Genomic DNA, 51,983 nt, shown 5'->3' with positions numbered 1-51,983 from the left:
GGTCGGGCTGTTTCCGCTCGGCGCGGGCCGGACGGAGGGCGGCGTTGCCGCGTATGTCGTACGGGTCACCCAACCGGCTGCGCTCACCGGCGCGCTGGACCTCGCCCGCGCCCTGCGTCCGCTGCGGCAGACGGTCGACTCCCCCGGTCCCGCCCTGCTGGACGAGGAGGCCACCGCGCAGGCCACCGCCGAGGCGGGCCGGACGATCCCGGTCAGCCGGCCCGCCGCCGAACGCCGCTTCTCGGTGGACCTGCTGGTGGACACCGGTGCCACCATGGCCGTCTGGCACCGGCTGGCGGCCGAGCTGTGCACGCTGCTCGAACGGCACGGCGCCTTCGCGGCCGTGCGGTGCTGGTCGCTCGACACGGACGGCCCGGTGCCGCGGCTGGCGCCCTTCCGGCGCAGGCACGGCGGCGGGGAGCGCACCGACCGGGACGGCCGGCCCCCACGCGTGCCCCCGGCCCCGTCCCGGCCCGCGCACCCTCCCGGCCACGCCCTCTCCCGCCCTGCGCAGTCCACGCGCTGGTGGGGGCCGTTGGAGGATCCGACGCGGCGGGCCGTGCTGCTGGTGCTGACCGACGGGGTCGGACCGGCCTGGTACGGCGCGGAGTTACCGGAATACCTCGCGCGGGTCGCGGGTGAACGCCCTGCCGCCGCGCTCCAGGTGCTGCCGCGCCGGCTGTGGCACCGGACGGCCCTGCGTACGGTGCCGGTCGAGCTGCGGGTGGCGGACCCGGCGCGCCCTGTCGCCGAGGTGCGGACCACGGCCGCGCTCCCCGGGCCGCCGCGCGGCGAACGGCTTCCCGGCGTGCGGTGGCTGCCCGTCATGGAGGTGGACGGCAGCTGGCTCGCCCCTTGGGCGGGACTCGTCGCGGGCCGCGTACCCGGCTGGACCCCGATGCTGGCCGCCCCCGTCCGCGGCGTGTCCCGTCCGCGCCGCGTTCCCGCGACCACCCCGCCCCCGGCCGGCCCCGCCGACCGCGTCGCCCGCTTCCGCGCGGGCTCCTCCCCGGACGCCTTCCGCCTCGCCTGCCATCTCGCGGCGGCGCCCCTCAGCCTCCCCGTCATGCGGCTCGTCCAGCAGGCCACGATGCCGCGGTCCGGCCCGACCGACCTGGCCCAGCTCTTCCTCTCCGGCCTCATCGGACGCCGAGGCGAGCTGCGCCCCGACCCGGACGAGGTCGTGTACGACTTCGCCCCCGGGGTCCGCGACGAACTCCTGGCCGAGCTGACGCGCACGGAGTCCCTGCACGTTCTGGAGGACGTGCTGGCGAAGGTCTCGGGGCGGGTGGCCGCGACGTTCGGGGGCACCCTGGACTTCCGTGCGCTGGCCGCGCTCGCGGAGGGCGGGGCCGTGTCCGCGGTGGACGGTGACGGCGCGGGTACGGGGTCGCGCCGACTGCTCCCCGAAGCCAGCCTGCCCTTCGCCGAGGTCGCGGTGGCGGTACTGAGCGGTGCGGGAGGCCAGCACACGTCGCTGGCCGCACGGCTGGCGGCAGCGGCGGAGGGGCGGAGCTGGGCACCGGGGGAAGGCGAGCGGGAGGGAACCCGGTCGCCGGACGAACCCCGCGCGGTCCCGCACCCGGAGTTCCTGCGGCCGGTGCCGGCTGTCGTCAGCCCGCCGGACCCCGAGACGATGATCGGCCGCGCGACCGAACTGGCCGAGCTGGAGCAGGCGTTGCGGCCGGCCGCGCGGCGCCGGGGCGACTGGCGCCAGGCCACGCCGTCCGTCGTGCTGATCGACTGCCGACCGCGCATGAGCGGCAATCGTCTCGTCCAGGAGTACGTACGGCGGTACGGCGGCAGGCACAGCTTCATCCACTGGATCGACGCCAGCGACGACGACTCCCTCGACGAGGGACTGCGCGCGCTGGGCGCCGCCCTGGGGAGCCCGTCGGACTTCATCGAGGACATCTGGGACACGCTCCAGGTCCGTGAGGACTGGCTGCTGGTGCTGGACCGGCTCCCGGCGGACCGCGGCATCGGCATCAACGTTCCCCACGTTCCCCGTTTCGGCCGCGGCGGGGTGATCGTCACCTCGGCGGGCCTGCACACCCACCGGCTGCTCAAGCGGCGCATCACTCTCGGCCCGCTGACCCGCGCCGAGATCGCCGAGTATCTGACGGCCGTCCTGGGACCCCGGCTGCCGCAAGGAGACGAGGAGGCACGAAGAAGGGTGCTGCGGCTCGCCGAGACGCTGCCCACGGACCCCGCCGAACTGGCGCTGCTCGATGTCGGCGCCCTTTTCGCCGCCGACACCCCGGACCCGGCGACCGACCCGCCTCCCCTGCCTCCCCACGAGCCCGCGACCGGCGTGGCCCCCCGGCCGCTGCACGAATGGACGGCCGTGAAGGGCGACCGCGGCCTCGCCGGGTTCGTCCGCGGCGGGAGCGTATGGCTGGCGGCGGCGGGATACGGCAGTCCCGTACGTCTCTGGGGTTCCGCCGAGGGTGCGGCGAAGGGCTCGGCGATCTCCGATGCCGCCGGCGCCGTCCAGACACTCGCGGTCTTTCCCGACGCCACGGGGCGCCCGGTGCTCGCCGTCGTCGGGGTCGGCGGCGCCGTGGTGATCCGCGAACTCCCCTCCGGGGCAAGGCAGTACAGCTTCCAGCCGTACGGGGTCCTCGCCGCGGACCTGGTCACCGCGTTCGTCCGCGCGGACGGGCGGCGGATCCTGGTGACCGCGCGCCGCGACTCCGCCGTGCGGTTCTGGGACGCGACGACCGGCGACGCGGTGGACTCGCCGCTGACGGAGCACGTCTCCCGTGTCAGGGCGCTCACCGTCGTCACCGCACGCGACGGCCGCCGCCTCGCCGTGATCGTGCACGAGAAGGACCGGTCGGCGGAAGTCCGGGACACGGTGACCGGCGAGCAGGTCGTCAGCCCGCTGCCGGCCGGACTCGCCGGCGTCGAGGCGCTCGCCACGGTACGCGTCCAGGGCCGGCCCGACCTGATCGCCGCGATCAGGCGTGACGCCGTGGTCGAACTGTGGGACACCGCGACCGGCGGGCTCGCCGCCCGCCTGGACACGCGGGCGCGGTGGCACCTGGTGGCGGTCGCCTCCTTCGACGGCCCGCACGGCGAACCGCTGCTGGCCACCGCCAGCGCCGAGGGCAGGGCCCAGGTGTGGGACCTGCGCTCCGTGCTTCCGCCGCCGCCCGCCCGGGGGCCGGCCGGCCTGTCCGCCGGAGAGTACGCGCGGTGGCTGGTCCATCTCCTCGACACGGGAGAGGGCGTCCCCCCGGACGTACTGGACCTGCTGCTGTCGGGCGAAGGGAGCCTCGTGGAGTGGCCGCCGGGCGAAGGCTGGCGTCGGCTCGTCGAGAAGAGACTGCTCACCGAGCGTTCGTCCCACACCGTACGGCTGGCCAGTGCGGAACGGTTTCGGCTGCTCGACGCCGAGGCCATGGACGCGCAGCGAGCCGACGCCGTCGCGTCGGACCTGTTCGACGCCGTCCGCCGTCTGTGTGCCGAGCCCACGGCCGACCCGGACACCTGGCGCCCGTACGAGGTCCTGCGCCCGGTGCTGCCCGTGCTGACCCAGCGCATGATGGACTGGCCGCGAACGGGGGCCGCGGGGCCCGGCCACACGGTGTCCGCCCTCACCTTCGTCGCGCGCTGCGGGCGGTTTCATCTCCTGCACGGTGACCCGGTGGAAGCGGACCGGCTGGTAGAGATGGTGGAGGCCTCGGTCGGGCCCGACGACCATTCCCCTGGCAGGGACCGGCGCGAGGCGGACGCGGTGCGCACGGAGCTCGACGTCGTCTCGCTGCGGGCCAGGTCGGCCGTCGGCCGGGTCGCGGCGGCACACGAACGGTGCCGCGCCGTCCTCAGTGTCAGGCCGTTCGCACCCCAGGCGGTGGAGGCGCTGCTGAGCGGGGCCGAACTCGCCCTGTGGGAGGGCGACTTCCAGGTCGCGGAGGAAATGCTGGCCGACGCGGCGGCGTTGGCGGAGCCCGACGCCGGGTCGACCCGCTCGGTCCGGCGGTCGCGGGCCCGGTATGACATCGTCACCGGGCGGCTGGGTGACGCGGCCCGCGAGCTGCGGTCGGACAGCGCCCGCCGGAAAAGACCGGCACCGGCCGCCCCGGGGGACATCGACGCTGAGACGGCGGAGTTGCTGGCGATGGGCCGGCGAAGACACCTGCGCGGCTCGCTGAACGCGGTGACCGACGATCTGGCCGCGGACCGGGAACGCGCGGGCACCCTGCCCGAGGTATGGGGAGTCTGGCTGGAGATGTGGTCGCCCCCGGGCGGTGCCCGCAGCGGTGTCCCCAACCTCGTCGGGATGGAGCCGACGTTCGCCGCCCAGGAAGGCGGACGAGAAGGGGTGCGCGACAGTTTCCAGGCTCTGGCGGCGGTGGTCCCGACGGAGTACCTCGATCTCCAGGTGGCGTTGACGGAGCTGGTCGCCGAGGGCGCGGTCCGCTACGCCACCGGCGTGCTGTGGGGACCGGCGCCGCAGCACATGATGTCCGGGAGCACGCTGCGGAACATCGCTGAAGCGGAGAACCTGATCAACGGCATGGGGGAACTCGGCACCCGGCTGCGGCACCGACGGCCACACCTGTACGCGCGGCTCAGGACCGCCGAAGGCCGCGTATTGCTCGCCGGCGGCTACCGCGACGCGGCCAGGGCGGCACTCACGGCGGCGACCGAGGTCACCACCCGGGTCTTCGGCGCGCGGTCCCCGCTGTTGCCCCGCCTCGAACTGCTGACGGCCTGCGCCCACCACCTGGACGGACGCACCCGCGAGGCGGAGCAGCACGTGTCCGCGGCCGAGTCGCTGCTCGACGACCTCTACGGCCGCGGCCCCCACCAGGACCGCGTCACCGCCCTCCGGGCCCGCTCCCGGCTCGCGGTCACCCCCGCCGCCCGCGAGGACGCCGGCGCCCGCGCCGAAGCGATGGCCACCCGCCTCCTCCGCGATGTCGAGGGCACCCGCACCGACGCCTGACGGCCTTCCCCGAGGACCGGGACGGCGGTGCGGCCCCCGAGGCCCGGCGGCACGGCCTCCCAGGGGCCACGGGAGGGCTCATTCCCCTTGGCGCGGGGCGGCACCCCGCTGCCGGGGACGGCGACGGCACCCCGTCCCGCCGGCCCGGCCGCTACGGCTTCGTCTTCAGGGCCAGCCACAGCTCCATCCGCACGTCGGGGTCGTCCAGGGAGCGGCCGAGGATCTCCTCGACGCGGCGCATGCGGTAGCGGAGGGTGTGGCGGTGCACCCCCAGATCCGCGGCGGCGGCGTCCCACTGGCCGTGGTGGGCGAGCCACGCGGCGAGGGAGGCGACGAGGTCGCCGCGGGAGGTGGCGTCGTGTTCGCGCAGGGGGCGCAGCAGGCCCTCCGCGAAGGCGCGGACCGCGTCGTCGGCGAGCAGCGGCACGACCGAGCCGGCGCCGACTTCGCCGTGTTCGACCAGGTTGCGGCCTCGGCGCAGGGCGACAGCGAGGGCGCGTTCGGCCTGGCGGTGGGCCTCGGGGACGCCGGCCGGGTGGACGGGCCCGGACAGGCCCGCCGCCAGCGCGTCCGCGCCTTCGGCGAGGTCGGCCACTGTGGCGAGGGCTCCCGCGTCCTCGGCGGCGAGCACGATCAGGCGGGGGCCCTCGCGGACGGTGAGCATGGGTTCGCCGGCGCGGTAGGCGGCTGCCTCCGCGCGTTCGGCCAGCACTCCGACGGCCTCGGGGCCCGCCTGGGGATCGGCGGGTTCGGCGATGAGCAACCGCAGGGACTGGTCGAACAGCGTGCCGTAGAGGCTGCCCGCGACGCTGCGGGCGTGTTCCGGTTCGCCCGCGAGCAGCATCCGCAGCAGGGCCGCGGCGAGGCGGGCCTGGGCGTCCTGGAGGGTGCGGGACTGTTCGAGGGAGAGGGTGAGCAGGGCGACCGCCGCGTGCACGACGTACCGGGCGGACGTGTCGAGGCGTTCTTCCGTACCGACGGCGAGGAAGCCGCGGGGGCGGCGTCCGGAGCCGAGGGACTGCAACTCCACGCGGTCCTCGGTGCCGGCCGGGCCGGCCACCGCCGAACTGGCCGGGGCCGGGGTGTCCCGCAGCCGGTCGATCTCGCCGGCCAGACGGGCGGCGCGGCGGCCGGCCCAGTCCGGCGCGGCGGCCAGCACCGCGCCGGAGGCGTCGTAAAGGGCGGCCCAGCCGTCGAGATGGGCGGCGAGACGGGAGAGCAGCGCGGCGGTGCCGTCGGGGGCGAGGGCGGCGCGGGTGAGGTCGCGCTGCGCCTCGAAGCCGGCGGTGACCGCCTTGTACTGGTCGGCGGCGATCGCCGCGGAGACCGCTTTGCTGATGGCGATGAAAGGGGTTCTGCGGGGTACTTCCAGCAGCGGAAGCCGTGCCTGCGCGGCGGCGGTGACCAGTGCGGACGGCACCTCGTCGTGCCCGATCCCGACGCCGAAACCGACGCCGACCACGCCCGCCGCGGCGAGCCGCCGTACATAGGCCCGCATCGCGGCGGCATCGTCGACGTCCAGCTTGAGGCCGGTGGTCAGCAGCAGTTCGCCGCCTTCCAGATACGGTCCTGGGTCGTCCAGTTCGCTGGTGTGCACCCAGCGGACCTCCGCGTCGAGCCGGTCGCCGCCGGCCAGGGCGGTGAGCTTGAGCGCGGAGTGCTGCGCGAGCGACGCGAGGGTGAGGGGCATGGGGACCTGGGTACGGGTTGACGGACGCGCGACACGGTTACGGACGCGCGACGGACGACGGACGACCTGCGGTACGGACGGCCCGCGGGATACGGATGGCCTGCGGATGACGGACAAGCTACGGGATTTGGCCGACCGGTAGCGCTCGGCACCCCCAAGTGTGCCGCACCGTCCATCTCGACGTATACGACGTCCCTGCCGGTCTCGCGCGCTCAGGCCCGCAGATCCAGCAGTATCGGCGGCGCGTGGTCGCCGGTCGTGGTGGTCAGGGAGAGTACGGCGTGCCCCGCGGGCACGCCGTGGGCCAGGTCGGAGGCGGACCAGCGCTCGCGTTCCACCTGCCGTACCGTGACGGACTCCGTGGTGGCGGCCACGCCGGTGAACAGCCGCCGCACCCCGCGGGAGGTGCGTCGCAGCAGGCCGCCGGACTGGTCGGGGGTGCGGGTGACGTCCTGCGCCTCCACCCACGTGGTGCCCCAGGCCTCGGCGAACCGCCGGCCGTCCCAGGTGGTGACCCCGGACAGCGCCATCCGGCAGCCGACCGCGCCGAGCAGGGCGCTGCGCAGGTGCTCCGGGACGTCGTCCAGGGTGCGCAGGGTGAGCAGTACACCGGCGTTGGCGGACCGCAGGCGGGCCAGGCCGGCTACGGCGTCGGCGGTGACGGTGTGGGAGGCGTCGTCCAGCACCAGGCAGGCGAAGAGGGAGCGGTCGCGGCGCGCGGTGACGGCGGCGGTGAACTGCGCGAGCACCAGCCGGGTCAGGATGCGGGAGGCTTCGGCGTGGCCGCGTTCGGGGAGGTCGATACGGACCCGCAGCGGGTGTTCGAGGGCGTACATCGAGAACGGCCGGGAGCGGCCGGTGACGTCGAAGAACCCGGCGAAGGCGGGCCGGTCCAGGAGCGCGACCCGGTCGGCGAGGAGGTGGCCGATGTCGTCGGGGCGGGCCGCCTGGCGCATCCGGGCGTCGAGTTCCCGGACCATGCCGGGGGCGCCGGCCGCGTCGAGCGCGTCGCGCAGGGCGGCGTACGCGTGCGGGGTGCCGTCGAGGAGTTCGCGCAGTTCGGTGACGGACGGGAAGCGGCCGTGGGCGGCGGCGTAGGGGCCGAGGAGCTGGCCGAGCGCGGTGGCGGCGCGGCGCCGGCCGCCCTCCTCGGTGCCGTGCGCGTCGAGCAGCGCCTCGGCGAGGGCACCGGCGGCGATGTCCGGGTCGGCGCCGCCGTACAGGTCGAGGTCGTAGCGGGAGGTGGGGTCGGCCAGCGAGATCACCACGTCGTACGCGTCGGCCGGGCCGAGGTCGGCGCCGGCCGAGCCGACCGCCACGACGGCGGCCTGCCCGGTGAGCGCCTGGAGGCAGAGCGATTCGACCACCGGGCGGACGAGTCGGCGGGTCTTGCCGGAGCCGGGCGGGCCGACGGCGAGCAGCCCGGTGCCCAGCAGCGTCGGGTCCAGGGCGATGCCGGCGCCGCGGTGCCGGTAGGGGTTGCGCGCGTCGTCGGCGCCGAGGCCGATCCGCACCTGCCGGGTGAGCAGGTCGTGCGGGAAGCCGCGGTGCGGCAGGTCCCGGTGGCCCGACGGGTGTCCGCAGGCGTCCGAGCCGTGCCGCAGCACGACCTCGGTGAACGCGTCGAGCCGGCCGGGATCGGCCTGGACTCCGGCCCAGGCGCGGTGGATACGGGCGTAGTCCACGTCGTTCATCCGGCCGGTGCGGACGTCGGTGGTGAGGCGGTCGGCGAGGGCGAACTGCCGGGCGGCGCGCAGTTCGGGCCAGGCCACGGGGTCGGGGCGGCCGTCGTCGGGGGCGGCGCCGGGGCTGGGGGCGTCCCACATGCCGCGCAGCACGGGCCGGGCGTAACGGCGGTAGACCTCGGGCCAGTTGCCGAGCCGGCCGAAGATCCAGGCGAGCAGCGCGCCGAACAGCGCGTAGTAGATGTCGGAGGCGACGGCGAAGGCGTGTGCGTCGCCGGTGCCGGCCCGCCAGGCGTCGGGCGTGAACCAGATCAGCGGCCAGATCCAGAACGGGAGGTAGCCGTTCCAGCACAGCGACCACACCAGCAGTCCGGACAGCAGGGCGAGGACGGCGCCGCCGATCAGCCGGCGGTCCGGCAACCGGTCGGGGTCGGGGGCCGGCCGCGGCGTGTGCCCGTAGCCGTAGATGCCGGGGGCGTCCACCTCTCGGGGCGTGCGCAGCCAGATCTCCAGCGCGGACGCCGGCGGCGCCTGCGCGGGCATCGGCGGCGGGACGGTGGGGCGCGGCAGCGGGGCACCGTCGGGTTTGCGCGGGACGCCGCCGTGGCCGAACCGCTGTGTGCCCTCGTAGTCCATGGCGTCCATGGCGCGTGCCCCTCGCCCCTCGTCTCCGACGATGCGCTCAATGTAGTCGAGCCGCTACCCGCGCATAGGGATCTTCCGAGACGGTGACCGGTCCGCCCGCGGCGCGCGCGTGCGGACATCCCGCGCCGCGCGCCGCCTTGGCCGATCCGTAGCAAGCGGGGCCGGGAGTGCTACCTATCGGCGTATGCGGGCGCGCCGGACCCCGGCCTAGCCTGCCAAAAGCACGTGTGTGCCGTATGCCGTTCGAGGAGATCGCCCACCATGACCGAATTGCCCCAGGAGCGTCGGCTCGTCACCGCCATTCCCGGCCCGAAGTCCCAGGAGCTGCTGGCCCGCAAGTCCGCGGCGGTCGCGAACGGGGTCGGGGTCACCCTGCCCGTGTTCGTGGCGAAGGCCGGCGGCGGCGTGCTGGAGGACATCGACGGCAACCGCCTGATCGACTTCGGTTCCGGCATCGCCGTCACCTCGGTCGGCAACAGCGCGGAGGCGGTCGTCCGGCGGGCCTCCGCGCAGCTCGCCGACTTCACCCACACCTGTTTCATGATCACGCCGTACGAGGGGTACGTGGAGGTCGCCGAGCGGCTCGCGGAGCTGACGCCGGGCGACCACCCCAAGAAGTCGGCGCTGTTCAACTCCGGCGCGGAGGCGGTGGAGAACGCAGTGAAGATCGCCCGCGCGTACACCAAGCGCACCGCGGTCGTCGTCTTCGACCACGGCTACCACGGCCGCACCAATCTGACGATGGCGCTGACCGCGAAGAACATGCCGTACAAGGAGGGCTTCGGGCCCTTCGCGCCCGAGGTCCACCGGGTGCCGCTGGCGTACGGCTACCGGTGGCTGACCGGCCCGGAGCACGCGGCGGAGGAGGCGGCGGCCCAGGCGATCGACCAGATCACCAAGCAGATCGGCGCGGACCACGTGGCGGCGATCGTGATCGAGCCGATCGCGGGCGAGGGCGGCTTCATCGAGCCCGCCAAGGGGTTCCTGCCGCGGATGGCGCAGTTCGCCAAGGAGAACGGGATCGTGTTCGTCGCGGACGAGATCCAGACCGGCTTCTGCCGGACCGGGCAGTGGTTCGCCTGCGAGGACGAGGGTGTGGTGCCGGACCTGATCACCACGGCCAAGGGCATCGCGGGCGGGCTGCCGCTGGCGGCGGTCACCGGGCGCGCGGAGATCATGGACGCGGCGCACGTGGGCGGCCTGGGCGGCACCTACGGCGGCAACCCGGTGGCCTGCGCGGCGGCGCTCGGCGCGATCGAGACCATGAAGGAGCTGGATCTGGCGGCCAGGGCGCGGCGGATCGGCGGGATCATGACGCCCCGGCTGCGCGCGATGCAGGAGAAGTTCCCGGTCATCGGCGAGGTCCGCGGGCGCGGCGCGATGATCGCGATCGAGCTGGTGCGGCCGGGCACGAAGGAACCGGACGCCGCCGCGACATCGGCGGTGGCGAAGGCGTGCCACGCGGCGGGCCTGGTCGTCCTCACCTGCGGCACGTACGGGAACGTGTTGCGCTTCCTTCCGCCGCTGGTCATCGGCGCGGATTTGCTGAACGAGGGGCTCGACATCGTCGAGGAGGCCCTTGCCGGGGTCTGAGACCCGGTGGTGAGCCCTGGTACGGGGCCCGGGTGCGTGCCCCCGGTCGCCCGGCACCGGTGGAAGCACCGCCGGGCGTGACCGCGGGTAACGAACGGGGGGGGCGTGAAGAAGGTGTGCGGGCCTGATGGCGGAGGGGTGGACGGCGCCCCAGCGGCCACACCGGTGACGTACGGTTTCCGAGGAACACCCCGCTCGGGGCCGACTCCGGTGGAGGCGGCTTCGCGCGACAACGCGCCGGTGAACCCCCATCACCGGCACGGCAGTGCCCTCGCGCACGACACCGCCGGGTCCGAAGGTGGCCCCGGTACACCTCGCCGATCGATCGGCCGTTCGTCCCACACCCCCCGGGGCGAGCGGTACGGCGATCGCCCTGGCCGCCCCGGAACTCTCCCCCCTGTTCCGGGGCGGCTGCCCTTCGCCGCCGCGCTCGCCGCACTCGGCGCGCTCCTGTTCACCCTGCTCACCTGGCAGGTCGCCGCGGACGGCCCGCTGGTCGCGCCCGACCGGCGGACCCTGCGCTGGTTCCAGGACGCCGCCGCCGCGTACCCGGCTTTCACCACGACGGCGCGCACCCTCTGCGACCTCGGCAACATCCAGGTCGCCGTGCCCGCGCTGCTCGTCGCGCTCTGCCTGAGCGCCCGCCTGGGACGCGTCGTCGCGCTCCCCCGCTGGTGGCTGCCGCCGCTGGCCGGGCTGCTGGCCATGTCCGCGGTCCCGGTGGTCGTCTCCCTCGTCAAGTCGGGCGTGGGCCGCCCCGCCCCGGGCAAGATCCACTCCGGTCCCACGGGCTACGGTTTCTTCCCCTCCGGCCACACCGCCACCTCCACGGTGGCCTACGGTGCGGCCGCCTTGCTCCTGCTGCCCTGGCTGCGGCGGCGAGCGGCCCGCCTCCTGCTGCTCACCGGGACCGCCGTCGTCGTCCTCGCGGTCGGCTTCTCCCTCGTGTGGTGCGACTACCACTGGCCGCTGGACGTGCTGGGGAGCTGGTGCCTGGCGCTGACGCTGCTGTCGGGCGTGGGGTGGGCGACCGGGGCCTCGGGCGGACCCGGTCGCCGAGAGTAGTGGCCGGGGAGGGCTCAGCTGTTGGTGGGGAAGCCGAGGTTGATGCCGCCGTGTGAAGGGTCGAGCCAGCGCTGGGTGACGGCTTTGCCGCGGGTGAAGAACTTCACACCGTCCTCGCCGTAGGCGTGGGCGTCGCCGAAGAGGGAGGCCTTCCAGCCGCCGAAGGAGTAGTAGGCGACGGGGACCGGGATGGGGACGTTGATGCCGACCATGCCGACCTCGACCTCGTGCTGGAAGCGGCGGGCGGCGCCGCCGTCGTTGGTGAACAGGGCGGTGCCGTTGCCGTACGGGTTGGCGTTGATCAGGTCGAGGCCGGCGTCGTAGGAGGGGACGCGGACGACGGACAGGACCGGGCCGAAGATCTCGTCGTCGTAGACGGACATGCCGGGGCGGACGTGGTCGAAGACCGTGGGGCCGAGCCAGAAGCCCTCGGCGGTGCTGCGGGCGTCGGGGGTGGCGTCGGTGATGGGGTGCTTGCGGCCGTCCACGACGAGTTCGGCGCCGTCGGTGACGCCCGCGTCGAGGTAGGAGGTGACCTTGTCGCGGTGGGCGCCGGTGACCAGCGGCCCCATCTCGGAGCCGGGGGCGCAGCCGGGGCCGACGGTGAGGCCGGTGATGCGCTGCTTGATCCTCTCGACGAGGTCGTCGCCGACCGGGTCGACGGCGACCAGCACGGAGACGGCCATGCAGCGTTCGCCGGCCGCGCCGAAGCCCGCGTTGACGGCGGCGTCGGCGGCCAGGTCGAGGTCGGCGTCGGGCAGCACGAGCATGTGGTTCTTGGCGCCGCCGAGGGCCTGGACGCGCTTGCCGTAACGGGTTCCGGTCTCGTACACGTACCGCGCGATGGGGGTGGAGCCGACGAAGGAGACTGCCTTGATGTCGGGGTGCTCCAGCAGCCGGTCGACGGTCGGCTTGTCGCCGTGGACGACGTTGAACACGCCGTCGGGCAAACCCGCCTCCTGCCACAGGCCGGCCAGGAAGTTCGCCGCGGAGGGGTCCTTCTCGGAGGGTTTGACGACGACGGTGTTGCCCGCGGCGATCGCCAGCGGGAAGAACCACATCGGCACCATCGCCGGGAAGTTGAAGGGCGAGATGATCGCGACCGGGCCGAGCGGCTGGCGGATGGAGTAGACGTCGATGCCGGTGGACGCCTGCTCGGTGAAGCCGCCCTTGATCAGGTGCGGGATGCCGCAGGCGTACTCCACGACCTCCAGGCCGCGGGCGATCTCGCCGAGCGCGTCGGAGTGCACCTTGCCGTGTTCGGAGACGATGATCTCGGCGAGTTCCCCGCGGCGGGCGTTGAGCAGTTCACGGAAGGCGAAGAGCACGGTGGTGCGCTTGGCGACCGAGGCGTGCCGCCACTGCTGGAACGCCTCGAGGGCGGCACTGACCGCCTGGTCGACGACGTCGTTGGCCGCGAAGTCCACCTGGCCGCTGATCGCGCCGGTGGCGGGGTCGTACACCTCGCCGCGGCGTTCCGCGGTGCCGGTCCACGACCGGCCGGCGATCCAATGAGTGATGTGAGTGGGCGTCACGGGCTGACCCTTCCGTCGTCGTCTGCCGCCAGTGTCGCCACGGCGGACCGCGGCCCACAAGCACCATGCTGTCGGCGTACGGCGGACGCGCCTTACAACCTGACTGCCGGGGGCTGTTCTCCCGGAATGTTCTCCCGGAACCAGTCTCACTCTTCCGCGAGCGCCGCCGCGGCCTCGTGCATGGCCAGTCCCAGCGCCGCCGGATCGGTGAGGTGCCCGGTGCCGTCGGGGGGTACCAGCCAGCGCACGCCGCCGGTCGGCCGCCCCGGGTAGGGCACCACGATCCATGTCCCGCGCCCGGCCGCTTGTACTCCTGTGCCGAGCGGGCGCGCCGCCGTACCGGGGGGTACGAAGAAGCCCGTCCGGGAGTCGCCGAAGTCGGCGAGCACCGGTCCTGGCCGGTTCGTCAGCCGGGTGAGCACGTCCAGGGTGGGGTAGCCGAGGTCACCGGTGAGGATGAGGACGTCCCACCTGCGGCCGGCCGGCAGCATTGTCACCCCGAGGGGGTCGCGCTCCCACTCCCGCCGGCACCCCTCGGGATCGGGCGCCACCGACACCAGCCAGTCGACCGCGTCTTTCGCTCCGCCGCTGACCATGTCCCGCCCTCCGTTCGTCGGCATGACGACTGTTGTCGGTGGAGAGAGCCGGAGAGGCGGGGATCCTTACGCGGGTTTTCCTGCTTTCGGGTGAGAGCGGGCCGGTGCACACGCAGGCGGGCTCACGTGTCGAAGCCGAGCCCGGCCCGGTCCAGCACCCGCAGCCACAGGTTGCGGCGTCCTTCGGAGGCGTCGGCCCTGGCCAGCGACCACCGGGTGAGCCCGATCCCCACCGAGGCCAGCGGCTCGGGCGGGAACGGCACCGGTTTGCGGCGCACCATCGCCAGCCGGGTGCGCTCGGTGGCCTGTCCCTTCAGCAGATCGAGCATCACCTCGGCGCCGAACCGGGCGGCCCCCACCCCGAGCCCGGTGTACCCGGCGGCGTAGGCGACCCGCCCCCCGTACGCGGTGCCGAAGTACGCCGAGAACCGCGTGCACGTGTCGATCGCCCCGCCCCACGTGTGGCTGAAGCGCAGGCCCTCCAGTTGCGGGAAGCAGGCGAAGAAGTGCCGGGCAAGGGTGAGACTGGTCTCCGGGCGGTGGTCGTAGTCGGCGCTCATCCGGCCGCCGCGCGGGTGGATCGCGTCGTAGCCGCCCCACAGGACGCGGTTGTCGGGGGTGAGCCGGAAGTAGTGGAACCGGTTGGCCGAGTCGGCGAGTCCCTGCCGGCCGCGCCAGCCGACCGACGCAAGCTGCGCCGGGGTGAGGGGTTCGGTGACCAGCGCGTAGTCGTAGACCGGCACAGTGTACGGGCGGGCCCGCCGGATCAGGGAGCGGAAGACCCCGGTGCCGAGGGCGGCCTGATGGGCGCGGACCCTGCCGTACGGGGTGCGGACCGCGAGCGCGGCCCCGTCCCGGACGAGCGCCGTCGCGGGCGTGCGCTCGTAGATCCGTACGCCCAGGTCGGCGGCGGCGCGCCGCAGGCCCCAGGCGAGCCTGGCCGGATGTACCAGGGCGACGCCGCGGCGGTCGTGGAGCCCGCCGTGGAAGGTGGGCGAGTCCACCTCCGCGCGCATCGCGTCGCGGTCCAGGAGTTCCAGGCCGATGCCGTACGTCGCGGCGGTGTCGGCCGCCTCCCGCAGCTCTTCCCACTGGTAGCCGGCGGTGGCCACCTGGATCTCGCCGGTCCGCTCGAAGGCGCAGTCGATCCGGTAGCGGCCGACCGCCTCCTCGATGGCGTCGAGGTTGCGGTCGCCGAGTTCCTGGAGGACGTCGAACTCGCCGGGCCAGCGGGCCAGTCCGTTGCGGAAACCGTGGGTGAGGGTGGCGGCGCAGAACCCGCCGTTGCGCCCGGTCCCGGCCCAGCCGATCCGGTCGGCCTCGACCAGCACCACGTCCCGGCCGGGGTCGCGCTCCTTGGCGAGCAGCGCGGTCCACAGCCCGCTGTACCCGCCGCCGACCACCAGCAGGTCGCAGTGGTCCTGGCCGGTGAGCGCGGGCTGCGCGGCGGGCCTGCCGGGGTCGTCCAGCCAGTACGGTACGGGCTCGGCGTCGGCCAGGCTGCGGGCTGGGTCCATGGTCCTCACACCTTCATGACGAACTGTCCGGTACGCATCGGGAGGGTCAGGCGCGCGCCTTCCTGCGTCCGCCGAGGAACTGCCCGGCCAGTACCAGCAGCACCGCGATGGCGAACATCGCCGTGCCGATCACGTTGACCTGGACCGGCGTGCCGCGCTGCGCGGAGCCCCAGACGAACATCGGGAAGGTCACCGTGCTGCCCGCGTTGAAGCTGGTCATGATGTAGTCGTCGAAGGACAGCGCGAAGGAGAGCAGGGCGCCGGCCGCGATGCCGGGCGCGGCCAGCGGCAGGGTGACCCGCCAGAAGGTCTGCGCCGGGGAGGCGTACAGGTCCTGTGCGGCCTGCTCCAGGCGCGGGTCCATGCTCATCACCCGGGCCTTGACGGCGGTGACCACGAAGCTCAGGCAGAACATGATGTGCGCGATGAGGATGGCCCAGAAGCCGAACTGGATGCGCATGTTGAGGAAGAGGGTGCCGAGCGAGGCGCCCATCACCACCTCGGGCATCGCCATCGGCAGGAAGATCAGCATGTTGGTGGCGGTGCGGCCCCGGAAACGGTAGCGGGCCAGCGCGAAGGCGGTCATGGTGCCCAGCACGGTGGCACCGATCGTCGCCCAGACCGCGACCTTCAGGCTGAGGGTGAGCGAGCCGCACATGTCGGCGACGCCGCAGGGGTGCCGCCAGGCGTCGGTGGAGAACTCGTTCCAGGTGTAGTTGTAGCGGCCCTTCGGCTTGTTGAAGGAGAAGAGCAGCACGACGAGGTTGGGCACGATGAGGTACGCCAGCGCGAGCAGGCCCGCGATCACCACGAGGTTCCTGCGCAGCCAGCGGACCGGTCCGGCCGTCCGGTTCAGGGGTGGGCGCATCAGACCAGCTCCTCCGTTCCCGCTTTGCGGATGTAGAGGGTGACGACCGCCAGGATGACCGCCATCAGGATGAAGGACAGAGCGGCGGCCGTCGGATAGTCGAGCACCCGCAGGAACTGCGACTGGATGACGTTGCCGATCATCTTCTGGTTGGTGGAGCCCAGCAACTCGGCGTTGATGTAGTCGCCGGACGCCGGGATGAAGGTGAGCAGGGTGCCGGCCACCACGCCGGGCAGCGAGAGGGGAAAGGTCACCTTGCGGAAGGTGGTGAACGGGGTCGCGTACAGGTCGCCCGACGCCTCGTGGAGGCGGCCGTCCACTCGTTCCAGTGAGGTGTAGAGCGGAAGGATCATGAACGGCAGGAAGTTGTAGGTGAGGCCGCAGACGACGGCCAGCGGGGTGGCCATCACCCGCTCCCCCTCGGTGACGCCCAGCCAGGACGTGACGTCCAGCAGGTGGATGTCGTTCAGGAAGGACACCACCGGGCTCTGGTCGGCGAGGATCGTCTCCCAGGCCAGGGTGCGGATCAGGAAGCTGGTGAAGAACGGCGCGATGACCAGGACGAGGACCAGGTTGCGCCAGCGGCCGGCCCGGAAGGCGATGGTGTACGCCAGCGGGTAGCCGATCGCGAGGCACAGCGCGGTGGCGATGCCGGAGTAGACCAGCGACCGCAGGAAGTGCGGCCAGTACTCCTCCAGGGCGTCCCAGTAGGTGGCGAAGTGCCAGGTGACCTCGAAGCCGGTGTCCAGGGAGCCGGTCTGTACGGAGGTGGACGCCTGGTAGACCATCGGGGCGACGAAGAACACCAGCAGCCAGGCGACGCCCGCGACGAGCAGCAGATACGGGATGCGGCGGCGCCGCGCGGCGGCCTTCTTCAGTGCGCGGGCCCCGGGCGCGGCGGGCGCGTCCAGGACGGGTGGGGCGGCGGCGGTCATGCGGCGGCACCCCCGGTCCCGGTGTCCTCGTCCGCGTCGGTCCCGGCGTCGATGTCCTGCGCCGCGTCCAGGCCGAAGGTGTGCTCGGGGTTCCAGTGCAGGACGACGGGCGCGCCGGGGACCAGGCGGCCGTCGCGCTCCACGTTCGGCACGAAGACCTCCAGCTCCGGGCCGACCGGGCTGTCGATCACGTACTGCGTGGACACGCCGATGAAGCTGGAGTCCACGATCCGGCCCTCGATGCGGTTGCGGCCCGCCGGGATGGCCTGCTCGTCGTCCCGGTGGGCCAGGGTGATCTTCTCCGGGCGGACCCCGGCCAGCACCCGGCCGCCGGTGGTGACCTGGGCCCGGCAACGGTCGGCGGGCAGCGTCAGCTTCCGGCCCGCCGCGACCAGTTGGAGGGTGCCGCCGCTGACGCCGGTCACCTCGGCGTCGATGAGGTTGGAGGTGCCGAGGAAGTTGGCGACGAACGTGGAGCCGGGGTTCTCGTACAGGTCGGCGGGCGCGCCCATCTGCTCGACCCGTCCGGCGTTCATCACCGCGACGGTGTCGGCCATGGTCATGGCCTCCTCCTGGTCATGGGTGACGTGCACGAAGGTGATGCCGACCTCGGTCTGGATGCGCTTGAGTTCGAGCTGCATCTGGCGGCGCAGCTTGAGGTCGAGGGCGCCCAGCGGTTCGTCCAGCAGCAGCACCTCGGGGTGGTTGATCAGGGCGCGGGCGACGGCGACCCGCTGCTGCTGACCGCCGGAGAGCTGGTGCGGTTTGCGGCGGGCCAGCGGGCCGAGCTGCACCAGCTCCAGCATCTCGCCGACCTGCTTCTTCACCGACTTGATGCCGCGGCGGCGCAGCCCGAAGGCGACGTTCTCGAAGATGTCGAGGTGCGGGAAGAGCGCGTAGTTCTGGAAGACGGTGTTGACCGGGCGCTTGTACGGGGGCAGGGCCGTGACGTCCTGGCCGCCGAGCAGCACCGAACCGGCGGAGGGGGCCTCCAGCCCGGCGATCATCCGCAGGGTGGTGGTCTTGCCGCAGCCGGACGCACCGAGCAGCGCGAAGAAGGAGCCCGCCGGCACGGCGAGGTCCAGCGGGTGGACGGCGGTGAAGGAGCCGTAGCGCTTGCTGATCCCGGCGAGGCGGACGGCGTCGCCGGGTGCTTCGGGAGTGGTGGTGGGGGTCGTCATGGAGGGTCCTCGTCGGGAGTACGGGGCGGGCGGGCGCGCGGGGAGCGGCGGGCGGCGGGCAGCGGGTCGGGCAGGCGCCGCCGGGAGGAGCATCGGACGCCGGTGAGTGGCGCTCACGCGCCGATGAGCTTGGCGAACTTCTCCTCGTACCGCGTCTCCTCGTCCTGGCTGAGGGAGCGGAAGGGGTGCGCCTTGGCGTCCATCGCCGCGTCCGGGAGGATCAGCGGGTTGCTCGCCAGGTCCGGGTCGATCTTCGCCAGCTCCTCGCGCACCCCGGCGACCGGGCAGACGTAGTTGATCCACGCGGCGAGCTCGGCGGCGACCGCCGGCTGGTAGTAGTAGTCGATGAGGCGTTCGGCGTTGCTCTTGTGCCGTGCCTTGGCGGGGACCAGCAGGTTGTCGGTGGAGGACATGTATCCGGCCTCGGGGAAGACGTACTCGATGTCGGGGTCGTCCACGCGCAGCTGTACCAGGTCGCCGGCCCACGCGACGCACGCCGCCAGGTCGCCCTTGCTGAGGCCGTCGGTGTAGTCGTTGCCGGTGAACTTGCGGATCTGCCCGCTGTCCACGGCCTTCTGCACGCGGGCCAGCGCGGCGTCGAAGGTGTCGTCGGTGACGGTCTCGGGCAGCTTGCCCATGTCCAGCAGCGTCATCCCGACCGTGTCGCGCATCTCGGAGAGCATCGCGACCTTGCCCTTGAGCGCGGGGTCGTCCAGCAGCTGGGAGATGGAGGTGACCGCGCGGCCCTTGGTGACCTTCTTGTTGTACGCGATACAGGTCGCGATGCCGGTCCAGGGGTAGGAGTAGGCGCGGCCCGGGTCCCAGTCGGGGCTGCGGAACCGCTGGCCGAGGTTGGCGTAGGCGTGCGGCAGGTGCGCGGGGTTGAGCGGCTGCGCCCAGCCGAGCCGGATCATGCGGGCGGCCAGCCAGTCGGTGAGGACCATCAGGTCGCGGCCGGTGTCCTGGCCCGCGGCGAGTTGCGGCTTGACCTTGCCGAAGAACTCGACGTTGTCGTTGATGTCCTCGGTGTACTTGACCTTGATGCCGGTCTGCCGGGTGAAGACGTCCAGGGTCGGGCGGTGCTTGCCGTCGTCGCTGACGTCGATGTACTCGGTCCAGTTGGAGAAGTTGACGACCTTCTCGGCGTCGGAGTGGTCGGTCGAGGCGGTGGAGTCGCCGGTGCGGCCCGCCGCCGGGATGCCGCACGCGGTGAGACCGGCCGTGGCGACCGCGCCGAGCCCCACGGCGCGCAGCAGCGACCGGCGGCCGAGGGCGCCCCGGCCGCCGGTCGTGCTGCGGAGTATCGCCGCGCGCTGTGGCGGTGACAGGGTCTCGTACTGCTCCATGGATGAGGTGCCCTTCCGAGGGGACCGGCCGGTGGACGCCGGTTGCCGAGTGGTTATCGGTCTCCGAAAACGGTGCGGTGCCAGTCCTTCCGGGCGACCGCGGTGTTGTCGTACATGACGTGCTTGACCTGCGTGTACTCCTCGAAGGAGTACGTGGACATGTCCTTGCCGAAGCCGGAAAACTTCGCGCCGCCGTGCGGCATCTCGCTGATGATGGGGATGTGGTCGTTGATCCAGACGCAGCCGGCCGCGAGCTCCCGGCCGGCCCGGCCCGCGCGGTAGACGTCCCGTGTCCAGGCGGAGGCGGCCAGACCGTAGGGGGTGTCGTTGGCCAGCGCCAGGCCCTGGTCGTCGCCGTCGAAGGGCAGCACCGCCAGCACCGGCCCGAAGATCTCCCGCTGCACCGCCTCGCTGTCCTGCGGTGCGCCGCTGATCAGCGTCGGACGGTAGTACGCGCCCGCCGCGAGCTTGCCGCCGGGGGCTTCCCCGCCGGTGACGACGGTGGCATACGTACGGGCCCGCTCGACGATCGCTGCCACCCGGTCGCGGTGCGCGAACGAGATCAGCGGGCCGAGGTCGGTCGCGGGGTCGCGGGGGTCGCCGAGCCGGACGCCGGCCATCAGGTCGGCGACCGCGGTCACGAAGGCGTCGTACAGCGGACGCTGCACATAGGCGCGGGTCGCGGCGGTGCAGTCCTGGCCGCTGTTGATCAGCGCGGCGGCGACCGCGCCGTGCGCGGCGGCCTCCAGGTCGGCGTCGTCGAACACGACGAAGGGGGCCTTGCCGCCGAGTTCCAGGTGGAGGCGTTTGACGGTGCCGGCGGCGAGTTCGGCGATGCGCCTGCCGACGGCGGTGGAACCGGTGAAGGAGGTCATGGCGACGTCCGGGTGCGCGACGAGGTGTTCGCCGGCGACCGGGCCGGTGCCCGTGACGATGTTGATCACCCCCGCGGGAACTCCGGCGTCCGCCGCCGCCCGCGCGAACATCAGGCTGGTCAGCGGTGTCAGCTCGGACGGCTTGAGCACGACGGTGTTGCCCGCGGCGACCGCCGGGAGGATCTTCCAGGCGGCCATCTGGAGCGGGTAGTTCCACGGCGCGACGGACCCGATCACGCCGATCGGCTCGCGCCGCACGTACGAGGTGTGGTCCGGGCTGTACTCCGCGGCCGCCTTGCCCTCCAGATGCCGGGCGGCGCCCGCGAAGAACGCCGTGTTGTCCACGGTGCCGGGCACGTCGAACCCGCTGCTGAGCTTGATCGGTTTCCCGCACTGGAGGGTCTCGGCGCGGGCGAGGTCGTCCGCGCGCTCGGCGAGCTGCGCGGCGAGCCGGTACAGCACCTCGGAGCGCTCCCCGGGGCTCGCCCCGGCCCACCCCGGCAGCGCCTCCTTCGCACTGCGTACCGCGGCGTCCACGTCGCCCGGCCCGGCGGTCTCATAGGTCCACACCGTCCGCCCCGTCGCGGGGTCGACAACGGAATACGCAGCCCCGCCGGTACCGCTGCGCGGCTCGCCCCCGATGAACTGGGCTCCACCGCTCGGCATCCCCACCACGCCGGTCACGTGCTCCATCACGCTTCTCCTCGCCTCCGCGCCCTTCCTCGCCCGTGCTTGGCAGCGTGGTCAAAGTCTGGATTGGTGGCTGATCCTGGCAGAGTAGCCTGGCTCCAACAAGGGATTCCGTTGTTGCCTTTTGGTTACGCGACGAAATCTGTGCCATACGCTGTCGCGAACCACGGAGATGCCCGTGCCTGGCGGCGCGGGGCCGTCTTCCCACCCGCCCTCCGCGCGCGTGGGTGGGCGGGTGCGGGCCCCCTGCGGGTGCCTTGCGTCCGCAGGGAGCCGCCCGTCCTGCGGACGGGGATGCCGGAGGACCGTCCTCTTCGGGGGATGCCTCGCGGCCGGCGGCCGTCCTCGGGGGACCCCGTCCGCACGGCAGGCGCGGGCGCGGCCCCGGGGCGGACAGCCGCCGACGGCGGGAACCACCGCAGGGGAACGCATCCGCCCACCCGTCCGCGCGGGCGTGCTGCGGGCGGGCGCGGCCCCGGGCCGCCAGGTGCGGGCACTCCGCGCGACGGGCGCGCCTCCTCCCGGAACCGCCCCCCACGGGGACCCGCACTCCGCCCGCGAACCGAACCGTAGACGTACCCCCCCGACCGGAGGTCACCGGAGATGCCGAGCGTCGCCGAAGTGCTGGAGCTGGATGTGGTGCGGCGCGGAGCGCCGCGGGTCGTGGCCGGAGCGGCCGGGATGGCCGCGGAAGTCCGCTGGGTCCACGTGAGCGAGCTCGCCGACATCGCCGGCATGCTCCGCGGCGGCGAACTCGTCCTGACCACCGGAGTCATGCTCCCCGAGGACAAGGAGGGCCTCGCCCGCTACGTGGACGCCCTCGCCGACATCAGCGCCGCCGGCCTCCTCGTCGAGCTGGGCCGCCGGTACGCCGACGCCCTGCCGAAAGCCCTCGTGCGGGCCGCCGAACGGCGCGGCCTCCCACTGATCGCCCTCGTCAACGAGGTCCGCTTCGTGGCCGTGACCGAGGCCGTGCACGCCCTCGTGGTCAACAGCCAGCTCACCGAGCTGCGCGCCTCGGAGGCCGTGCACCAGACGTTCAACGAGCTGGCCGTGGAGGGCGCCGAGCCCGCCGCCGTGGTCCGCGAGGTCGCCCGGATGGCGGGCGCGCCGGTCGTCCTGGAGAACCTCTCCCACCAGGTGCTGGCCTTCGACCCGGCGGGCCGGGACCCAGAAGCGCTGCTGGAGGACTGGGAGCGACGCTCCCGGGCCGTCACCCCGCCGGGCCGGACCGGCCACGACGACCGCACCGGCTGGCTGGTCACCGCTGTCGGCGCCCGGGGCCGCGACTGGGGCCGCCTCGTCCTGCTGAGCGACGAGGTTGCCGACCGCGCCCCGCGCCGCCACACCGTCCTCCTGGAGCGCGCCGCCGCGACCCTGGCGCTCGGCCGCCTGCTCGACCGCGATCAGGAGTCCCTGGAACGCCAGACCCACCGCACCCTGCTCTCCGGCATCCTCACCCACGCTCTCACCGTCTCCGACGTGAATCTGCGCGCCCGCGCGCTCGGCGTCCCGCTGGAGGGCCGCCGGCTGGTCGGCGTGATGCTGCGGCAGCGCGGCGGCCCGCCCTCGGCCGCGCTGGAGGCCCAGGCCCGGCTGCGGGACTTCACGGAGGCAGCCGCCCTCGCCGTTCGGGAACGCGGCCTGACCGCGCTGACCGGCACGCTCGACGACGGCGCGGTGGGCGTACTCGTCTCGCTGGGGCCGCACGACGACGAGCAGTCGGCGCTGGACCGCCTGGCCACGGCGCTCAAGGCGGGGCCGCCGTTCGTCATGGCGGCCGGTTCCTCGGTGGGCGCCCTGCGCGACGCCCGCCGCACCCTGCTGGAGGCCGCGCAGATCGCCGACGCGGCCCTGCACGGCGAACCGGACGTCGGCGGCCGGGGCTACTACCGCCTGCCCGACATCCGGCTGCGCGGCCTGCTCCACCTGCTGCGCGACGACGCGCGCCTGCAGACATACGTGGAAAGGGAGCTCGGCCCGCTGCTGGCGCACGACGCCGAGCACGGCACCGACCTGGTCCGCATCCTCGGCGTCTACCTGGCCTGCGGGCGCAACAAGTCCGCCGCCGCCGACGCCGCCCACCTGTCCCGCCCCTCCTTCTACGACCGGCTGCGCCGGGTGGAGCGGATCCTCGGCGTCGACCTCGACCAGGTCGAGTCGTGCCTGTCGCTGCACGTGGCGCTGCTGGCGCTGGACGCGGTACGGCGCTGAGCCGCCACCCGGGCCGGCGTCCGCACCCGCCCCGTACGATGAACCGCAATGTTCCGCCTGGGAGAGGACCCCCGCATGCCCGACACCGCACCCGCACCCGGTCAAGGACTCGACGCGGGGATCGCCGCGGCGTCCGGTACGGACGGCGGCCTGGACGCCTTCATCGCCGGGCTCCCCAAGGCCGAGCTGCACGTCCACCACGTGGGTTCCGCCTCGCCGCGGATCGTGGCCGAACTGGCCGCCCGCCACCCGGACTCCGCGGTGCCCGCCGACCCGGCCGCCCTCGCCGACTACTTCTCCTTCCAGGACTTCGCCCACTTCATCCAGGTCTACCTCTCGGTGGTGGACCTGGTCCGGGACGCCGAGGACGTGCGGCTGCTCACCTTCGAGGTGGCCAGGGACATGGCCCGGCAGAACATCCGGTACGCCGAGCTGACCGTGACCCCGTACAGCTCGACCCGGCGCGGCATTCCGGGGCCGGCGTTCATGGAGGCGATCGAGGACGCGCGGAAGGCGGCGGAGGCGGAGCTCGGGGTGACGCTGCGCTGGTGCTTCGACATTCCGGGCGAGGCCGGGCTGCCCTCGGCGGAGGAGACGCTGCGGCTGGCGCTGGACCTGCGGCCGGAGGGCCTGGTCTCGTTCGGCCTGGGCGGGCCGGAGATCGGCGTGCCGCGCCCGCAGTTCAAGCCGTACTTCGACCAGGCGCGGGCGGCCGGGCTGCGCAGCGTGCCGCACGCCGGCGAGACCACCGGCCCGGAGACGATCTGGGACGCGCTCACCGAGCTGGGCGCCGAGCGGATCGGCCATGGGACCAGCGCCGTACAGGACCCGAGGCTGCTGGCACACCTGGCCGAGCACCGCATCCCGCTGGAGGTCTGCCCGACCTCCAACATCGCCACCCGCGCGGTCGCCAGCCTCGACGAGCACCCGATCAGGGAGATGGTCGCGGCCGGTGTGCCGGTCACCGTGAACAGCGACGACCCGCCGATGTTCGGCACCGACCTCAACACGGAGTACGCGGTCGCCGCCCGCCTGCTGGGCCTGGACGCCGCCGGGGTGGCAGCGCTGGCCAGGAACGCGGTCGAGGCGTCGTTCCTCGACGCGGCGGGCAAGGCGCGGCTGGCCGGGGAGATCGACGCGTACACCGCGGCGTGGGGCGGCTGACCGGATGGCGCTGACGGTCGCCCACCGCGGCGACCCCTACCACTTCCGGGAGAACACTCTTCCGTCGCTGCGGTCCGCGCTGGTCAAGGGCGCGGACGTGGTGGAGGTCGACGTCCGGCTCACCCGGGACGGCGTCCCCGTCCTGCTGCACGACGCGACGCTGGAACGGCTCTGGGGCCACTCCACGCCGGTGAGCGGGTCGACTTCCCGCGAGGTGCGCGAGCTGACCGGCGGCGGTGTGCCGACCCTCGCGGACGCGCTCGCCGAACTGGGCGGCCACGCCCGGGGCCGGATGCTGCTGGACCTCACGGAGGCGGGTCAGGCGGCGCCGTCCGTCGCAGCGGTCGCCGCCGCCGGCCTGGACGGACGGGTCTACTACTGCGGGGAGCTGCCCGCGATGCGCGCGGTGCGGGCGCTGGATCCGGCAGCGGAGATCGCCATGACCTGGAAGACGTCCGTGCGGCCCGCGAAGTCGCTGCTCGCCGATCTCGCCCCGCGCTGGCTGAACCTGCGGTTCGGGCTGGTCGACGCGCCGACGGTCGCGTTCGCGCGGGACCGGGGCCTGCTCGTCGCCGCGTGGACCGCGGACTGGGAGCGCTCCATGTCCCGCCTCCTCGCCTTCGGCGTCGACTCGGTCACCACGAACCGCCTCACGGCACTGCAGCGGGTCCTGGCGCGCCGGCGCGCCCGCGCCTGACGGCGCGGGGTTCCGCCGCCGTGCACGGGCGGGAACAGCGGTGCGCCGGCGGCCGTTCTCGCCCCAGTCTGCGCTTCGCCCCCACTCGCGGCCGGACAGCCGCCGACGGCGGGGACCCCGTACAAGAGGGCCCGCGGACAGCGTCCTTCCCGCGCGGGCGGTGCGGCCGGTGCGGGCGGGAAGCACACCGCGCGCCGCGCACGGGCCGCCCGCACCACGGGCGGCCCGGCCGGCCCTTCCTACGCGTCCAGCGACGTCATGACGTGCTTGATCCGCGTGTAGTCCTCGAAGCCGTAGCCGGAGAGGTCCTTTCCGTACCCGGACTGCTTGAACCCGCCGTGCGGCATCTCGGCGACCAGCGGAATGTGCGTGTTGATCCATACGCACCCGAAATCCAGCCGCTTCGACATCCGCATGGCCCGCCCGTGATCCCTCGTCCACACCGAGGAGGCCAGCGCGTACTCCACGCCGTTCGCCCATTCCACCGCCTGGTCCTCGTCGGAGAACGACTGCACGGTGATGACCGGCCCGAACACCTCGTGCTGGATGATCTCGTCGTCCTGCCGCAGGCCGGAGACGACCGTGGGCGCGTAGAAGAAGCCGGTCTCGCCGACCCGGTGGCCGCCGGTCTCGATCCGGGCGTGCGCGGGCAGCCGTTCGATGAAGCCGGTGACCTGTGCGAGCTGGTTCGCGTTGTTGAGCGGCCCGTACAGCACGTCCTCGTCGTCCGGGAGGCCGGTCTTCGTGTCGGCGGCGGCCTTGGCCAGCGCCGCGGTGAACTCGTCGTGGATGGACTCGTGGACCAGCACGCGCGTGGCGGCCGTACAGTCCTGCCCGGCGTTGAAGAAGCCGGCGACCGTGATGTCCTCGACGGCCTTGGGGATGTCCACGTCGCCGAAGACGACGACCGGGGCCTTTCCGCCGAGTTCCAGGTGGACGCGCTTGACGTCCTTGGCCGCGGACCCGGCGACCTGGATGCCGGCCCGTACCGAACCGGTGATGGAGGCCATCGCGGGCACCGGGTGCTCGACCATCGCGCGGCCGGTGTCGCGGTCGCCGCACACGACGTTGAAGACGCCCTTGGGCAGCACCTCGCCGATGATCCCGGCGAGCAGGACGGTGGAGGCGGGGGTGGTGTCGGACGGCTTGAGCACCACCGTGTTGCCCGCGGCGATCGCCGGGGCGAACTTCCAGACGGCCATCATCATCGGGTAGTTCCAGGGGGCGACCTGGGCGCACACCCCGACCGGCTCACGGCGCACGATGGAGGTCATGCCCGCCATGTACTCCCCGGCGGAACGGCCCTCCAGCATGCGGGCGGCGCCCGCGAAGAACCTGATCTGGTCGACCATCGGCGGGATCTCCTCGCTGGCGGTCAGACCGATCGGCTTTCCGGTGTTCTCGCTCTCGACGGCGACCAGTTCGGCGGCCCGCGCCTCGACCGCGTCGGCGATCTTCAGCAGCGCCTTCTGCCGCTCGGACGGCGTGGTGTCACGCCAGCCGGGGAACGCGGCCGCCGCCGCGGCCATCGCCGCGTCCACGTCGGCCTGGCCGGAGAGCGGCGCCCTGGCGTACACCTCTCCGGTCACCGGATTGATCACATCGGTGGCGCGTCCGTCGGCGGCGTCACGGAATTCTCCGTCGATGTAGTTGCGCAGAGTACGGAGTTCGGTCACGGCGCTTACTCCCTGGTCCTACGAGTCGGCCCGACGAATCGGTCCTACGAATCGGTTCCGGTGAATCCGGTGTCCATTTGCTGAGACACCACCCAGCTTAACCGGAGAACTGCTGTATTCGACATACCCGACCCGCTGCAACAACCGATTCGGTTTCCCAACGCCGCTGAGGCGACGAATTTCATCGTGGAGGGGTTGCGTCACCGCCGACCTCTCCTGCACAGTGTGCGGGTGGCCACTCGTGACAGAAACGGCGCCTCCCCCTCGATGGACGCGGTGTCCAAGGCGATCGTCGAACAGCTCCAGCAGGACGGGCGCCGCCCGTACGCGGCGATCGGCAAGGCCGTGGGCCTGTCCGAGGCGGCGGTGCGGCAGCGCGTGCAGAAACTGCTCGACCAGGGCGTCATGCAGATCGTCGCCGTCACCGACCCGCTCACCGTCGGCTTCCACCGGCAGGCGATGGTCGGCATCAACGTCGAGGGCGACATCGAGCCGGTCGCCGAGGCACTAGCCGCGCTGGACGAGGTCGAGTACGTCGTCGTCACCGCGGGCTCCTTCGACCTGCTCGTCGAGATCGTCTGCGAGGACGACGACCACCTGCTCGAAGTGATCAACAAGCGGATCCGCGCGTTGCCCGGCGTGCGCTCCACCGAGAGCTTCGTCTACCTCAAGCTCCGCAAGCAGACCTACACCTGGGGAACCAGATAGCCATGAACTCCACGAACGCGGATCTGTCCAGGACGGCGTACGACCACCTGTGGATGCACTTCACCCGCATGTCGTCGTACGAGGACTCCCCCGTCCCCACCATCGTGCGCGGCGAGGGCTCGTACATCTACGACGACCGCGGCAAGCGGTACGTCGACGGACTGTCCGGTCTCTTCGTGGTCAACGCCGGGCACGGCCGGCACGAGCTGGCCGAGACGGCGTACAAGCAGGCCCAGGAGCTGGCCTTCTTCCCGATCTGGAGCTATGCGCACCCCAAGGCCGTCGACCTGGCGGAGCGGCTGGCGCAGTACGCGCCGGGCGACCTGAACAAGGTCTTCTTCACCACCGGGGGCGGCGAGGCCGTCGAGACGGCGTGGAAGCTGGCGAAGCAGTACCACAAGCTGACCGGCAACCACACGAAGTACAAGGTCATCTCGCGGGCCGTCGCCTACCACGGCACACCGCAGGGCGCGCTGTCCATCACCGGGCTGCCCGCGCTGAAGGCGCCGTTCGAGCCGCTGGTGCCGGGCGCGCGCAAGGTACCGAACACCAACATCTACCGGGCGCCGGTCCACGGCGACGACCCGGTGGCGTTCGGCCGCTGGGCCGCCGACCAGATCGAGCAGGAGATCCTCTTCGAGGGCCCGGAGACGGTCGCCGCGGTCTTCCTCGAACCGGTGCAGAACGCCGGCGGCTGCTTCCCGCCGCCGCCCGGCTACTTCCAGCGGGTCCGCGAGATCTGCGACCGGTACGACGTGCTGCTCGTCTCGGACGAGGTGATCTGCGCGTTCGGGCGGCTCGGCACGATGTTCGCCTGTGACAAGTTCGGCTACGTACCGGACATGATCACCTGCGCCAAGGGCATGACCTCCGGGTACTCCCCGATCGGCGCGTGCATCGTCTCGGACCGGCTCGCCGAGCCGTTCTACCGCGGCGACAACACCTTCCTGCACGGCTACACCTTCGGCGGCCACCCGGTGTCGGCCGCGGTGGGCCTGGCCAACCTCGACATCTTCGAGCGCGAGGGCCTCAACCAGCACGTGCTGGACAACGAGGGCGCCTTCTTCGCCACCCTGCGGAAGCTGCACGACCTGCCGATCGTCGGCGACGTCCGCGGCGACGGCTTCTTCTACGGCATCGAGCTGGTCAAGGACAAGGCCACCAAGGAGACCTTCACCGCGGAGGAGACCGAGCGCGTCCTGTACGGCTTCCTGTCCAAGGCGCTGTACGACAACGGCCTGTACTGCCGCGCCGACGACCGCGGCGACCCGGTCGTACAGCTCGCCCCGCCGCTCGTCTCCGACCAGGCGCTCTTCGACGAGGTCGAGGGGATTCTCCGGGCGGTCCTGACAGAGGCGTGGACGAAGCTGTGACCCCTTGACTGCCGCGCCTTCGCCTCCGGGCGCTCGGACCCGGTGTCGGCGGTCGACCGTGCTCGCTCGTTCCTCGCTCACTGCGCGCGGTTCTCCCTTCCGCACCGGCGCGCCCTTCGGCTCAGCCGCTACGGGCCGGCGGCCCGCCCGTGTCATCGGCGCCATCCCCGCAGAGCGCCTGATCTTCCGCAGGCGGCCCATAACAACGGTCTTGGGCCGGACGCGGTAACGGTTTGTCACCCGTCCGGAGGACCCGGGCCGCCCGGTCGCCGCGTCTGCGGGCCGCTCCCGGACACCGTGCCTACGGTGCCGGGAGTGACCGCCCTCTCCCCGGCTCGTTTGACGCGATGTCGAAATCGCACCGGGGGAAACGACTCGCGGAGGTACGGCATGGTGGCCTCGCCCGACGACGACGTGCTCTGGGCCCGCGCCCTGCGCCACTCCTACCAGGGCTCGCCCGCACTGCTCGGCGTCTCGATCAACGTACGCGGCGGCGAGATCGTCGCCGTGCTGGGCCCGCGCGGCGCCGGCAAGTCCACGTTCCTGCGATGCCTCTCGGGACAGCTCGTCCCGGACGAGGGTGAGGTCTGGTTCAACAGCGCGCCCGTGCACACACTGTCGGCCACGGCACGGGACCGGCTGCGCCGGGACCGGTTCGGCTGGATCGGCAGCGGCGCGGACCTGCTGCCCGAGCTGACCGTGTGGGAGAACGCGGCGCTGCCGCTGCTGATGCGCGGCGCCGGGCACAGGGCCGCGCGGACCGCCGCCCGGGAGTGGCTGGACCGCCTCGACATCGGCTCGGTCGCCCGCAAGCGGCCCGCCGATCTGCTTCAGGCGCAGCGGCAGCGGGTCGCGGTGGCGCGGGCACTGGTGACCGGCCCGGAGGTGGTCTTCGCCGACGAGCCCACCGCGCCACTGCACCGGGCCGACCGCGCGCACGTCCTGCGCACGCTGGTCAGCGCGGCCCGGTCGCACTCCATCACGATGGTCCTGGCCACCAGCGAGCCGGAGATCGCCGCGCACGCCGACCGTACGACGGCGCTGGTCGACGGCCGCTCCGGTGCGTCCATGCCGGCGCAGGAGCGGGAGACCGCCAACCCGTGGCCGGCCTCGGTATGACGGTGGCACTGCGGGTACTGCGCGGGTCGGGCCCCGCGGTCCTCGGCCGCTGGGCCGTGGTGGCCGGGGCCTCGGCCGGTACGGGCCTGCTGCTGCTGTGTTCGCTCGGCTGGGCGCTGGCCCATCCGCAGCGCGGTTCCTACGACGCGCTGGTCCGGCTTGCGTGGTGTGTGGTGCCGCTGGTGGTGACCGTGCAGCTCGCCTCGGCGGTGGGCCGGGCGCAGCCCGCGGGGTGGCCGCGCACCGGGCTGGCCGCGGTCGGGCTCGGGCGGACCGCGGTGGTGCTGCTGTCCGTGGCGAACTCGGCGGTGGTGTGCGCGGTCGGGAGCGTGGGGGCGCTGCTGGTCTTCCTGCACCTGCGCGGTGACGTGACGGGCGTGCCGTTCCACGGGATCGGGCCCGGGGTGCTCGCCGCCGGCAAGCCGCTTCCGCTGGCGGGGGCGGTGACGCTGCTCGCCCTGGTGCCAGTGGCCGCCGCGGCGACGAGTGCGGCCGGGCTGCGGCCGGCCCGTATCCCTTCCGCGGACGCGCCCGGGGGTCTGCCGTGGGGCGCCGCCCTGGCCGTGATCGGCCTCGCCCTCGAGGTCACCGCGCCCAGGGGGCACGCGCTGCCGCTGCCCAGCGGACTGGGTTCCGTCCCGCCGGGTTCGGTCGGCGGCTGGCTGGTCACGACGACGGGCATGATGCTGGCCGGGCCCGGCCTGGTGCACGCGTGCGGGCGGCTGCTGGTCGGCTTGCGCCCGAACGCCGTCCGGCTCCTCGCCGGCCGTGCCCTCCAGGCGGAGTGCCGCCGTGCCGGCCGCCCCCTCGCCCTGCTCTCCGCCACGGCCGCGGCGTTCCTCGCCACGTACGACCTCCACCACCCGCTGGGTCCGCTCACCACCTTCGCGGCCGTCCTCGTCGCGGTCTGCGTGCTGGCCACGTCGTGCCTGGCCCTTCTGGAAGGCCGCGAGACCCGCACCCCCACCGCTCAGGCCCTGCGCGAACTCGGTGCCTCCCCCACCCTCCTGCGCACCTCCACCGCCCTCGCCGCCGCCGCTCTCCTGGCCGCCGCCGTGCCCCTCACCCTCCTCATCGCCACGCTCTCCTCGATCCCTGCGGAGTAAAGCACCCCGAGGGTCATGACCTGCGGCTTCCCGGCCCGTGGAAGCCGGCTCCCCGCGACCGCCGGGTGCCCGCACCGGGTGCCCGCACCGGGGTCCGCACCGGGGGTCCGCGCCGGGGGTCCGCGCCGGGGGTCCGGGAGGGACCCGCAGGGTCCCCCGGCACGCCGCGACGGCGAGGCACCCCCACGGCGTACGGGCCCGACGGTGATCGACTTCGGCCTCGCCGCACCGACCGAGCGGCGCTCCACGCTCATCGCCACCGGGTTCCTGGTGGGTTCGGTGCTGTGCGTGCCGCCCGAGCAGGCGCGCGGCGAGCAGCAGGTGCCCGGGCCCGCCGACGTGTACGCCCTCGGCACCGTCCCGCTCCACGCGGCCACCGGCCACGACCCGTACGTACACCGGGCCGAGCCGGCCGGCGGTCGCCCTGCGGATCGGCCCGGCGGTGCCGAGCACACCGCGACCACCCCCTTCGCGGCGCGGCCCTACGTGCGGAGGACGACCACGTCCGCCGGGTCGAAGCCGACGCGGACGTGCGCGCCCGGGGGTGGGGCGTCCCGCAGAGGGCACTGCGCTTCGAGGAGGGGGCCGCGGGCGGGGCGGAGGATCAGGGTGACGTGGCCGCCCCGGAACGTGCGGGCTGCGACCTCGCAGGCCAGACCGGAGAGCGGCGAGCCGTCACCGGCCGGAAGGCCGAGCCGCACGCCGGTCGGGCGGACGAGGACCCGGCAGGGGCCGTGGGGAGTGCCGTCGGGTACCGGGACCGTGCCCCACTCCGTGTCGGCGACCCCGCCCCCGCCGACCACGCCGGAGGCGATCGTGTCGAAGCCGAGGAAGCGCGCGACGAACTCCGACGCCGGGTGCTGCCAGACCGCCTGCGGCGTGCCGGACTGCGCGACGCGGCCGTCCCGCATCACCACGACCCGGTCGGCGAGCGCGAACGCCTCGCCCTGGTCGTGCGTGACGGCCAGCACCGTCGTGCCCAGCTCGCCGAAGAGCCGCCGCAGTTCGACGACGAGCCGTTCCCGCAGCGACCGGTCGAGCTGGCCGAGGGGCTCGTCCAGCATGAGCAGGCGCGGTTCGGGGGCCAGCGCCCGGGCCAGCGCCACCCGTTGCTGCTCGCCGCCGGAGAGGGTGGCGACCGCACGGGTCTGGGCACCGGGCAGGCCCACCAGGTCGAGGAGTTCGGCCACCCTGTGCTGCCGCCGCTCGCGCGGCACCTTGTGCATGCGCGGCCCGAAAGCGACATTGCCGGCCACGTCGCGCTGCGGGAAGAGCTGGTGGTCCTGGAACATCAGGCCGACGCCGCGCCGGTGCGCGGGAACGCCCGCCTGGTCGGCGCCGTCCAGCAGCACCCGTCCGCCGTCCAGGGGTTGCAGCCCGGCGACGGCCCGCAGCAGCGTGGACTTGCCGCTGCCGCTGGGTCCGAGCACGCAGGTGATCTCGTGCGCGTCGACGGCCAGGTCCACCGCGTCCAGCGCGGCCCGCTGCCCGAACCGTACGGTCGCGGCCTGCACTTCCAGCAGGGACGGCATCTAGAACTCCCCCGAGGGGTCGGCGGGGCGCAGGTTCTCCAGGACCAGCAGCGACACCGCGCACACCAGCATCAGCAGGGTGCTCAGGGCCATCGCCTGGCCGTAGTTGAGGGGCCCGGCCCGGCCGAGGAGGCGGGCGACGGCGACCGGGAGGGTGGGGCTGCCGGGGCGGGCGATGAAGACCGTCGCGCCGAACTCGCCGAGCGAGACGGCGAAGGCGAATCCGGCGGCGATGCCCAGCGCCCTCCCGGCGAAGGGCAGTTCGACCTCCCGCCAGACCCGCAGCGGGGACGCGCCCAGCACCGCCGCCGCCTCCCGCAGCCTGCTGTCCACGGCCCGCAGCACCGGCAGCATGACCCGTACCACGAACGGCACCCCGACCAGCGCCTGCGCCAGCGGCACCAGCAGCCAGGAGTCCCGCAGGTCCAGCGGCGGCTTGTCGAGGGTGATGAGGAAGCCGAAGCCGATCGTCACCGCCGAGGTGCCCAGCGGAAGCATCAGCAGCGCGTCGAAGCCGCGCAGGAGACGGCCGGCCTTCCGTACCAGCGCGGCGGCGGCCAGCCCGCCGACGGCCAGGGCGATCACGGTGGCGACGGCCGCATACCGCAAGGAGTTCCAGACGGTGTGGAGCGGGGAGACCAGGAAGGTGCCGTCGCCGGCGGAGCCGAGGGCGCGGTAGAAGGTGAGGCCGTAGCCGCCGGGGGCGTCCAGGGAGCGGGCGACGAGCACGGCGAGCGGCAGCACGATCAGCAGCACGATCACGGCGAGTACCGCTCCGAGCAGCGCCCGTTCGCCGCCGCGGGGCCGGTGCGCGGTGCGGGCGGCGTCCACCAGTCGCAGGGTGGCCTCGCGGCGCCGCACCGTCCAGGCGTGCACGGCGAGGATCGCGGCGACGGCGGCGAACTGCACGAGGGTGAGGACGGCGGCGGTCGGCAGGTCGAGGAGCTGCGCGGTCTGCCGGTAGATCTCGACTTCGACGGTGGAGTACGCGGGCCCGCCGAGGATCTGGATCACGCCGAAGGAGGTGAAGGTGAACAGGAACACCATCAGCCCGGCGGCGGCCACCGACGGGCCGAGCGCGGGCAGCGTCACCCGCCGCCACGCGGCCAGGCGGCTCGCGCCGAGCATCCGTGCCGCCTCCTCCTGCCGGGGGTCGAGCTGCGCCCACAGCCCGCCGACGGTGCGGACGACCACCGCGTAGTTGAAGAAGACGTGCGCGACGAGGATCGCCCACACCGAGGTGTCCAGCCGGAAGCCCAGCAGGGAGTCGGTGAACCCGCCGCGGCCGAGCAGCGCCAGGAACGCCGACCCGGCGACGACGGTCGGCAGCACGAACGGCACGGTGACGACGGCCCGCAGCAGCCGCTTCCCGGGGAAGTCCAGCCGCGCGAAGGCGTACGCGCCCGGCATCGCGACCGCCAGCGTCAGCGCGGTGGACGCGGCGGCCTGCCAGCAGGTGAACCACAGCACGTGCCGGATGCCGGGGTCGCCCAGCACGTCCCCGATCCGCCCGAACCGCCAGTCGCCGCCCTCGTGCAGGCCGCGGACGGTGATGGCGGCGACGGGATAGGCGAAGAAGACCGCGAAGAAGGCGAAGGGGATCGCCGTCAGGGCGAGGCGGACGGCGGTCGCGCGCGGTGGGTACGGGCGGCGCCGGCCCGTACCCCCGTGCGGCTGATCCGGCCTCTCCGCCCTGCCCGGCCTGTCCGGTGGGTGCGGCCGGTGCGGCCGGTGCGGCCGCAGGCCTGTCCGCCGGCCGCCGGGCCGCGGCTGCGTACGCCCGTCCGGGTCCGGTACGGCTACAGGACGATCGACGTCCATGCCTTGACCCACTCGTCCCGCTGGGCCGCGATCTTCTCGGGCGGGAGCGTCGCCGGGTGGTCGATCCTCGCGCCGTACCTGGTGAACACCTCCGGCTTGGCGGCGTCCTGGCGGACCGGGTCGACGTACATGTTCAGCGGCATGTCCTCCTGGAAGGTCTTGCTGAGCAGGAAGTCGATCAGGGCCTTGCCGCCGGCGGTGTTCTTCGCACCGTGCAGCAGCCCGGCGAACTCGATCTGCCGGAAGCAGGTGCCCGTGGCGACGCCGACGGGGGACTGCGCGGGCGGCGGGGTGACGCCGACCACCTCGGCGGGCGGGCTGGAGGCGTACGAGACGACCAGCGGCCGGTCGCCCTTGGCCTGCTTGCCCGCGGACGAGCCGGAGAAGCGGTCGTTGTACGCCTGCTCCCAGCCGTCGACGACCTCGACGCCGTTGTTCTTGAGCTGCTTCCAGTACTCCTGCCAGCCGTCGTCCCCGTAACCGGCGGCGCTCCCCAGCAGGAAGGCCAGGCCCGGGGAGGAGGTGGCGGCGTTCTCGGTGACCAGCAGGTTCTTGTACTCGGGCTTGACCAGGTCGGCGTAGGTCTGCGGCGGGGCGAGCCTGTGCGCGGTGAAGTAGGCGCGGTCGTAGTTGACGCAGACGTCGCCGGAGTCGATCGGGGTGACGCGGTGCTGCACGGCGTCGAGCTGCACATCGGCGGACACCTGGTCGAGCCCCTTGGCCGCGTACGGCGTGAACAGGCCGTTGTCGAGGGCACGGGAGAGCAGGGTGTTGTCGACACCGAAGAAGACGTCACCGCGGGGGTGGTCCTTGGTGAGGATCGCCTGGTTGACGGCGGCGCCGGCGTCGCCCCCGCGCAGCACCTTGACGGTGTACCCGGTCTGCCGGGTGAACTCGGCCAGCACCGGTTTGGAGGCGGCGAAGGAGTCGTGGCTGACGAGGGTGACGGTCTTGGAACCGCTGGTCCCCGCACCCTCCGAAGCAGTGTCGCCGCCACTGCCGCTGTCACTGCCACAGGCGGCCAGCAGGGTCGCGCCCGCGGTGGCGAGGACCAGCGCGCCGATGGCACGCCGACGGATGCTCTTCATGATGCTGACTCCCTACGCCGGTATGACCCGGATCAGGTCCGAGGGTCTGCGGCTCCGCCGTTCTCGGTGGCCGGCCGCACTCTCAGCGCCGTCGCAGGCGCTCCCCTGTCGGAAATGTTCACTTGTCCGTACGTACGTGTGTACGACGTGCGTCTGCACGATAGCAGCAGGCCCGGGCCGTACCGCTGTCCGTACCGCTCAGCGCTCGGCCGCGGCGAGCTGCCCGCACGCGCCGTCGATCTCCTGGCCGCGGGTGTCCCGTACGGTCACGGGCACGCCGTGGGCCTCCAGGGCGGCGACGAACGCCCGCTCGTCCTGCGGGCGGGAGGCGGTCCACTGCGAGCCGGGGGTCGGGTTGAGCGGGATGAGGTTGACGTGCACCCGGTGGTTCTTCAGCAGCCTGCCCAGCCGGTCGGCGCGCCACGCCTGATCGTTGACGTCGCGGATCAGCGCGTACTCGATGGAGATGCGGCGGCCGGAGACCTCGGCGTAGTGCCACGCGGCGTCGAGGACCTCGCGGACCTTCCAGCGGGTGTTGACCGGCACCAGGGTGTCGCGCAGTTCGTCGTCGGGAGCGTGCAGGGAGACCGCGAGGCGGCACTTGAAGCCCTCGTCGGCGAACCGGTACATCGCCGGGACGAGACCGACCGTGGAGACCGTGATGCCGCGCTGCGACAGGCCGAGGCCGTCCGGCTCGGGGTCGGTGAGGCGGCGGATGGCGCCGACCACCCGCTTGTAGTTCGCCAGCGGCTCGCCCATGCCCATGAACACGATGTTGGACAGCCGCGCCGGCCCTCCCGGCACCTCGCCGTCGCGCAGGGCGCGCATCCCGGCGACGATCTGGTGCACGATCTCCGCGGTCGACAGGTTCCGGTCGAGACCGGCCTGCCCGGTGGCGCAGAACGGGCAGTTCATGCCGCAGCCCGCCTGGGAGGAGACGCACATGGTGACCCGGTCCGGGTACCGCATGAGCACCGACTCCACCAGCGTCCCGTCGAACAGCCGCCACAGCGTCTTGCGGGTCTCCCCGTCGTCGCACGACGCGTGCCGTACGACCCGCATCAGTTCCGGCAGCAGGTCCCCGGCCAGTTTCTCCCGGGCTGCCGCCGGTATGTCCGTCCACGCCGCCGGATCGTCCGCGAACCGCGCGAAGTAGTGCTGCGACAACTGCTTTGCCCGGAACGGCTTCTCCCCGAGCGCCGCGACCGCCTCCTTCCGCTCCGCGGGCGAGAGGTCGGCAAGATGCCGCGGCGGCTTCTGCGCTCCGCGCGGCACGGCGAAAGTGAGTTCTCCGGGTGCAGGCATGATGCCTATCAGTGTCGCAGATCCCGGGGAGTGGCCCGGGTCGGCCGACCGGGCGGCCTCATCCGCCCGACGCCGTACGGTCCGGGTCGGTACCGCCCTGGTACTGCCGGCCGGGTTCCTGCCGCCTGACTTCGAACCGCCCGTCAGCCCTGGCCGACGAACGCCGCGAGCAGGAGCCAGACCACCGGCGCGGTGGGGAGCAGGGAGTCGAGGCGGTCCATGATGCCGCCGTGGCCCGGGAGGAGGGTGCCCATGTCCTTGATGCCAAGGTCGCGTTTGATCATGGATTCGCCGAGGTCGCCGAGGGTGGCGGTGACCGCCGCGGCGAGGCCGAGGAGAAGACCCTGCCACCACTGGCCGTCGTCGATGACGTACTGCATGAGCAGGGCGCCGGCGGTCGTCGCGAAGGCGATCGCGCCGAGCAGGCCCTCGCGGGTCTTGCCGGGGCTGATGCGGGGGGCGAGGGGGTGCCTGCCGAAGCGCCAGCCGATGGCGTACGCACCGGTGTCGCTGACGACGGTGAGCAGCAGAAACGTCAGCACCCGGCGGGGGCCGTCGTCCGCGGCGAGCATCATCATCACGAAGGTGGCGAGGAAGGGCACGTAGAAGGCGGCGAAGACACCGGCGGTGACGTCCCGCAGGTAGTTCTCGGGCGGCTGGGTCATCCGCCAGACCATGACGGCGAGCGCGGTGAGCGCCATCGCCACCCACGCGCCGTCGGCGCCGCGCACGTAGGCGGCGACGACCATGGCGACGCCGCCCGCCGCGAGGGGGACGAGCGGTACCCGGATGCCCTTGCGCTCGGCGAACCGGGAGGTGATTTCCCACAGGCCGACCGTGATGGCGGCGGCGACGACGCCGACGAAGACCGCCTTGACGAAGAAGAGCGAGACGACGAGGACGGCGCCGAGGCCGACGCCGACCCCTATCGCGGCCCGCAGGTCACGCCCTGCGGACTTCTTGGCCGGGGCAGGCTGGGGCGGCTCGGCGGGCGGCTGCGGTGGCATACCAGGAGTCTTCCTCCCGGCGCCGGTTTCCATGGCGGAACCCGCCGCGTGGGCGGCGCGTGGCGAAGCGCCCCAGGAAGAGTCGTTCACGGAGCTTCGCCTCGCGTCGTCATCGGTGTCGGCCGGGGGGTGGGGTGGTTCGTCCGGTGCCGGGGGCCGTCAGACCTCCAGCAGTTCCGCTTCCTTGTGCTTGAGCAGTTCGTCGACCTGCGCCACGTACTTCGAGGTCGTGTCGTCGAGTTCCTTCTCCGCGCGGCGCACCTCGTCCTCGCCGGTCTCGCCGTCCTTGACGAGCTTGTCGAGGGTCTCCTTGGCCTTGCGGCGGACGCTGCGGATCGAGATCTTGGCGTCCTCGCCCTTGGTCTTGGCGACCTTGATGTACTCCCGACGGCGTTCCTCGGTGAGCTGCGGGAAGACCACCCGGATGATACGGCCGTCGTTGCTCGGGTTGACGCCGAGGTCGGAGTTGCGGATCGCCTCTTCGATGTTGCGCAGACTGCTGCTGTCGAAGGGGGTGATCACCGCCATCCGGGGCTCGGGCACCGCGAACGAGGCGAGCTGGTTGATCGGGGTGATCGTGCCGTAGTACTCGGCCACGATCTTGTTGAACATCGCCGGGTGCGCACGGCCGGTGCGGATCGCCGCGAAGTCGTCCTTGGCGACGGCGACAGCCTTCTCCATCTTCTCCTCGGCTTCGAGGAGGATCTCTTCAATCACCATGTGCTCCTGGTACTCGGAAGGCGGAGCCTCACAGTCGGGGCCCCTGCGCGCGTCTTTCCTGCACGGTGTCCGACCGGCAGCGTGTTGTCCATCCCCGAACCGGACGACCCGGCGCCGGGCGAGCCGGCACCGGACGCCCCGGGACGGGGGCCGGCCGCCGGGTTCCCGGGCGCGGTCACGCCCGGGTGCCCTGGTCGTTGACGAGTGTGCCGATCTTCTCACCCTTGACGGCTCGTGCGATGTTGCCCTCGGCGAGCAGCTCGAAGACCAGGATCGGCAGTTTGTTGTCCTGGCAGAGGGTGATCGCGGTGAGGTCGGCGACCCGCAGGTCGCGGCCGATGACCTCGCCGTACTCCAGCACGTCGAACATGACCGCGTCCGGATTGTGCTTGGGGTCGGAGTCGTAGACCCCGTCCACCCCGTTCTTGCCCATCAGCAGGGCCGCGGCGTCGATCTCCAGGGCCCGCTGGGCGGCGGTGGTGTCGGTGGAGAAGTAGGGCATGCCCATACCCGCGCCGAAGATCACGACACGGCCCTTCTCCAGGTGCCGGACGGCCCGCAGCGGGATGTACGGCTCGGCCACCTGGCCCATGGTGATCGCGGTCTGCACCCGTGTCTCGATGCCCTCCTTCTCCAGGAAGTCCTGGAGGGCGAGGCAGTTCATCACGGTGCCGAGCATGCCCATGTAGTCGGAGCGGGCCCGGTCCATGCCGCGCTGCTGGAGTTCGGCGCCGCGGAAGAAGTTGCCGCCGCCGACGACGAGCGCGATCTCGTACCCGTCCCTGACGACCGCGGCGATCTCCCGGGCGATGGCGTGCACGACGTCGGGGTCGACGCCGAGGCCCCCACCGCCCGCGAACGCCTCGCCGGACAGCTTCAGCAGGTAGCGGCGGTGCGCGACGCCGCTGCGGGGGGCGGTGGCCGGTGCGGGCCGGGCTGCGCTCGGGTGGTCGGCTCGGGGGTGGTCGGCGCCTTCGTCCATGGGGTGCTCCTCGTGCACGTACAAAGGAGGCCATTGCCGTGGGTCCTGACGGGTTCCCGGTACGGCAGTGGCCTCCTCGTCACATCTGCGGCCGGCCGGCGGGCGGCCGACCGCGTACGACCCTAGCGGGCCGTCGGTCATTCGGTAGTCGGACCCGGCGGTCGGACGGCCCTGCGGTCGGACGACCGGGTGGGGCCGGACCGGGTCAGACGCCGACGCGGAAGCGGGCGAAACGCTTGAGCGTGACGCCGGCCTCGTCCAGGACCTTCTGGACGGTCTTCTTGGGGTCCTTGGCGAACGCCTGCTCAAGGACCACGTTCTCCTTGAAGAAGCCGTTGACCCGGCCCTCGACGATCCGCGGCAGGGCGGCGTCGGGCTTGCCCTCCTCGCGGGCGGTGGCCTCGGCGACCCGGCGCTCGTTCTCGACGGTGTCGGCGTCGATCTCGTCGCGGGTCAGGTACTTCGGGGCGAACGCGGCGATGTGCTGCGCGACGTCCTTGGCGACCTGCGCGTCCGCCTTGTCCAGCTCGACCAGGACACCGACCTGCGGGGGCAGGTCCGGGCTGGTGCGGTGCAGGTAGGAGGCGACGTAGCCGTCGGTGAACTGGGCGAAGCGGTCGAGCACGATCTTCTCGCCGAGGGTGGCGTTGGCCTCGTCCACGTACGCCTGGACGGTCTGACCGGGCTTGATCTCGGAGGCGAGCAGTGCCTCGATGCCGGCCGGCTTGCTGGCGGCGACGTGGGCGGCGATCTCGTCCGCGGCGGCGACGAACTTGTCGCCCTTGGCGACGAAGTCGGTCTCGCACTTCAGCTCGACGAGGACACCCTCGGAGTTGTCGGCGGAGATCAGGGAGACCACGGCGCCGTTGGAGGCCGAGCGGCCCTCGCGCTTGGTGACACCCTTCTGGCCCTTGACGCGGAGGATCTCGACGGCCTTTTCCAGGTCGCCATCGGCCTCGGTGAGGGCGTTCTTGCAGTCCATCATGCCCGCGGCGGTCAGCTCGCGGAGCTTCTTGACGTCGGCGGCGGTGAAGTTCGCCATGGGTTTGAGTCTCTTCCCGAATGGTCGGTGGATCTACGGGTGAACGGCGGGGGCGTCACGCCCCCGCCGTCGTCACGCGTGGTTCTCGTCGTACGCGTCGTACCTGGCCGTGCTCACGGTCGTCCGGCGCACGGCTGCCGTACGGATTGCCGCTCGGGCTCAGGCCTGCTCGGTGCCGGCCTCGGCGGCCGGGGCGGGCTCGGCGGCCGGAGCCTCAGCGGCGGGCGCGTCGGCGGCCGGGGTCTCGTCGGCCTTCTTCTCGCCCTCCAGCAGGTCCCGCTCCCACTCGGCGAGCGGTTCCGCGGCGCCTTCGGCCTTCTTGTCGCCGAGCGCGGCGCCGGAACGGGCGATGAGGCCCTCGGCGACGGCGTCGGCGATCACGCGGGTGAGCAGCGTGACGGAACGGATCGCGTCGTCGTTGCCCGGGATCTTGTAGTCGACCTCGTCGGGGTCGCAGTTGGTGTCGAGGATCGCGACGACCGGGATACGGAGCTTGCGTGCCTCGCCGACGGCGATGTGCTCCTTCTTGGTGTCCACGATCCAGACCGCGCTGGGCACCTTCTGCATCTCGCGGATACCGCCGAGGGTCTTCTCCAGCTTCTCCTTCTCACGGGAGAGGACCAGGAGCTCCTTCTTGGTGAGGCCGGAGGCGGCCACATCCTCGAAGTCGATCTCCTCGAGCTCCTTCAGGCGCTGCAGGCGCTTGTAGACGGTCGAGAAGTTGGTGAGCATGCCACCCAGCCAGCGCTGGTTGACATACGGCATGCCGACGCGGGACGCCTGCTCGGCGATGGCCTCCTGCGCCTGCTTCTTGGTGCCGACGAACATGATGGAACCGCCGTGCGCGACGGTCTCCTTGACGAACTCGTAGGCGCGGTCGATGTACGACAGCGACTGGAGCAGGTCGATGATGTAGATGCCGTTGCGCTCGGTGAAGATGAAGCGCTTCATCTTCGGGTTCCAGCGGCGGGTCTGGTGCCCGAAGTGGACGCCGCTCTCCAGCAGCTCCCGCATCGTGACGACGGCCATGGCCGTACTCCTTGAGGTGCTCGGTTATCGCGACCACCGGACGGCGGCCGCGCCTGACGCCCCGGCGCGCCGTGCCACGAAGGGGAATCCTCCGGGACCGAGGGGCGCGGCCACCGCCCCGGCGAAGGGTTGGGTGGCGGGGCGTGCGAAGTCGATCCGGTGACCCGAATCGCCAGAGAAATTGTACGGGACGGGTGGAGCACCGGGCGACACCGGAGTTGTCCACAGGCCAGCACCATGATCATCCCGCGAGCCCCGAAGTGCGGGATCGTCGTCCCATGACATTCACGACGATGTGGTTCACGGTCCTGGCGACGACAGCGGCCCTGACGGCTGCGGGTTTCCCGGGCGGGGCCGGGGTGCCGGGGGGGATGCCGGGTGGGGGTGGGGTGTCAGGTGCAGGTGGGGTGCCGGGCGGTGCGGCTGCGGATGCGGTGACGGGCGCGGGTCCGGTGCCGGGTACCGGTCCGACGACGAGTACGGGCGCGCCTGCGGGTACCGGTGCGGGTGGAGTCGGGTGCGCGGGGCCGCCTGGCCCGCAGGCGCGGTGCTGGCCGGTGACGGGTCCGGGGGCCCGGGCGCGCCCGGGCGTCCTCCGCGCCTTCGAGCCGCCGCCCACCCCCTGGTCCGCGGGCCACCGGGGCGTCGACCTGTCCGCCGCCCCCGCGGCACCGGTGCGGGCGGCGGCCCCGGGCGAGGTCACCTTCACCGGCCGGGTCGCCGGCACCCCCGTACTCGTCCTCCGGCACGCCGGCGGCCTGCGGACCACCTACCAACCCGTCCGCGCCGACCTCCTCCTCGGGACCCGCGTCCCGGCCGGAGCCCGCCTCGGCACCGTGGCCGGCTCGCCCGTCCCCCACTGCCCGGTCCCCTGCCTCCACTGGGGCCTCCTCCGGGACGACGGCACCTACCTCGACCCGCTCTCCCTCCTCCCCTCTTCCCTCCGGCAACCGGGCCGGTCCCGGCTGCTGCCGGTGCACGGGGGTGGTCGCGGGACGTGACAGGGGGCGTGGCAGGGGCGGGGGCGGGTGGGGAGGGGGCGGGGGGAGGCCCCCTGGGGAGTGACTAGGGAGTGACGCCGCGGAGGGCCATGGTGACCGCGGCGGTCACGATGTCCGTGGGCGGTTCGGCGGCGCCGAGGTCGATGCGGCGGACGGCGGCGTCGACAATGCCCTGGAGGAGCATCGCCGTGAGGCGGGGTTCGGAGTGGCCGAGGGCGGCGAGGGCGGCGACGACCAGGGAAACCAGGGCGCCGTGGGCGGCGCGGATCTTCTCCCGGGCACCGGCGTCGAGTTCGCCGGCGGAGATGGCGACGACGGCGCGGTGACGGCGGTCACCGACGAGGTCGAGCTGGGTTCTGACGTACGCCTCGATCTTCGCCTCGGGCGTCCGCGCGGCCTCCATGGCGGCTTCGACCTCTGCGGCCCAGACGGGGAAGTCGGCGGCGCACAGCGCTTCGACGACGGCCGCGCGGGAGCGGAAGTACTCGTAGACCGAGGAGCGCGCGAGTCCGGTGCGCTCGGCGAGGGCAGGGAAGGTCAGTGCTTCCGTGCCGCCCTCGGACAGCAGCGAACGTGCGGCGTCCAGCAGGGCCTGGCGCTGCATCGTCCGGTGTTCGGCCACCGAGGCCGCTCGAATCCTGGGCATCCCCCCACTGTAGACAGTGGGCCGTCTCACCGGCCGACGTCGGCGAGCTTTGCCCGTAGTTGGAGCACGGACTTGGTGTGGATCTGGCTGACCCTGCTCTCCGTGACTCCGAGGACCTGGCCGATCTCGGCCAGAGTGAGGCCTTCGTAGTAGTAGAGGGTGACAACGGTCTTCTCGCGTTCGGGCAGGGTACTGACAGCGCGGGCGAGCAGTCGCCGCAGTTCGCGGTCCTCGGCGACCTCGACGGGGTCGTCGGCGCCGGTGTCCTCCAGGGTGTCGACGAGGCTGAGCCGGTCGCCGCCTTCGATGCCGACGTGCAGGAGTTCTTCCAGGGCGACCACGTTGGCGAGCGACAACGCGCTGAAGACGCCGTGCAGTTCTTCCAGGCCGACGCCCATCTCGGCGGCGACCTCGGGCTCGGTGGGGGTGCGGCGGAGCTTGGCTTCCAGCGTGGCGTAGGCGCGTTCCACGGCGCGGGCCTTCTGCCGGACGGAGCGGGGGATCCAGTCCAGCGCGCGTAGTTCGTCGATCATGGCGCCGCGGATTCTGGTGATCGCGTAGGTCTCGAACTTGATGGCGCGGTCGGGGTCGAACTTCTCGATGGCGTCGATGAGTCCGAACACTCCGGACGACACGAAGTCGGCCTGTTCCACGTTGGCCGGAAGTCCCACACTGACGCGGCCCGCGACGTACTTCACCAGCGGCGAGTAGTGCAGGATCAGCTGTTCCCGCAGCCTGGCGTCCCCGGTGGCCTTGTAGGTCCGCCACAGCGCGTCGAGCGAAGTGGGGGCGGCGGGCCGAGTGGTGGTGCGGGAGGCGGTCGCTGCCGTCGCCCTTTCGGACCCGGGGGTGTGCTGGGGCATGCGTCGTTGTGAGCCGTTCTGCCGTGACGGGGGTGGGGAAAAGAGCCTTCGCGAGCGTAGCGTGACCATCCTGTCGCTGATAGCTGTGGCGCCCGTGGGGGACATGCGCAGATACGTTCCTCTGCGGGTGCGGGGTCACCGTACGGGGCGCGGGGTCCGACCTGGGGTGGGCGGCCGGACCCTGGGGCCAATGATGCTGGGTCGGGCGGAGGCCTGCGGATGCTCCTGCGGTCGCCGCAGGTCACCGCGCTTTCCTGTCACCTGATGGTGTGTCGATAGCGTCAACGGACGCGGGGTGGAGGCCCGTCCCGTGCGGTACGGACCAACTTCCACCGGCCGGAGTCGCGTTCGACGAAGCCGAGGGCCTGCAACTCGTGAAGACGTCCGAGCGTGTCGGCCCTGGTCGCGCCGGCGGCGTGGGCGATGTCCTCGTCGGCGGCGTCGCCGCGCCCGGGCAGTGCGTCGAGGACCCGCGCGGTGGCCGGATGGAGCAGGTCCCGTGGCAGTACGGGGCCGCGCCGGTCGGGGGCGAGGTCGGCGCCGATACTGCCGACCATCTCGATGACTTCGGCGGCGTCGGTGACCACGACCGCGTCGCCGCGCAGGAGTTCGTGCACGCCTTCCGACAGCCCGCTGGTACAGGGGCCCGGCACGCCCATCGTGACCCGGCCGAGCCGGGCGGCGCGGCGGGCGGTGATGAGGGAGCCGCTGCGGTAGCGGGCCTCGACCACGACGGTGCCGCGGGTGAGGGCGGCGATCACCCGGTTCCGCAGCACGAACCTGATCCGGGTCGGATGATCACCGGGCGGCAACTCGCCGATCAGCAGGCCGCGTTCGGCGATGTGACCGATCAACTCGGCGTTGCCCCGGGGGTACGGTACGTCGACGCCGCTGGCCACCACCCCGATCGTGGCGCCGCCCGCCGCCAACGCGCCGCGGTGCACGGCGCCGTCCACGCCGTATGCCGCGCCGGAGACCACGACCCACCCCGCGGCGGCGAGCCCCGCGCCGAGCCGGGCCGCCATGTGGGCCCCGTAGTCCGTGCAGGCGCGGGCGCCGACCACCGCCACGGACCGAAGGGCCCACAGCCGCAGGGACGGCCGGCCGCGTACCCACAGCCCGTACGGCCGCTCGTCCCCGAGGTCGTCGAGTTGCCCGGGCCAGTCCCCGTCGCCCGGGCACACGAAGCGGCCTCCGGCCCGGTGGGCGGCGGCCAGGTCGGCCAGGGGGTCCATGCGGGCGGCCTTGATCGCGTAGTTCTCGGTCCGCCGCGGAGTCGCCCCGGGCAGCGCGTGGCCGTCGCGTGCGGCCCGTAATGCTTCCCGTGCGCCCCGCTCCCGCACGGCTCGCCCCATCACCGCGTCCCCGGGGTCGGCCACCCGCGTCAACGCGACCCGCGCCAGCCGCTCATCCCACCCCGCGATGCTCCCGCTCCCGGGCCCGAGAACCCCGAGGTCCCCGAGGACCCCGCCGGTCAGCCCTCGCTCATAGGCCAGCCGCAGCGCGGCCTCGCCGCCGGCGGTGTCACCGCCGGTCGCGCCCTGCCATGACGGCCCGCCCCGTTCCGACGGCACGCCCTCTCCCGGCGGCTTCCCCGCGCCCGGTACCCCGTCGGCCGCTCCGGACCGCTCCCCCGCACCGGGCGCCCCGCCGTTCACACCCAGCGGCCCACTGCCGGCTCGCGGCGCCCGGCCCTCCGCGGTCTCCGCCATCACGCCCCTCCTGCCATCGCCACGCCCCGGCTGATGCCGGTGCGGAGTTGGAGGGCGGTGAGGACGTCCCCCGCGTCGGGGCGGGGATGGCCGGCCAGGTCGGCGAGGGTCCAGGCGACGCGGAGGACGCGGTCGAGGCCGCGGGCGGTGAGCAGGCCGCGTTCCATGTCGCGTTCCGCGGCTTGGAGGGCGCCGGGGGCGACGTGCCAGCGGGTGCGCATTTCGTGGCCGGGGACTTCGCTGTTGGCGCGCCACCGGGTGTCGCGGTAGCGGGCGGCGGCCCGGGCGCGGGCCTCTCCCACCCGGGCGGCGATCACGGCGGTCGACTCGCCCGCCCCGTGGCCGATGAGGTCGCTGCGGCTGACCGCCTCCACCTCGACGCGCAGGTCGACCCGGTCCAGCAGCGGCCCGGAGAGCCGCGACTGGTAGCGGCGGATCGCGGTGGGTGAGCAGTCGCAGCCGCCGGCGATCATGGAGTACCGCCCGCAGGGGCAGGGGTTGGCTGCCAGCACGAGCATGAAACGGGCCGGGAGCCGCATCACCCCGGCGGCCCGGGCCACCACCACGTGCCCCGACTCCAGTGGCTGCCGCAGGGCGTCGAGCACCTGTCCGCTGAATTCGGGAGCCTCGTCGAGGAAGAGGACCCCTCGGTGTGCCAACGACACCGCACCGGGGCGGGGCAGGCCGCTGCCGCCGCCGACCAGTGAGGGCATGGTCGCCGAGTGGTGGGGTGCGCAGTAGGGCGGCGTGTCGACCAGGGGCCGGCCCGGCGGGAGGATGCCGGCCACCGAGTGGACGGCGGTGACCTCCAGGGACTCCTGCCGGGTCAGCGGGGGCAGGATCCCGGGCAGCCGCTCGGCGAGCATCGTCTTGCCGGCGCCCGGCGGGCCTTTGAGGTAGATGTGGTGTCCGCCGGCCGCGGCGACCTCCAGGGCGAGGCGGGCGACCCGCTGCCCGGCGACGTCCGCCATGTCGGGGCCGCCCTGGAAGCCGGCCTCGCCGCCGCCCGGGCCGGACGGGCCGCCGCCGAGGGTGGCGAGGCCCGTGCCGACGCCTCCGCCGGGCACGGTGAGCCCGGCGAGCATGGGGTCGGGCCGCCCGTCGGCGTCGGCGCCGTCCTCGTCCTCCTCCGGGACCGGTTCGTCGTTGAGGACCGCGACGAGTTGCCGCAGGCTGCGGATGCCGAGCACGGAGACACCGGGGACGAGGGACGCCTCGGCGGTGGTGCGCTCGGGTACGACCACGTGCCGGTAGCCGGCGTCGGACGCGGCGAGGACGGCGGGCAGTACCCCGCGGACCGGGCGCACCCGGCCGTCCAGTCCGAGTTCGCCGATCATCATCAGGTCGGCGATGGCCTTGGGGGCGATCCGGCCGCCCGCGGCGAGCACCGCGCACGCGACGGCGAGATCGAAGCCCGAGCCGCCTTTGGGCACCGATGCCGGACTGAGCCCGACGGTGAGTTTCTTCTGCGGCCAGGTCTCGCCGCTGTTGACGATCGCGGCGCGGACCCGGTCGCGGCTCTCGACGAGGCTCTTGTCGGGCAGGCCGACGAGGGCGAACGCGGCGACGCCGGGTTCGAGGTCGGCCTGGACCTCGACGACCACTCCCTCGACGCCGACCAGCGCCACCGAGCACGTACGGGCGAATCCCATCACGCCACCCCCCGCACGTGCTCGACGCGGGCCGCGCCGCGCGCGGGCAGGATGACGCCGACCAGGTCGATGCGGACGCCGCCCGGGGGCGCGCCGCCGTGTTCCGCGGTCCAGCGTTCGGCGAGGGACCGCAGGCGGGCGACCTTGTCAGGAGTGAGGGCCGCCATGGGGTGCTGGAAGTCCCCTTCGCGGCGGGTCTTCACCTCGCACACCACGAGGGCGTCCCCTTCGGACGCCAGAATGTCGATCTCGCCGCGGCGCCCGCACCGCCAGTTCCGGTCCAGCACGGTCAGCCCGGCGTCCCGCAGCGTGCGTGCCGCCACGTCCTCGCCGTACCGCCCCAGCGCACCTCGCGCGTTCATGGGTACCACCTCCGTCACTCACTGTGACAGAGCGCGGCCCGTGCAGGATGATCTTGCCGTCCGCCCTGTGGACAACCCCACACCGCGGTCAACCCGGCCTGTGGACAACCCAGCCCCTGGACCGTCGCGGGTGGCTGCGGCCCCGGCTCAGCCGCTGAATCCCGATTCGTCCGACGGCAGGTCCAGATCCGCCTTGTTCAGTTCCTCGATGTTCACGTCCTTGAACGTGAGCACCCGCACCTGCTTCACGAACCGGGCCGGCCGGTACATGTCCCACACCCACGCGTCGGCCATCGAGACCTCGAAGAACACCTCGCCCTGGACCGAGTGCACCTGCATCTCGTAGTCGTTGGTGAGGTAGAAACGGCGCTCGGTCTCGATCACGTACTTGAACAGGCCAACGACGTCGCGGTACTCCCGGTAGAGCTTCAGCTCCATCTCGGTCTCGTATTTCTCGAGGTCCTCGGCGCTCATGGCATGTTCCCCTTCAACCGTACGTGCCCCCATTGTGCGTCAGTCGCGCTCCGTCCCCAGGGGGATCGGGGATAGCGGGGGTCCTTCGTCGAGCAGCGTGCGCAGCAGCCCGGCGAGCCTGATGGGATACACCGTCTCACGAGTGCGGAGCAGTTCCTCGCAGGTCCACCAGCGAAGCGAGGTCACACTGCGGCGTTCGAGATCGGTCTGCCCGCTGGTGTCCACGCCGACCGTATCGGTGCGGCCCAGGTAGTACCACTCGTCCTGCTCCCAGCGGCGTCCGTCGAACCGGAAGGAACAGGTTCGCTCCCACAGTACGGGGCCCAGCCGCACATCCTTGATGCCGGTCTCCTCGGCGACCTCCCGCAGCGCGGCCTCCGCCAGGCTCTCCCCCTCCTCCACCCCACCGCCCGGGGTGAACCACCAGGTCACCTCCGGTGTGGCCGGGTCGAATCCGTGCAGCAGCAGGATGCGGTCGGCCGGGTCGAGCAGTACCACCCGGGACACGCGGCGGCGGACCGCGCTCATCGCCGCCGCCTCACACGCTCCGCCGCCGGACGCGCCTTCGCCATCGCCGTCACCTTCGCCACCGGGCCGTACGCCGCTCCGCCCAGGATGAGCGCGGCGCCTGCGGTGATCAGGACGGTGAGCAGGCGCAGCGGCCCCTGCGGTGACGCCCCGCCGCCCGGCAGCGCGTCGAAGGCCGAAGTGCGGGCCACCATGCCCAGGCGCCCCAAGGGCCACGCGGTGGCGTCCACCCGGGCCCGGACCTCGCCCGCCGGGACGGAGCCGCCCTCGGCGTCCTGGAGGTGGATGCGGGAGTCCTCGGAGACCGCCCGGTTGTCGCCCAGCAGGAACAGTTCACCCTTGGGCACGGTGGTCGTGAATTCCGCCAGCGAGGCGGGCCCGCCCCCGTGCAGATATCCTTCCGCGACCGGTTTGCCGTTGACCAGCAGCCGGCCCTGCCGGTCGCAGCAGGAAACGGTGTCGCCGCCGACGCCGATCACCCGCTTGACCATGGGCACGTCGCCCCACAGTTCGTCCTTGAAGACCACGACGTCACCGCGGTGCACCGCCGACCCCGGGACATGCTGGGCGAGCACCTTGTCGCCGGGGCGCACGGTGGGCCGCATCGAGTCGGTCGGCACGGTGTACGGCCGGTACACCACCGCCGCCCACACGAATCCGCCCAGGAACAGCACGCTCCCCAGCGCTACGACCAGCCCGGACACGGTACGTCCGACCCGCCCGCCGGCTCCGGCCGCGCCGCCCCGGCCCGGCACACCGCGTATCGCACCGGTGCTGCTGCTCGTGGCACTCATGGACCGGAACCCTACCCGGCGGTACGCCGAAGGTCAGCCCTCCGCAGCGGTCTCGTCACCGCCAACGGGCTCGGCCCGGCCGCCGACCACGGCCCCCGCGCCGGCGACGACACCCGCCACGGCGCCGACACCCGCGCCGCCGTTCCCCTCCGCCTTCCTCAGCAGCCGCCGCCTGCGCATCAGCACCAGCGGCAACGCCCCGGCCAGGCCCGCCGCGGACGGGACGCCGGCGGAGATCACATTGATCCCGGGCTGCGAGAAGGTCGCGGGGATGGAGAGGGTGTCCCAGCGGTTGACCGGCCAGGCAACGACGATGGCGCGTCCGACCACGTCCCTGTCGGCGACGGTGCCGCCGCCGGGCAGCTCCCGGTGGAACCGCGAGTCCAGCGAGTTCTGGCGGTGGTCGCCCATCACCCAGATCCGGCCCTCGGGCACGGTGATCTTGAACGACACCTGTGTGCTGCAGGCAGTGTCGCCCGGGTAGACGTACGGCTCGTCGAGCGCCCGCCCGTTGACCTTCAGCGGCCCGGGGCCATCGCACTCCACGGTGTCACCGCCGACCCCGATCACCCGCTTGATCAGGTCCTTCTCATCGGCCGACGGCATCAGGCCGACGAAGCTCAGGCCGGTCTGCAGGCCGCGGACCAAGGGGTTGGCGCTCGTCGGCGGGTTCTCCGGCAGCCAGCCGCCCGGGTCGTGGAAGACGACGACCTCGCCGCGGCTCGGTTCGGAGCCGAACCAGGGAGTCAATTTGTCGACCAGGACCCGGTCGCCCTGCTGCAAGGTGTTCTGCATCGAGTCCGAGGGGATGGAGAACGCCTGGACGAGGAAGGTCTTGATCAGCAGGGCGAGGATCAGCGCGATGCCGACGAGCAGCGGCAGCTCCTTCCAGAAGGAACGCTGCTTGCGACCGGGCGCGGGTACGGGCCTGCCGGGCTGCGCGCCGTCGCCGGGTCCCGCCGGGCCGGCCGGGCCCGCGGGGTCCGCCGGCGGGGCCTCATCTCCGGGGGAGCCGTCGCCGACGTGGCCCCTGGGGGAGCCGGGTGCACTGTGCGCGCCGCCCTCGCCGTGCCGCGTCACGACCGCGTGCCCGGGAGCCGCGTCCTCGGTCACGCCGCCGGCCTCCTCCATGCCCGTGGAGGGCCCATGGGGCACCGGGGACGCAGGTGGTACCTCGGCATCCCCCTTCTCGGGCTCGCCGGATCCAGACCGTGCGCCGACCACCAGGTCCCCCACATCCACTCCTCACTCCAGACCGCCGCCTACCCCGTTTCCGGCGCAGGCCCACCACTCCCATAACGAGCGCGAGTTCCGCAGGGGTCGGTAGCCGACTCGTTCTTTGTCCGTTGTTGGCCCGGCCCACCCTAGTGGCCGCACCTGCGGCCGTGGTGTCCCCCGCCTGGGGGTCGGGCACCGAGGCATACGTACCCGGCTCCGGCAGCCGGCGCCAGTGGCCGACCGGCCAGGCGATCACGAAGGCCCGTCCGACCACCAGGTTCAGCGGGACCGTGCCCCCACCGGGCATACGGGTGTGGAAACGCGAGTCGGCCGAGTCGGAGCGGTGGTCGCCCATCACCCACAGGCGTCCCCGGGGCACGTGGACGGTGAACTTCATCTCGGAGGGGCGGTCGCCGGCGTTGATGTACGACTCGGTCAACGGCGTGCCGTTGACGGTGATCCGGCCCTCCTGGTCGCAGCAGGCCACGGTGTCGCCGCCGACCCCGATCACCCGCTTGATCAGGTCCTGTTCGCCCGTGGCGGGAAACAGCCCGATGAAGGTGAAGAACTCCTTCACCTGCTTGACGACCACCGGGTCCGACTTCGGCCTGGGTTCGCTGGCGAGCCAGCCGCCGGGGTCCTTGAAGACGACCACGTCGCCTCGGTGCGGCTCGGCGCCGAACCACGGAGTCAATTTGTCGACCAGCACCCGGTCGCCGATCCGGATGGTCTGCTCCATCGACCCGGACGGGATGACGAACGCCTGCAGCAGGAAGGTCTTGAGCACCAGCGCGATCAGCAGCGCCACCGTGACCAGGATCGGCACTTCCCTGGCGAGTGAACGGCGGCGCTTCCGCTTGACCTTGCGGGCCAGTCGGCGGCGCTCGACCCGCGAACCGCCGGGCAGCCGCGGCGCCGCGAGCGTGCCGTCGCCGCCGGTGTCATGGCCGACACCGCCCGCGCCGGCCCCGC

General features: G+C 73.0%; 40 protein-coding genes, 1 pseudogene and 1 riboswitch. Of the genes and pseudogenes, 11 read left to right on the top strand and 30 right to left on the bottom strand.

What is annotated here, in order from left to right; translation table 11 throughout:
- On the top strand, positions 1 to 4,957 hold a 4,957-nt coding region (locus tag VIW71_RS01735), incomplete at its 5' end, for an SAV_2336 N-terminal domain-related protein (protein ID WP_331620018.1).
- A gap of 151 nt (positions 4,958 to 5,108) precedes the next feature.
- Here VIW71_RS01735 and VIW71_RS01730 read toward each other — a convergent pair.
- Together VIW71_RS01730 and VIW71_RS01725 are read right to left on the bottom strand one after the other, a co-directional pair.
- Positions 5,109 to 6,647, bottom strand: coding sequence for a PucR family transcriptional regulator (locus VIW71_RS01730; RefSeq protein ID WP_331620017.1), 1,539 nt, complete (start codon positions 6,645 to 6,647; stop codon positions 5,109 to 5,111).
- Between the two features lie 212 nt (positions 6,648 to 6,859).
- Positions 6,860 to 8,968, bottom strand: a complete 2,109-nt coding sequence (locus VIW71_RS01725) for an ATP-binding protein (protein ID WP_331620026.1) — start codon at positions 8,966 to 8,968, stop codon at positions 6,860 to 6,862.
- Positions 8,969 to 9,238: 270 nt separating this feature from the next.
- Here VIW71_RS01725 and gabT point away from each other — a divergent pair, with 270 nt between their 5' ends.
- Together gabT and VIW71_RS01715 are read left to right on the top strand one after the other, a co-directional pair.
- The gene (gene gabT / locus VIW71_RS01720; RefSeq protein ID WP_331620016.1) at positions 9,239 to 10,570 is read left to right on the top strand and encodes a 4-aminobutyrate--2-oxoglutarate transaminase; all 1,332 of its coding nucleotides are present in this window, start codon (positions 9,239 to 9,241) and stop codon (positions 10,568 to 10,570) included.
- Positions 10,571 to 10,810: 240 nt separating this feature from the next.
- Positions 10,811 to 11,635: a phosphatase PAP2 family protein gene (locus VIW71_RS01715; RefSeq protein WP_331620015.1), complete on the top strand. Its 825-nt coding sequence runs from the start codon at positions 10,811 to 10,813 to the stop codon at positions 11,633 to 11,635.
- Positions 11,636 to 11,649: 14 nt separating this feature from the next.
- Here VIW71_RS01715 and VIW71_RS01710 read toward each other — a convergent pair whose 3' ends face one another.
- The 8 genes from VIW71_RS01710 to VIW71_RS01675 form a co-directional block, all read right to left on the bottom strand.
- On the bottom strand, positions 11,650 to 13,170 hold the full coding sequence (locus VIW71_RS01710) for a CoA-acylating methylmalonate-semialdehyde dehydrogenase (protein ID WP_331620013.1): 1,521 nt from the start codon (positions 13,168 to 13,170) through the stop codon (positions 11,650 to 11,652).
- A gap of 146 nt (positions 13,171 to 13,316) precedes the next feature.
- On the bottom strand, positions 13,317 to 13,790 hold the full coding sequence (locus tag VIW71_RS01705; protein ID WP_331620012.1) for a hypothetical protein: 474 nt from the start codon (positions 13,788 to 13,790) through the stop codon (positions 13,317 to 13,319).
- Between the two features lie 98 nt (positions 13,791 to 13,888).
- Positions 13,889 to 15,283, bottom strand: coding sequence for an NAD(P)/FAD-dependent oxidoreductase (locus tag VIW71_RS01700; protein ID WP_331620011.1), 1,395 nt, complete (start codon positions 15,281 to 15,283; stop codon positions 13,889 to 13,891).
- 46 nt (positions 15,284 to 15,329) lie between these two features.
- Complete coding sequence (locus VIW71_RS01695) at positions 15,330 to 16,151, bottom strand: ABC transporter permease (RefSeq protein ID WP_331620009.1); 822 nt, start codon at positions 16,149 to 16,151, stop codon at positions 15,330 to 15,332.
- Complete coding sequence (locus VIW71_RS01690) at positions 16,151 to 17,086, bottom strand: ABC transporter permease (protein ID WP_331620007.1); 936 nt, start codon at positions 17,084 to 17,086, stop codon at positions 16,151 to 16,153. The genes VIW71_RS01695 and VIW71_RS01690 overlap by 1 nt, the downstream gene beginning before the upstream one ends.
- Complete coding sequence (locus VIW71_RS01685) at positions 17,083 to 18,267, bottom strand: ABC transporter ATP-binding protein (RefSeq protein WP_331620005.1); 1,185 nt, start codon at positions 18,265 to 18,267, stop codon at positions 17,083 to 17,085. The genes VIW71_RS01690 and VIW71_RS01685 overlap by 4 nt, the downstream gene beginning before the upstream one ends.
- A 113-nt stretch (positions 18,268 to 18,380) precedes the next feature.
- Positions 18,381 to 19,613 carry a polyamine ABC transporter substrate-binding protein gene (locus tag VIW71_RS01680; protein WP_331620004.1) on the bottom strand — a complete coding sequence of 411 codons (1,233 nt, stop codon included), beginning with the start codon at positions 19,611 to 19,613 and terminating at the stop codon, positions 18,381 to 18,383.
- 53 nt (positions 19,614 to 19,666) lie between these two features.
- The gene (locus VIW71_RS01675; RefSeq protein WP_331620003.1) at positions 19,667 to 21,181 is read right to left on the bottom strand and encodes a gamma-aminobutyraldehyde dehydrogenase; all 1,515 of its coding nucleotides are present in this window, start codon (positions 21,179 to 21,181) and stop codon (positions 19,667 to 19,669) included.
- Positions 21,182 to 21,781: 600 nt separating this feature from the next.
- Between VIW71_RS01675 and VIW71_RS01670 the strand changes: the two genes are divergently transcribed.
- From VIW71_RS01670 to VIW71_RS01660, 3 genes are all read left to right on the top strand, one after another.
- Positions 21,782 to 23,392: a PucR family transcriptional regulator gene (locus tag VIW71_RS01670; protein ID WP_331620002.1), complete on the top strand. Its 1,611-nt coding sequence runs from the start codon at positions 21,782 to 21,784 to the stop codon at positions 23,390 to 23,392.
- Between the two features lie 75 nt (positions 23,393 to 23,467).
- On the top strand, positions 23,468 to 24,556 hold the full coding sequence (locus VIW71_RS01665; protein WP_331620000.1) for an adenosine deaminase: 1,089 nt from the start codon (positions 23,468 to 23,470) through the stop codon (positions 24,554 to 24,556).
- A 4-nt stretch (positions 24,557 to 24,560) separates the two neighbouring features.
- On the top strand, positions 24,561 to 25,253 hold the full coding sequence (locus VIW71_RS01660; RefSeq protein ID WP_331619999.1) for a glycerophosphodiester phosphodiesterase: 693 nt from the start codon (positions 24,561 to 24,563) through the stop codon (positions 25,251 to 25,253).
- Positions 25,254 to 25,492: 239 nt separating this feature from the next.
- On the opposite strand, the gene VIW71_RS01655 is transcribed toward VIW71_RS01660, so the two are convergent.
- Positions 25,493 to 26,929 (bottom strand): gamma-aminobutyraldehyde dehydrogenase, encoded by a 1,437-nt coding sequence (locus tag VIW71_RS01655; RefSeq protein ID WP_331619998.1) that lies wholly within the window; start codon positions 26,927 to 26,929, stop codon positions 25,493 to 25,495.
- Positions 26,930 to 27,196: 267 nt separating this feature from the next.
- Between VIW71_RS01655 and VIW71_RS01650 the strand changes: the two genes are divergently transcribed.
- From VIW71_RS01650 to VIW71_RS01635, 4 genes are all read left to right on the top strand, one after another.
- Positions 27,197 to 27,637 (top strand): Lrp/AsnC family transcriptional regulator, encoded by a 441-nt coding sequence (locus tag VIW71_RS01650; protein ID WP_331620025.1) that lies wholly within the window; start codon positions 27,197 to 27,199, stop codon positions 27,635 to 27,637.
- A 2-nt stretch (positions 27,638 to 27,639) separates the two neighbouring features.
- The gene (locus VIW71_RS01645) at positions 27,640 to 29,010 is read left to right on the top strand and encodes an aspartate aminotransferase family protein (RefSeq protein ID WP_414720623.1); all 1,371 of its coding nucleotides are present in this window, start codon (positions 27,640 to 27,642) and stop codon (positions 29,008 to 29,010) included.
- Positions 29,011 to 29,400: 390 nt separating this feature from the next.
- Complete coding sequence (locus VIW71_RS01640) at positions 29,401 to 30,129, top strand: ABC transporter ATP-binding protein (RefSeq protein ID WP_331619997.1); 729 nt, start codon at positions 29,401 to 29,403, stop codon at positions 30,127 to 30,129.
- Positions 30,111 to 31,235: a hypothetical protein gene (locus VIW71_RS01635; protein ID WP_414720622.1), complete on the top strand. Its 1,125-nt coding sequence runs from the start codon at positions 30,111 to 30,113 to the stop codon at positions 31,233 to 31,235. The genes VIW71_RS01640 and VIW71_RS01635 overlap by 19 nt, the downstream gene beginning before the upstream one ends.
- Before the next feature lie 482 nt (positions 31,236 to 31,717).
- Here VIW71_RS01635 and VIW71_RS01630 read toward each other — a convergent pair whose 3' ends face one another.
- The 9 genes from VIW71_RS01630 to rpsB form a co-directional block, all read right to left on the bottom strand.
- On the bottom strand, positions 31,718 to 32,767 hold the full coding sequence (locus tag VIW71_RS01630; RefSeq protein ID WP_331619996.1) for an ABC transporter ATP-binding protein: 1,050 nt from the start codon (positions 32,765 to 32,767) through the stop codon (positions 31,718 to 31,720).
- Positions 32,768 to 34,588, bottom strand: coding sequence for an ABC transporter permease (locus tag VIW71_RS01625; protein WP_331619995.1), 1,821 nt, complete (start codon positions 34,586 to 34,588; stop codon positions 32,768 to 32,770).
- Entirely contained in the window at positions 34,567 to 35,676 is a 1,110-nt protein-coding gene (locus VIW71_RS01620) for a thiamine ABC transporter substrate-binding protein (RefSeq protein ID WP_331619994.1), read from the bottom strand. The genes VIW71_RS01625 and VIW71_RS01620 overlap by 22 nt, the downstream gene beginning before the upstream one ends.
- Positions 35,669 to 35,793: riboswitch (TPP riboswitch) on the bottom strand. It overlaps the preceding gene by 8 nt.
- A gap of 81 nt (positions 35,794 to 35,874) precedes the next feature.
- The gene (rlmN, locus tag VIW71_RS01615) at positions 35,875 to 36,981 is read right to left on the bottom strand and encodes a 23S rRNA (adenine(2503)-C(2))-methyltransferase RlmN (protein WP_331619993.1); all 1,107 of its coding nucleotides are present in this window, start codon (positions 36,979 to 36,981) and stop codon (positions 35,875 to 35,877) included.
- Positions 36,982 to 37,124: 143 nt separating this feature from the next.
- Entirely contained in the window at positions 37,125 to 38,021 is an 897-nt protein-coding gene (locus VIW71_RS01610; protein ID WP_331620022.1) for a phosphatidate cytidylyltransferase, read from the bottom strand.
- A 126-nt stretch (positions 38,022 to 38,147) separates the two neighbouring features.
- A complete protein-coding gene (gene frr / locus VIW71_RS01605; protein ID WP_331620021.1) occupies positions 38,148 to 38,705 on the bottom strand; it encodes a ribosome recycling factor in 558 nt (185 codons plus the stop codon).
- A 178-nt stretch (positions 38,706 to 38,883) separates the two neighbouring features.
- Positions 38,884 to 39,690, bottom strand: coding sequence for a UMP kinase (pyrH, locus tag VIW71_RS01600; RefSeq protein ID WP_331619992.1), 807 nt, complete (start codon positions 39,688 to 39,690; stop codon positions 38,884 to 38,886).
- Positions 39,691 to 39,895: 205 nt separating this feature from the next.
- Complete coding sequence (tsf, locus tag VIW71_RS01595; RefSeq protein WP_331619991.1) at positions 39,896 to 40,732, bottom strand: translation elongation factor Ts; 837 nt, start codon at positions 40,730 to 40,732, stop codon at positions 39,896 to 39,898.
- Between the two features lie 159 nt (positions 40,733 to 40,891).
- The gene (gene rpsB, locus VIW71_RS01590; protein ID WP_331619990.1) at positions 40,892 to 41,761 is read right to left on the bottom strand and encodes a 30S ribosomal protein S2; all 870 of its coding nucleotides are present in this window, start codon (positions 41,759 to 41,761) and stop codon (positions 40,892 to 40,894) included.
- Between the two features lie 557 nt (positions 41,762 to 42,318).
- Between rpsB and VIW71_RS01585 the strand changes: the two genes are divergently transcribed.
- The gene (locus VIW71_RS01585) at positions 42,319 to 42,762 is read left to right on the top strand and encodes a peptidoglycan DD-metalloendopeptidase family protein (protein WP_331619989.1); all 444 of its coding nucleotides are present in this window, start codon (positions 42,319 to 42,321) and stop codon (positions 42,760 to 42,762) included.
- A 64-nt stretch (positions 42,763 to 42,826) separates the two neighbouring features.
- On the opposite strand, the gene VIW71_RS01580 is transcribed toward VIW71_RS01585, so the two are convergent.
- From VIW71_RS01580 to lepB (VIW71_RS01535), 10 genes and pseudogenes are all read right to left on the bottom strand, one after another.
- Positions 42,827 to 43,384 (bottom strand): TetR/AcrR family transcriptional regulator, encoded by a 558-nt coding sequence (locus VIW71_RS01580; RefSeq protein ID WP_331620019.1) that lies wholly within the window; start codon positions 43,382 to 43,384, stop codon positions 42,827 to 42,829.
- A 50-nt stretch (positions 43,385 to 43,434) separates the two neighbouring features.
- Entirely contained in the window at positions 43,435 to 44,271 is an 837-nt protein-coding gene (gene whiG, locus VIW71_RS01575; RefSeq protein WP_331619988.1) for an RNA polymerase sigma factor WhiG, read from the bottom strand.
- Between the two features lie 281 nt (positions 44,272 to 44,552).
- Positions 44,553 to 45,983, bottom strand: a complete 1,431-nt coding sequence (gene dprA / locus VIW71_RS01570) for a DNA-processing protein DprA (protein WP_331619987.1) — start codon at positions 45,981 to 45,983, stop codon at positions 44,553 to 44,555.
- Positions 45,983 to 47,635 carry a YifB family Mg chelatase-like AAA ATPase gene (locus VIW71_RS01565; RefSeq protein ID WP_331619986.1) on the bottom strand — a complete coding sequence of 551 codons (1,653 nt, stop codon included), beginning with the start codon at positions 47,633 to 47,635 and terminating at the stop codon, positions 45,983 to 45,985. Before VIW71_RS01565 ends, dprA begins: the two co-directional genes overlap by 1 nt.
- Positions 47,635 to 48,043 (bottom strand): annotated as a pseudogene (locus VIW71_RS01560) (YraN family protein). The gene VIW71_RS01565 and the pseudogene VIW71_RS01560 overlap by 1 nt, the downstream one beginning before the upstream one ends.
- A gap of 101 nt (positions 48,044 to 48,144) precedes the next feature.
- Positions 48,145 to 48,471 (bottom strand): DUF2469 domain-containing protein, encoded by a 327-nt coding sequence (locus tag VIW71_RS01555; protein WP_331619984.1) that lies wholly within the window; start codon positions 48,469 to 48,471, stop codon positions 48,145 to 48,147.
- 39 nt (positions 48,472 to 48,510) lie between these two features.
- Positions 48,511 to 48,999: an NUDIX hydrolase gene (locus VIW71_RS01550; RefSeq protein ID WP_331619983.1), complete on the bottom strand. Its 489-nt coding sequence runs from the start codon at positions 48,997 to 48,999 to the stop codon at positions 48,511 to 48,513.
- On the bottom strand, positions 48,996 to 49,793 hold the full coding sequence (lepB, locus tag VIW71_RS01545; protein WP_331619981.1) for a signal peptidase I: 798 nt from the start codon (positions 49,791 to 49,793) through the stop codon (positions 48,996 to 48,998). Before lepB (VIW71_RS01545) ends, VIW71_RS01550 begins: the two co-directional genes overlap by 4 nt.
- A gap of 33 nt (positions 49,794 to 49,826) precedes the next feature.
- Positions 49,827 to 50,906 carry a signal peptidase I gene (gene lepB, locus VIW71_RS01540; RefSeq protein ID WP_331619980.1) on the bottom strand — a complete coding sequence of 360 codons (1,080 nt, stop codon included), beginning with the start codon at positions 50,904 to 50,906 and terminating at the stop codon, positions 49,827 to 49,829.
- A partial coding sequence (gene lepB / locus VIW71_RS01535; protein WP_331619979.1) for a signal peptidase I occupies positions 50,791 to 51,983 on the bottom strand: 1,193 nt, incomplete at its 5' end. The genes lepB (VIW71_RS01540) and lepB (VIW71_RS01535), both read right to left, overlap by 116 nt.

This window comes from Streptomyces sp. (assembly GCF_036524955.1).
Classification (GTDB): Bacteria; Actinomycetota; Actinomycetes; order Streptomycetales; family Streptomycetaceae; genus Actinacidiphila.
Note: the sequence above shows the minus strand (reverse complement) of the source record. Positions and strands in the feature narration are given on the sequence as shown.

Excerpts from the sequence above, each read along its gene's own strand:
- VIW71_RS01675 (WP_331620003.1), bottom strand. The coding sequence starts at position 21,181 with ATGGAGCACGTGACCGGCGTGGTGGGGATGCCGAGCGGTGGAGCCCAG.
- pyrH (WP_331619992.1), bottom strand. The coding sequence starts at position 39,690 with ATGGACGAAGGCGCCGACCACCCCCGAGCCGACCACCCGAGCGCAGCC.
- VIW71_RS01630 (WP_331619996.1), bottom strand. The coding sequence starts at position 32,767 with ATGCCGTCCCTGCTGGAAGTGCAGGCCGCGACCGTACGGTTCGGGCAG.
- gabT (WP_331620016.1), top strand. The coding sequence starts at position 9,239 with ATGACCGAATTGCCCCAGGAGCGTCGGCTCGTCACCGCCATTCCCGGC.
- tsf (WP_331619991.1), bottom strand. The coding sequence starts at position 40,732 with ATGGCGAACTTCACCGCCGCCGACGTCAAGAAGCTCCGCGAGCTGACC.
- VIW71_RS01725 (WP_331620026.1), bottom strand. The coding sequence starts at position 8,968 with ATGGACTACGAGGGCACACAGCGGTTCGGCCACGGCGGCGTCCCGCGC.
- VIW71_RS01555 (WP_331619984.1), bottom strand. The coding sequence starts at position 48,471 with ATGAGCGCCGAGGACCTCGAGAAATACGAGACCGAGATGGAGCTGAAG.
- VIW71_RS01670 (WP_331620002.1), top strand. The coding sequence starts at position 21,782 with ATGCCGAGCGTCGCCGAAGTGCTGGAGCTGGATGTGGTGCGGCGCGGA.
- VIW71_RS01565 (WP_331619986.1), bottom strand. The coding sequence starts at position 47,635 with ATGGGATTCGCCCGTACGTGCTCGGTGGCGCTGGTCGGCGTCGAGGGA.
- VIW71_RS01620 (WP_331619994.1), bottom strand. The coding sequence starts at position 35,676 with ATGAAGAGCATCCGTCGGCGTGCCATCGGCGCGCTGGTCCTCGCCACC.
- VIW71_RS01685 (WP_331620005.1), bottom strand. The coding sequence starts at position 18,267 with ATGACGACCCCCACCACCACTCCCGAAGCACCCGGCGACGCCGTCCGC.
- VIW71_RS01645 (WP_414720623.1), top strand. The coding sequence starts at position 27,640 with ATGAACTCCACGAACGCGGATCTGTCCAGGACGGCGTACGACCACCTG.
- VIW71_RS01610 (WP_331620022.1), bottom strand. The coding sequence starts at position 38,021 with ATGGAAACCGGCGCCGGGAGGAAGACTCCTGGTATGCCACCGCAGCCG.
- VIW71_RS01695 (WP_331620009.1), bottom strand. The coding sequence starts at position 16,151 with ATGCGCCCACCCCTGAACCGGACGGCCGGACCGGTCCGCTGGCTGCGC.
- VIW71_RS01690 (WP_331620007.1), bottom strand. The coding sequence starts at position 17,086 with ATGACCGCCGCCGCCCCACCCGTCCTGGACGCGCCCGCCGCGCCCGGG.
- rlmN (WP_331619993.1), bottom strand. The coding sequence starts at position 36,981 with ATGCCTGCACCCGGAGAACTCACTTTCGCCGTGCCGCGCGGAGCGCAG.
- VIW71_RS01625 (WP_331619995.1), bottom strand. The coding sequence starts at position 34,588 with ATGGACGTCGATCGTCCTGTAGCCGTACCGGACCCGGACGGGCGTACG.
- dprA (WP_331619987.1), bottom strand. The coding sequence starts at position 45,983 with ATGGCGGAGACCGCGGAGGGCCGGGCGCCGCGAGCCGGCAGTGGGCCG.
- VIW71_RS01550 (WP_331619983.1), bottom strand. The coding sequence starts at position 48,999 with ATGAGCGCGGTCCGCCGCCGCGTGTCCCGGGTGGTACTGCTCGACCCG.
- rpsB (WP_331619990.1), bottom strand. The coding sequence starts at position 41,761 with ATGGCCGTCGTCACGATGCGGGAGCTGCTGGAGAGCGGCGTCCACTTC.
- whiG (WP_331619988.1), bottom strand. The coding sequence starts at position 44,271 with ATGCCCCAGCACACCCCCGGGTCCGAAAGGGCGACGGCAGCGACCGCC.
- VIW71_RS01650 (WP_331620025.1), top strand. The coding sequence starts at position 27,197 with ATGGACGCGGTGTCCAAGGCGATCGTCGAACAGCTCCAGCAGGACGGG.
- VIW71_RS01660 (WP_331619999.1), top strand. The coding sequence starts at position 24,561 with ATGGCGCTGACGGTCGCCCACCGCGGCGACCCCTACCACTTCCGGGAG.
- VIW71_RS01700 (WP_331620011.1), bottom strand. The coding sequence starts at position 15,283 with ATGGACCCAGCCCGCAGCCTGGCCGACGCCGAGCCCGTACCGTACTGG.
- lepB (WP_331619981.1), bottom strand. The coding sequence starts at position 49,793 with ATGAGTGCCACGAGCAGCAGCACCGGTGCGATACGCGGTGTGCCGGGC.
- VIW71_RS01705 (WP_331620012.1), bottom strand. The coding sequence starts at position 13,790 with ATGCCGACGAACGGAGGGCGGGACATGGTCAGCGGCGGAGCGAAAGAC.
- VIW71_RS01680 (WP_331620004.1), bottom strand. The coding sequence starts at position 19,613 with ATGGAGCAGTACGAGACCCTGTCACCGCCACAGCGCGCGGCGATACTC.
- VIW71_RS01730 (WP_331620017.1), bottom strand. The coding sequence starts at position 6,647 with ATGCCCCTCACCCTCGCGTCGCTCGCGCAGCACTCCGCGCTCAAGCTC.
- VIW71_RS01665 (WP_331620000.1), top strand. The coding sequence starts at position 23,468 with ATGCCCGACACCGCACCCGCACCCGGTCAAGGACTCGACGCGGGGATC.
- VIW71_RS01640 (WP_331619997.1), top strand. The coding sequence starts at position 29,401 with ATGGTGGCCTCGCCCGACGACGACGTGCTCTGGGCCCGCGCCCTGCGC.